The sequence below is a fragment of the Arthrobacter sp. UCD-GKA genome (assembly GCF_001863355.1).
In the GTDB taxonomy this organism is placed as follows: domain Bacteria; phylum Actinomycetota; class Actinomycetes; order Actinomycetales; family Micrococcaceae; genus Paeniglutamicibacter.
Genome location: NZ_MOLR01000013.1, coordinates 1 through 57,671 on the forward strand (window position 1 = coordinate 1; position 57,671 = coordinate 57,671).

48 protein-coding genes and 1 pseudogene (1 of these 49 running past the window's edge) are annotated in these 57,671 nt (G+C 65.9%); 16 read left to right on the top strand and 33 right to left on the bottom strand.

All coding sequences use genetic code 11. The annotated features are described in order from the left end of the window. The 9 genes and pseudogenes from BLJ79_RS23835 to BLJ79_RS18685 all read right to left on the bottom strand — a co-directional run. Positions 1 to 175: pseudogene (locus tag BLJ79_RS23835) on the bottom strand (IS1380 family transposase); the annotation flags it as partial. A gap of 225 nt (positions 176 to 400) precedes the next feature. Beyond that, positions 401 to 1,960 (bottom strand): nucleobase:cation symporter-2 family protein, encoded by a 1,560-nt coding sequence (locus BLJ79_RS18650; protein WP_083411467.1) that lies wholly within the window; start codon positions 1,958 to 1,960, stop codon positions 401 to 403. Between the two features lie 109 nt (positions 1,961 to 2,069). Continuing rightward, positions 2,070 to 2,876 (bottom strand): xanthine dehydrogenase accessory protein XdhC, encoded by an 807-nt coding sequence (xdhC, locus tag BLJ79_RS18655; RefSeq protein WP_071216290.1) that lies wholly within the window; start codon positions 2,874 to 2,876, stop codon positions 2,070 to 2,072. Next, positions 2,873 to 5,230, bottom strand: a complete 2,358-nt coding sequence (gene xdhB, locus BLJ79_RS18660; protein WP_071216291.1) for a xanthine dehydrogenase molybdopterin binding subunit — start codon at positions 5,228 to 5,230, stop codon at positions 2,873 to 2,875. The genes xdhC and xdhB overlap by 4 nt, the downstream gene beginning before the upstream one ends. Then, complete coding sequence (locus tag BLJ79_RS18665) at positions 5,227 to 6,735, bottom strand: xanthine dehydrogenase small subunit (protein WP_071216292.1); 1,509 nt, start codon at positions 6,733 to 6,735, stop codon at positions 5,227 to 5,229. Before BLJ79_RS18665 ends, xdhB begins: the two co-directional genes overlap by 4 nt. 1,015 nt (positions 6,736 to 7,750) lie before the next feature. Continuing rightward, positions 7,751 to 8,632 carry a 3-hydroxyacyl-CoA dehydrogenase family protein gene (locus tag BLJ79_RS18670; protein WP_071216293.1) on the bottom strand — a complete coding sequence of 294 codons (882 nt, stop codon included), beginning with the start codon at positions 8,630 to 8,632 and terminating at the stop codon, positions 7,751 to 7,753. 137 nt (positions 8,633 to 8,769) lie between these two features. Beyond that, positions 8,770 to 10,230, bottom strand: a complete 1,461-nt coding sequence (locus BLJ79_RS18675; protein ID WP_083411468.1) for an aldehyde dehydrogenase family protein — start codon at positions 10,228 to 10,230, stop codon at positions 8,770 to 8,772. Between the two features lie 28 nt (positions 10,231 to 10,258). Then, positions 10,259 to 11,452, bottom strand: coding sequence for an acyl-CoA dehydrogenase family protein (locus BLJ79_RS18680; RefSeq protein WP_071216294.1), 1,194 nt, complete (start codon positions 11,450 to 11,452; stop codon positions 10,259 to 10,261). 49 nt (positions 11,453 to 11,501) lie between these two features. Continuing rightward, a complete protein-coding gene (locus BLJ79_RS18685) occupies positions 11,502 to 12,863 on the bottom strand; it encodes an aminotransferase class III-fold pyridoxal phosphate-dependent enzyme (protein ID WP_071216295.1) in 1,362 nt (453 codons plus the stop codon). Between the two features lie 82 nt (positions 12,864 to 12,945). On the opposite strand from BLJ79_RS18685, the gene BLJ79_RS18690 reads away from it, so the two are divergent. Further along, positions 12,946 to 14,508 (top strand): PucR family transcriptional regulator, encoded by a 1,563-nt coding sequence (locus tag BLJ79_RS18690; protein ID WP_071216296.1) that lies wholly within the window; start codon positions 12,946 to 12,948, stop codon positions 14,506 to 14,508. On the opposite strand, the gene BLJ79_RS18695 is transcribed toward BLJ79_RS18690, so the two are convergent. The 4 genes from BLJ79_RS18695 to BLJ79_RS18710 all read right to left on the bottom strand — a co-directional run bounded on the left by BLJ79_RS18695 (position 14,479) and on the right by BLJ79_RS18710 (position 19,388). Further along, a complete protein-coding gene (locus BLJ79_RS18695) occupies positions 14,479 to 15,678 on the bottom strand; it encodes a CaiB/BaiF CoA transferase family protein (protein ID WP_071216297.1) in 1,200 nt (399 codons plus the stop codon). The two genes, BLJ79_RS18690 and BLJ79_RS18695, sit on opposite strands and share 30 nt — an antisense overlap. Further along, the gene (locus BLJ79_RS18700; protein ID WP_286135520.1) at positions 15,675 to 17,195 is read right to left on the bottom strand and encodes an APC family permease; all 1,521 of its coding nucleotides are present in this window, start codon (positions 17,193 to 17,195) and stop codon (positions 15,675 to 15,677) included. Before BLJ79_RS18700 ends, BLJ79_RS18695 begins: the two co-directional genes overlap by 4 nt. A gap of 137 nt (positions 17,196 to 17,332) precedes the next feature. Next, on the bottom strand, positions 17,333 to 18,895 hold the full coding sequence (locus BLJ79_RS18705) for an MFS transporter (RefSeq protein WP_071216298.1): 1,563 nt from the start codon (positions 18,893 to 18,895) through the stop codon (positions 17,333 to 17,335). Further along, complete coding sequence (locus BLJ79_RS18710) at positions 18,888 to 19,388, bottom strand: MarR family winged helix-turn-helix transcriptional regulator (protein WP_071216299.1); 501 nt, start codon at positions 19,386 to 19,388, stop codon at positions 18,888 to 18,890. Before BLJ79_RS18710 ends, BLJ79_RS18705 begins: the two co-directional genes overlap by 8 nt. A 126-nt stretch (positions 19,389 to 19,514) precedes the next feature. Between BLJ79_RS18710 and BLJ79_RS18715 the strand changes: the two genes are divergently transcribed. Further along, the gene (locus BLJ79_RS18715) at positions 19,515 to 20,375 is read left to right on the top strand and encodes an inositol monophosphatase family protein (protein WP_071216300.1); all 861 of its coding nucleotides are present in this window, start codon (positions 19,515 to 19,517) and stop codon (positions 20,373 to 20,375) included. Here the strand turns inward: BLJ79_RS18715 and BLJ79_RS18720 are convergent, their stop codons facing one another. Together BLJ79_RS18720 and BLJ79_RS18725 are read right to left on the bottom strand one after the other, a co-directional pair. After that, the gene (locus tag BLJ79_RS18720) at positions 20,376 to 21,131 is read right to left on the bottom strand and encodes a DUF4190 domain-containing protein (protein ID WP_071216301.1); all 756 of its coding nucleotides are present in this window, start codon (positions 21,129 to 21,131) and stop codon (positions 20,376 to 20,378) included. A 94-nt stretch (positions 21,132 to 21,225) separates the two neighbouring features. Further along, the gene (locus tag BLJ79_RS18725) at positions 21,226 to 21,729 is read right to left on the bottom strand and encodes a DUF2087 domain-containing protein (protein WP_071216302.1); all 504 of its coding nucleotides are present in this window, start codon (positions 21,727 to 21,729) and stop codon (positions 21,226 to 21,228) included. Here BLJ79_RS18725 and BLJ79_RS23070 point away from each other — a divergent pair. Beyond that, a complete protein-coding gene (locus BLJ79_RS23070) occupies positions 21,728 to 21,988 on the top strand; it encodes a hypothetical protein (RefSeq protein WP_139194967.1) in 261 nt (86 codons plus the stop codon). The two genes, BLJ79_RS18725 and BLJ79_RS23070, sit on opposite strands and share 2 nt — an antisense overlap. A gap of 39 nt (positions 21,989 to 22,027) precedes the next feature. On the opposite strand, the gene BLJ79_RS18730 is transcribed toward BLJ79_RS23070, so the two are convergent. Further along, positions 22,028 to 23,728 (bottom strand): FAD-binding dehydrogenase, encoded by a 1,701-nt coding sequence (locus tag BLJ79_RS18730; protein WP_071216303.1) that lies wholly within the window; start codon positions 23,726 to 23,728, stop codon positions 22,028 to 22,030. Positions 23,729 to 23,813: 85 nt separating this feature from the next. Between BLJ79_RS18730 and BLJ79_RS18735 the strand changes: the two genes are divergently transcribed. After that, positions 23,814 to 24,626: an alpha/beta fold hydrolase gene (locus BLJ79_RS18735; protein WP_071216304.1), complete on the top strand. Its 813-nt coding sequence runs from the start codon at positions 23,814 to 23,816 to the stop codon at positions 24,624 to 24,626. A 10-nt stretch (positions 24,627 to 24,636) separates the two neighbouring features. Here BLJ79_RS18735 and BLJ79_RS18740 read toward each other — a convergent pair whose 3' ends face one another. The 8 genes from BLJ79_RS18740 to BLJ79_RS18775 form a co-directional block, all read right to left on the bottom strand. Further along, positions 24,637 to 25,047 carry a cupin domain-containing protein gene (locus BLJ79_RS18740; protein ID WP_071216305.1) on the bottom strand — a complete coding sequence of 137 codons (411 nt, stop codon included), beginning with the start codon at positions 25,045 to 25,047 and terminating at the stop codon, positions 24,637 to 24,639. A 15-nt stretch (positions 25,048 to 25,062) separates the two neighbouring features. Further along, positions 25,063 to 25,857: an IclR family transcriptional regulator gene (locus tag BLJ79_RS18745; RefSeq protein WP_071216306.1), complete on the bottom strand. Its 795-nt coding sequence runs from the start codon at positions 25,855 to 25,857 to the stop codon at positions 25,063 to 25,065. A gap of 51 nt (positions 25,858 to 25,908) precedes the next feature. Continuing rightward, the gene (locus BLJ79_RS18750) at positions 25,909 to 26,385 is read right to left on the bottom strand and encodes a nucleoside deaminase (RefSeq protein WP_071216307.1); all 477 of its coding nucleotides are present in this window, start codon (positions 26,383 to 26,385) and stop codon (positions 25,909 to 25,911) included. Between the two features lie 89 nt (positions 26,386 to 26,474). Further along, complete coding sequence (locus BLJ79_RS18755) at positions 26,475 to 27,731, bottom strand: aminopeptidase P family protein (protein ID WP_071216308.1); 1,257 nt, start codon at positions 27,729 to 27,731, stop codon at positions 26,475 to 26,477. A gap of 314 nt (positions 27,732 to 28,045) precedes the next feature. Further along, the gene (locus BLJ79_RS18760; protein WP_071216404.1) at positions 28,046 to 29,791 is read right to left on the bottom strand and encodes a BCCT family transporter; all 1,746 of its coding nucleotides are present in this window, start codon (positions 29,789 to 29,791) and stop codon (positions 28,046 to 28,048) included. Positions 29,792 to 29,798: 7 nt separating this feature from the next. Then, a complete protein-coding gene (locus tag BLJ79_RS18765; RefSeq protein ID WP_071216309.1) occupies positions 29,799 to 30,599 on the bottom strand; it encodes a creatininase in 801 nt (266 codons plus the stop codon). Between the two features lie 218 nt (positions 30,600 to 30,817). Further along, the gene (locus BLJ79_RS18770; protein WP_175475540.1) at positions 30,818 to 32,218 is read right to left on the bottom strand and encodes an MFS transporter; all 1,401 of its coding nucleotides are present in this window, start codon (positions 32,216 to 32,218) and stop codon (positions 30,818 to 30,820) included. A gap of 583 nt (positions 32,219 to 32,801) precedes the next feature. Next, positions 32,802 to 34,400: a purine-cytosine permease family protein gene (locus BLJ79_RS18775; protein WP_083411469.1), complete on the bottom strand. Its 1,599-nt coding sequence runs from the start codon at positions 34,398 to 34,400 to the stop codon at positions 32,802 to 32,804. Positions 34,401 to 34,576: 176 nt separating this feature from the next. Here BLJ79_RS18775 and BLJ79_RS18780 point away from each other — a divergent pair, with 176 nt between their 5' ends. Continuing rightward, positions 34,577 to 36,079, top strand: a complete 1,503-nt coding sequence (locus tag BLJ79_RS18780; protein WP_071216311.1) for a PucR family transcriptional regulator ligand-binding domain-containing protein — start codon at positions 34,577 to 34,579, stop codon at positions 36,077 to 36,079. Positions 36,080 to 36,189: 110 nt separating this feature from the next. Continuing rightward, a complete protein-coding gene (locus BLJ79_RS18785; protein ID WP_071216312.1) occupies positions 36,190 to 37,656 on the top strand; it encodes a hypothetical protein in 1,467 nt (488 codons plus the stop codon). 54 nt (positions 37,657 to 37,710) lie between these two features. Here BLJ79_RS18785 and BLJ79_RS18790 read toward each other — a convergent pair whose 3' ends face one another. The 3 genes from BLJ79_RS18790 to BLJ79_RS18800 all read right to left on the bottom strand — a co-directional run bounded on the left by BLJ79_RS18790 (position 37,711) and on the right by BLJ79_RS18800 (position 39,980). Beyond that, on the bottom strand, positions 37,711 to 38,394 hold the full coding sequence (locus BLJ79_RS18790) for a DUF4166 domain-containing protein (RefSeq protein ID WP_071216313.1): 684 nt from the start codon (positions 38,392 to 38,394) through the stop codon (positions 37,711 to 37,713). After that, on the bottom strand, positions 38,378 to 39,199 hold the full coding sequence (locus BLJ79_RS18795) for an SRPBCC family protein (RefSeq protein WP_071216314.1): 822 nt from the start codon (positions 39,197 to 39,199) through the stop codon (positions 38,378 to 38,380). The genes BLJ79_RS18790 and BLJ79_RS18795 overlap by 17 nt, the downstream gene beginning before the upstream one ends. Positions 39,200 to 39,308: 109 nt before the next feature. Continuing rightward, a complete protein-coding gene (locus BLJ79_RS18800) occupies positions 39,309 to 39,980 on the bottom strand; it encodes a GntR family transcriptional regulator (RefSeq protein WP_071216315.1) in 672 nt (223 codons plus the stop codon). A gap of 166 nt (positions 39,981 to 40,146) precedes the next feature. Between BLJ79_RS18800 and glyA the strand changes: the two genes are divergently transcribed. The 8 genes from glyA (at position 40,147) to BLJ79_RS18840 (ending at position 50,713) form a co-directional block, all read left to right on the top strand. After that, a complete protein-coding gene (gene glyA / locus BLJ79_RS18805; RefSeq protein ID WP_071216316.1) occupies positions 40,147 to 41,469 on the top strand; it encodes a serine hydroxymethyltransferase in 1,323 nt (440 codons plus the stop codon). A gap of 4 nt (positions 41,470 to 41,473) precedes the next feature. Next, a complete protein-coding gene (locus BLJ79_RS18810; RefSeq protein ID WP_071216317.1) occupies positions 41,474 to 42,691 on the top strand; it encodes a sarcosine oxidase subunit beta family protein in 1,218 nt (405 codons plus the stop codon). 19 nt (positions 42,692 to 42,710) lie between these two features. Next, positions 42,711 to 43,019, top strand: coding sequence for a sarcosine oxidase subunit delta (locus tag BLJ79_RS18815; protein ID WP_071216318.1), 309 nt, complete (start codon positions 42,711 to 42,713; stop codon positions 43,017 to 43,019). After that, positions 43,016 to 45,928 (top strand): sarcosine oxidase subunit alpha family protein, encoded by a 2,913-nt coding sequence (locus tag BLJ79_RS18820; protein WP_071216319.1) that lies wholly within the window; start codon positions 43,016 to 43,018, stop codon positions 45,926 to 45,928. The genes BLJ79_RS18815 and BLJ79_RS18820 overlap by 4 nt, the downstream gene beginning before the upstream one ends. After that, positions 45,921 to 46,538 (top strand): sarcosine oxidase subunit gamma, encoded by a 618-nt coding sequence (locus BLJ79_RS18825; protein WP_071216320.1) that lies wholly within the window; start codon positions 45,921 to 45,923, stop codon positions 46,536 to 46,538. The genes BLJ79_RS18820 and BLJ79_RS18825 overlap by 8 nt, the downstream gene beginning before the upstream one ends. A gap of 202 nt (positions 46,539 to 46,740) precedes the next feature. Beyond that, positions 46,741 to 47,607, top strand: coding sequence for a formyltetrahydrofolate deformylase (purU, locus tag BLJ79_RS18830; RefSeq protein ID WP_071216321.1), 867 nt, complete (start codon positions 46,741 to 46,743; stop codon positions 47,605 to 47,607). A 158-nt stretch (positions 47,608 to 47,765) separates the two neighbouring features. Then, positions 47,766 to 49,877, top strand: a complete 2,112-nt coding sequence (locus BLJ79_RS18835) for a heavy metal translocating P-type ATPase (protein ID WP_083411472.1) — start codon at positions 47,766 to 47,768, stop codon at positions 49,875 to 49,877. Positions 49,878 to 49,951: 74 nt separating this feature from the next. Continuing rightward, positions 49,952 to 50,713: a MerR family transcriptional regulator gene (locus BLJ79_RS18840; protein ID WP_071216322.1), complete on the top strand. Its 762-nt coding sequence runs from the start codon at positions 49,952 to 49,954 to the stop codon at positions 50,711 to 50,713. Between the two features lie 76 nt (positions 50,714 to 50,789). Here the strand turns inward: BLJ79_RS18840 and BLJ79_RS18845 are convergent, their stop codons facing one another. From BLJ79_RS18845 to BLJ79_RS18865, 5 genes are all read right to left on the bottom strand, one after another. Next, entirely contained in the window at positions 50,790 to 52,448 is a 1,659-nt protein-coding gene (locus tag BLJ79_RS18845; protein ID WP_071216323.1) for a thiamine pyrophosphate-binding protein, read from the bottom strand. Beyond that, positions 52,445 to 53,434: an agmatinase gene (speB, locus tag BLJ79_RS18850; RefSeq protein WP_071216407.1), complete on the bottom strand. Its 990-nt coding sequence runs from the start codon at positions 53,432 to 53,434 to the stop codon at positions 52,445 to 52,447. Before speB ends, BLJ79_RS18845 begins: the two co-directional genes overlap by 4 nt. A 132-nt stretch (positions 53,435 to 53,566) precedes the next feature. After that, positions 53,567 to 53,872 carry a transcriptional regulator gene (locus BLJ79_RS18855; protein WP_071216324.1) on the bottom strand — a complete coding sequence of 102 codons (306 nt, stop codon included), beginning with the start codon at positions 53,870 to 53,872 and terminating at the stop codon, positions 53,567 to 53,569. Then, positions 53,856 to 54,323, bottom strand: coding sequence for a hypothetical protein (locus BLJ79_RS18860; protein ID WP_071216325.1), 468 nt, complete (start codon positions 54,321 to 54,323; stop codon positions 53,856 to 53,858). Before BLJ79_RS18860 ends, BLJ79_RS18855 begins: the two co-directional genes overlap by 17 nt. 54 nt (positions 54,324 to 54,377) lie before the next feature. Then, complete coding sequence (locus BLJ79_RS18865; protein WP_286135539.1) at positions 54,378 to 54,722, bottom strand: hypothetical protein; 345 nt, start codon at positions 54,720 to 54,722, stop codon at positions 54,378 to 54,380. A 427-nt stretch (positions 54,723 to 55,149) separates the two neighbouring features. Here BLJ79_RS18865 and BLJ79_RS18870 point away from each other — a divergent pair, with 427 nt between their 5' ends. Beyond that, positions 55,150 to 56,961 carry an amino acid permease gene (locus tag BLJ79_RS18870; protein ID WP_071216408.1) on the top strand — a complete coding sequence of 604 codons (1,812 nt, stop codon included), beginning with the start codon at positions 55,150 to 55,152 and terminating at the stop codon, positions 56,959 to 56,961. Between the two features lie 77 nt (positions 56,962 to 57,038). Next, positions 57,039 to 57,503, top strand: a complete 465-nt coding sequence (locus tag BLJ79_RS23980; RefSeq protein WP_353615492.1) for a VanZ family protein — start codon at positions 57,039 to 57,041, stop codon at positions 57,501 to 57,503. Here the strand turns inward: BLJ79_RS23980 and BLJ79_RS18875 are convergent. Further along, positions 57,442 to 57,671 carry the 3' end of a helix-turn-helix domain-containing protein gene (locus BLJ79_RS18875; protein ID WP_071216327.1) on the bottom strand. The gene runs 346 nt beyond the window's last position, so 230 of the gene's 576 nt are visible here — the last part of the coding sequence; the start codon falls outside the window, past its right edge; its stop codon occupies positions 57,442 to 57,444. The two genes, BLJ79_RS23980 and BLJ79_RS18875, sit on opposite strands and share 62 nt — an antisense overlap.

Sequence of the window (57,671 nt, forward strand, 5' to 3'; positions counted from 1 at the left end):
CCGGGCGGTGGGTGGCCGTCTCGGGAACGAACCCGGCCAGTTGCTCTTCGCACAGGGCGCCGAAGCCGGTCGCGTCCAGGAAGGAGGTGAGCACGTTCAGGCCGGCGTGGGAAACCAGCGACTGGCCGGTCGGGGCTGCCGGGAGGGACGGGAAAACACGGGTATCGTTAAGCATCGAAAAGGTGAGCCCTGTTCTGGTGGATAAAAAGGTGTGGTACCTCTATTTTCCCAGATCAGCTCACCTTTTCGACGTTAAAGGCACTTAATGACGCCCCGCTTCATGAAAAGGCCGGGCTAGTCCAGTGTCAGGCCCCGGTCATGCCGAGGCTGTCTTGCGTCACCGGCGGGTGGGGCAAGACAGCCTCGGCAGCGACCGACAAGGTCCTGTCAGGGCATGAATCTACTCTCCAGCACCGCCTTCGTGTTTTCTCGGGACCGGCCTGTCCATGTCACCGGTCTCGATCTGGGCATATTCCTCCTGGGTGACCACAGGAACTTCGCGCCCTTCCTTGTCGATCAGCTTGCCGTCGGCATATTGGTCGCCGTCAAGCAAGGCGCAGATGTCGTCCTGGCAAACGACCCGCGGCGGGGCCGCGGCAAAGACCGAGGCATCCTTGGCTGGTGTACCAAATTTCATTTCGTTGAACAGCAGGTTCAGCACCACGGCCATGAGCGTGCCTGAAGAGATCCCCGAGGCAAAAATGGTGGAGAACCAGTCAGGAAAGCTGTTGTAGAAGGTCGGGCTGACGATCGGCAGGCATCCGAAGGCAATGGACGCGGCCACAATCACCAGGTTCAACCCGTCATACTTGACTGTCGCCAGGGTGCGAATGCCCGAGGCTGCGACGGTTCCAAAGAGTACGATTCCCGCTCCACCCAGTACCGGAGCGGGCACCGCGGCGACCACGCGTCCCAACACCGGCAGCAACCCGAGAACCACCAGGATGCCGCCACCGGCAGCCACCACAAACCGACTGGTGATGCCCGTAATGGCCACCAGCCCCACGTTCTGCGCAAACGCTGTCTGTGTAAAGGTGTTGAAAATCGGGGCAACAATCGAGGAAGCCATATCGGCGCGCAACCCATCGGCAATCCGTTTGGAATTCACCTTGGATTTGGTGATTTCACCGACAGCCAGCATGTCCGCCGTGGTTTCGGTCAAGGTCACCAACACCACGATGGTCATGGAGATGATGCCGCCGATCTCGAAGACCGGCCAGCCGAAGGCAAACGGGGTCGGGACCGCAAAGAAGGGGCCTTCGAACACCGTGGAAAAATCCACCATCCCGCTCAGCGCGGCAATCACCGTGCCAATGACGATGGCCAACAGGATCGAAAGTCGGGAAATCGCGGCTGAGCCGACCTTGGACAGCAGCAGCACTACCAGCAAGGTCACTGCCGCCAAGCCGATATTGGCCAGACTTCCGTAGTCCTTCGCTTCGGAGTCCCCGCCCATGGCCCAATTGGCTGCCACCGGGGTCAGTGACAGGCCGATCATCGTGATCACCACACCGGTGACCACCGGCGGGAAGAACCGAATTATCCTGGCAAAGAATGGCGCGATAACGAATCCGATCACCGAGGCAACCAACACCGCACCAAACACCGCCGGCATGCCGCCGCCGCCGTTGACAATGGCCACCAAGGTGGCCACCGAGGCAAAGGAAACTCCTTGGACGAGGGGCAATTGCGCACCAAAGAACGGGAGCCCAATCGTCTGCAAGATCGTCGCAAGCCCACCAATAAACAGGCAGCTGGCCACCAGCACGCCTTGTTCGGCCGGGGTGAGTCCCGCGGCACCGCCAACGATCAGGGGCGGGGCAATGATTCCTCCATACATGGTCAGCACGTGTTGCAACCCGTAGGTGAAACTGCGACCAATCGGCAATTTTTCGTCTTCTGGCCTTGAACCACGCATGGCCTGCCCTTCTGCAGCACGCACAGAGGACCTCCTCGTCATTTTTGGGTGCACGAATTCCCCGGTGGCACCCCGGTTGGGCGCCACTCATGGAAATAATTGGATTTTGCCGTAAACAGCCCACACATCCACCAGGCCGAACGGCTGAGGGTCAGACTTTGACAGTGCTGACCTTGTTCATGCGTTTGAGCAGGTCTGCTGCCACGCTGACCGCGATGGTGGCCGGGTCCTTGCCGACCACCTCGGGGTCCCCGATGGGGCAGTCGATCCTCTCAATTGCATTTGCCTTATGGCCGCTGTCCGCAAGGTTCTTGCGAAATCGCTGCCATTTGGCGTTCGACCCGATCAGCCCGATCGAGCCAAGATTCGGATGCCGCAACGCGGCATCGCACAGATGGAAGTCCTCGGCGTGATCATGGGTCATGATCAGCACGTGCGTTCCGCTGGGCAACCGGCTGAGCACCTCCTCGCCAATGACGGCTGGTCTCGGATGAATTCGCGCCACCGACGGTTCAAGCGCTTCCAAGCCCTGCAGGTTTTCCGCACGCGAGTCGCTCAAGTACAGTTCAATGTCTTGTCGTGAAAGGATGCGGGCAAGTTCGAGGCCCACATGGCCAACGCCGAAGATCGCCATTGCTTCGGGCACTGCCATCGGTTCCAGCAAAATCGTCACTTCGCCTCCACAGCATTGCCGGCCATAGGTCGCCGGAGCCTTGTCATTCAGCCGCAAGGTCATGGTTTCGGGCACGTCCTGCGAATCGGTGAGCATTTGCCGTGCCCGTGCCACCGCGGTCATCTCCAGGTTGCCGCCACCGATGGTTTCAAAAAGCTCATCAATGGTGGCAACCATCTTGGTTCCGGCTTCACGAGGTGCATGCCCGCGCACTTCAACCAGGGTGATCAACACCGCCGGGGCACGACGGGATCGAAGCCGCATCACCGTATCAATCCAGGTCATGAGGATCGCGGGCTGACTAATTCGCTGGTCTCGCGGGCCGCCTGGACCGCCCAGAACACCGCTTCGGGCGTCGCCGGCGAAGCCAGGTCCACACCGGTTCCGGGTTGGGCAAAGCCGGCAATCGCTTGGCGCAAGGCTTCCCGCACGGACAGGGCCAGCATCAGCGGAGGTTCCCCCACCGCCTTGGAACCGTAGACCGCGCCCTCTTCATGGGCTTTGTCCAGAAGCGAGACGTTGAAGACTTCGGGCATTTCCGACAGGCTCGGGATCTTGTAGGTGCTGGCACTCTGGGTCGCCAGCCGCCCCCTGGTGGGCCGGTCGCTGGTATCCCAGCGCAGGTCCTCCAGGGTCAGCCAACCCGCACCCTGCACAAAACCGCCTTCGATCTGCCCCAGGTCAATCAGCGGGGAGAGCGAATCTCCCACGTCATGCACCACATCCACCCGGCGCAGGGTGTACGAACCGTCGAAACGGCTGACCTCCACTTCACTGGCCGCCGCCCCATAGGCGAAGTACTTGAATGGTTCCCCCCTCATGATGCCCAAGTCCCAGTGCAGCCCTTCGGTCCGGTAAAAGCCCGCGGCGGACAGCTGGACCCGCTGGAAGTAGGCGGCGTGGACGAGATCCTTCCAGTTGATGGATTCGCGTCCGTCGAGGCTGGAGACCGTACCTCGGCTGAACCGGATCTCGTGGGCGGGAACGCCCAGCTTGACCGCGGCTACCTGGGCGAGCCGATCACGGATTTGTTCGCAGGCATCCTTCACCGCCCCGCCGTTCAGGTCGCTGCCCGAACTGGCTGCCGTGGCCGAGGTGTTGGGGACCTTGTCGGTACGAGTCGGTGCCATCCGGATGGTGTCGAGGGTGACTCCGAGCGTGGTGGCGGCCACCTGCAGCATCTTGGTGTGCAGCCCCTGCCCCATTTCGGTGCCACCGTGGTTCACCAGCACCGAACCGTCCTTGTAGACCAGCACCAGGGCGCCAGCCTGGTTGAACGCGGTGAGGTTGAAGGAGATCCCGAATTTCACCGGGGTCAGAGCCAAGGCCCGCTTTGCATGCTCGTGATCCTTGTTGAACCGGGCAATCTCGGCCTCGCGACGTTCAATCTCCGCACCGTCCAGCAGCTGCTGCCAAGCGGCTTCCATCCGTTCGGGGTGGCGCACCGGCTGGTGGTAGGGGGTGTCCTGGCCTTGGACGTAGAAGTTTCGGCGACGCAGTTCCCGGGCGCTCATCCCGAGTTGCGGTGCCACCCGCCCCAGGATGTCCTCCATGACCAGCATGCCCTGTGGTCCCCCGAAGCCGCGGAACGCCGTCTGCGAGGTCTTGTGGCATTTGGCAACTCGGCCGTGGACCCGGATATTGGGTATCCAGTAGGCATTGTCGATGTGGCACATGGCCCGGGTCAGCACCGGCTCGGACAGATCCAGGCTCCACCCGCCATCAGCGGTCAGGGTCGCATCCAGGCCCAGGATCTTGCCTTCGTCGTCGAAACCGATTTTCCAGCTGGCATGGAAACCGTGGCGCTTGCCGGTCATGGTCATATCCACCGTCCGGTCCAGCCGCACCCGCACCGGCCGTCCGGTGAGCAGGGCCCCGAGGCCAGCCACCGCGGCATAGCCGTGCGACTGCATTTCCTTGCCGCCGAAGGCGCCACCCATGCGTATCACTTGGACGGTGATCTGGTGTGCGGGGATCCCCAGGATGTGGGCGACGATGTCCTGGGTTTCGGTGGGGTGCTGGGTGGAGGAATGGATCATCATCTGGCCGCTTTCGTCCACCAAGGCCAGCGAGTTCTGGGTCTCCAGGTAGAAGTGTTCCTGCCCGGAGAATTCGAATTCCCCTTCAAAAACGTGCGCGGCGTCCCTCAATGCGGCTTTGCTGTCGCCCTTGTCGATCACCGGCTGTATTCCGTGGAAGCTTTGCGCGGCGATTGCGTCCTGCAAGGTGATCAACGAGTCGAGCGGTTCGTAGTCCACCTCGACGGCAGCCGCCCCGGCCTTGGCGGCTTCCAGGTCCTCGCCGAGAACCCACGCCACGGCCTGGCCGTAGAACATGACCTCGTCCACCGGCAGCATTGGTTCATCGTGTTTTGCCCCCTGGTCATTGACCCCAGGGATGTCCGTTGCAGTGATCACCCGGACCACGCCGGGAACCCGGTAGGCCCCGTCACTGTCCAGGTTCAGGATTCTTGCGTGTGCCTGGGTGGATTGCACCGGGTAGGCGTGCAGCACACCGACCATCCGCCGGTCCAGGTCGTCGGTGTACAAGGCGCTTCCGGTGACATGTCCCACCGCCGATTCATGCGGATGGGCTTCCCCGACGATGGGCAGGTCTGGACGTTGGGATAACTGGCTCATTTGCCTTCTCCCTTCAACAGGTTGGTCTCGTGCAGTTGTTCGGCGAAGAACCGCTCCAGCGAGGATGCGAGCATCGCCCGCCGGTAGTCGGCGCTGGCCCGGTGGTCATCCATCGGGGTTCCCTCGTCCCCCATGACCCGGGCCGCGGCGCGGATGGTTTCCAGCTCCCAGGACCGGCCTTCCAACATCTTTTCGGTGGCGGTGGCCCGCAACGGGGTGGCCGCCACCCCGCCCAAGCCGATCCGTGCCTTGCCGATGATGCCGTCCTCGACGGTGAGCGCGTAGCCGATGGCCACGCTGGAAATGTCGTCGAAGCGGCGCTTGGAGATTTTCTGGAAGGACGTCAAACCGGAGAGCGGCAGGGGGATGCGGATGGCGGTGATCAGCTCGCCGGGCTGGCGGACCGTTTGCCGGTACCCGGTGAAGTAGTCGGCCAATGGCACCACCCGTTGGCGGCTGGCCGAGCTGAGCACCAGCTCGGCTTCCAGGGCCAACAAGGCCGGAGGGGTGTCGCCGATGGGCGAACCGGTTCCCAGGTTCCCGCCGATGGTCGCGCTGTTGCGGATGAGCCGGGAAGCGAATTGGCCAAAGAGCTTGCCCAGCAACGGGATCCGGCCCTGCAGGCCGCGTTCCAGTTCACTGAGCGTGCAGGCCGCCCCGATTTCAATGTGCGTGTCGGTGAAATCCAGTTGCCTCAGTTCATCCAGCCGGTCGATGGCCAGCAGGGAACGGGCCCGTGCCCCCTTGATGTTGACCTCCACACCCCAGTCGGTTCCACCGGCGAGGGGCAACACCTCGGGTTCCTCGGAGAGGATCCGCAGTGCTTCCTCCAAGGTTCCGGGCCGCCGGTAGCGCCCGAGCTGGCCCGTGGGGGCATCGGGGCGAGMCAGGTCGGTGGCCACCACTGTCGGTGCCGGCTGGTCCCGGCGGGCGGCCAGCGCGTCATCGACGGCCGGCGTGCCCAGTGCGAAAGCTGCATCGCGGATGGGCCGATACCCGGTGCACCGGCACAGGTTGCCCGAGAGCGCATGCAGGTCAAAGCCGTTCGGCCCGCAGTGCTGCTCCCTTGCATCCTCGTCCTCAGACAGGGTTCCGGTGGGGGTTGCTCGTTCCGGCCGGTAGTATTCGGCGGCCATGCTGCAGACGAATCCCGGGGTGCAGTAGCCGCATTGCGAGCCACCGCGCTCGGCCAGCTGCTGCTGGACCGGATGCAGGTCGGTGCGGTCCCCCAGCCCCTCGGCTGTAACCACTTCCTGCCCGTCGAGGGCTGCGGCCGGCAGGAGGCAGGCATTCATTGCGGTCCAGCGTGCGGCATCGCCGTCGGGCCGGGCCACCAGGATGGAGCAGGCCCCGCACTCGCCTTCGGCGCAGCCTTCCTTGCAAGAGGTAAGTCCTTCACCGCGCAGGAAGTCCAGGGCATTGGTATGCGTTGGTCCGGTGAATTCCCGCACCGTTCCGTTAACGGTAATCAAACACTGAGAATCTGGGGTTGTCTTGGCGGTCATGCCGCTTCCTCCTACTTCCCACCAGTGTGGGAAGCGCTGTGAACGAACGATTGATGATGGGCGCGCAACAAAGCGGCCTGCGTATCAGCGCCAGGAGCCAATATCTGGTTCAGCTGGCTCGCTGCATGCAGGCCAGCTTAGGCTCCGTGGGCAATCTGCCCTTTCGGCCATGCAATCGTTCCACCCATGAGGTCCTCCGATAATTTCAGATCATCAATGTGGTTGGTTCACAAGACACTTAAAGTGCTCTTGAAAGCTTGCTGCGTTCAGTCGGCGTTTCCGCATTCCAAACCGGCTCTCCCGTTGTTCATAGACGCGACTCCCCTTGTTCCTTGAATGAGTGAATCGGCAATCCCGTTGCGTCCGGTACCGCTGGCCACTCATTTAGAAACATGCCCGGTAAATAGCGACCATTTGCATGCTCTGACCATAGCAGTGACTGTGATCCATGTCATGCTTTTCGTGGTATTCGGTTCCCACGATACGGATAATCTGGCTCCGTAGTACCGTTCAACGGCCCCGTTGCACTTCCCGTTTGAGCCGTTCACTGCCGCAGTCCATGAGCGTCCACGCTCAAATGCATGGGTGTCAACGCAATGCCAAGGGTCGGACCAGCGACGAAGATGACCGAGTTGGCGATTGACGGCAGGGCCGCACGGCACCGTCCCATGGGGCAAGCTTGCAGAATCCGGCCTTGGCTGGCCACTCTTGAAGGTCGCCAAGCCCGGGACACCATGCATCACACGGCAAACCTAACGACCCGGATGAATTCTTGGTGCAGGAAAAGGCGACCCGTGAATTCCACGGACGCTCCAACACCCCAGGTAAGCAAATAGGCCCGCTGACTTCACCCCGAACGCGGCGGCCAGAACCTGCGTACGGCTCAATGGCATCCATAATCCGGTTCAGTGCCGATGGCTGATTGCCCTTCAATTAGATGGTTCGCTTGGCTACGGGACAGGAAGCCGGATCCGTCTTGATTCGGTCCCCATGCGCCGGAGCCGGCCGGCCTCGGCTAGCCCTTGTAGTCGTAGAACCCGGCGCCCGACTTGCGGCCAAGTTTGCCCTCGGCCACCAGGGCCGCGATGCGCTCATTGGGGGCGTCCTGCACCGCGCCGGTTTCCGCGTGTGTGGCCTGGGCGATGAAGTCGATGACGTCCAGCCCGACCAAGTCCATCAGCGCGAAGGGACCCATGGGGTGGCCGAGCGCCGTGCGCGCGGTGGTGTCGATGTCCTCGATGCTGGCGATGCCGGAGTCGGCCAGGAAAAGCGCCTCGCGCTGGATCGCGCCCATCAGGCGGTTGGCGATGAAGCCGGGGATCTCGCGGTTGATCAGCACCGGCTCCTTGCCCAGCCGTCGAGCCAGCTCCATGGTGGTTTCAACCGTGGCGTCGCTGGTCTCCCCGTGGCGCACCACCTCGACGCATTTCATGACCAGGGCCGGGTTGAAGAAGTGCATATTGCACACCTGGGCCGGGCGGCCGGTGGCCTCGGCAACCTTGGAGGAACCCAGGGTCGAGGAGTTGGTGGCCAGAATGGCGTGGGCCGGCGCCAGCACTCCGAGCTTCTCGAAAATCTGCGTTTTGATGTCCAGGCGCTCGGTGGCGGCCTCGATCACGAAGTCGGCGTGGGCGGCCGCCGCATCCAGGTCGGTGCTGTAGGCCAGTGCGTCCAAAGCCGCGGTGGCGGCACTTTGTTCCAGCTTGCCCTTGGCCACCCGCGAGGCTGCCCAGCCCTCGAGCTCGGTGCGGGCAGCGGCCAGCCCGTCCTCCGAAATGTCCTGGATGGTGGTCGCGTATCCTGCCAGCGCCGCACTCATGGCGATTTGCCGTCCCATGGTTCCGGCTCCAATGACCAGGATGCTGGAAATGTTCTCGATGCCTGTCACTGCGCTCATTGCTGGCTCCACACTTTCGTCAATTGTTCGCTGGCTCACGTTTTCGGCCATGCCCGATGCCTATCCTAGACAGGGCTCGGGGCGCCGGCCGCATCCGGTCTTGCCGGATGACGGCGGGCGCCCCGTCTCGGGTATTGCTAGGCCCCGCGCAGGTACACGGTGGTGGTGTGCGTGAAGAATTCCTTCGCCGCGCCACCCTGTTCCTTCGGGCCGTAGCCGCTCTTCTTGGCCCCGCCGAAGGGCACATGCGGATCGGCGCCGGCCGATTCGGAGTTCACGTGCAGGATTCCCACGTCAATGGATTCCATGGCGGCCAGGGCCTTGGACAGGTCCTGGGTGAACAGCGCACAGCTGAGGCCGTACTCGGAGTCGTTGGCCAGCGCAAAGGCCTCCTCGGTGGTGGCCACGCGGCGCACCGCGAGGACCGGTCCGAAGAATTCCTCGCGCCACGCGTCGTTGACCGCATCCGGGACCTCGAGCACCGTCGGAGCCACGAAGGCGTCTCCCAGGCCCGAGACATCGCCCTCAAAGGCGATGCCGGCCCCCTGGGCGATCGATGTGGCGATCCCCGCGCGGATTTCCTCGGCGGCAGAGGCAGAGACCACCGGGCCCATGTGCACCGACGGATCGGTCGGATCCCCGGTCTTCCACTGGCCCAAGCGCTCGCGCAGGCGTGCCAGGAATGCGTCGGCGATTCCCTCCTGCAGGATCAGCCGCGAGGTCGCGGTGCACTTCTGGCCGGTGGAGCGGAAGGCCCCGAAGAGCACCTGTTCCACCGCGAGTTCCAGGTCGGCATCCTCCAGCACGACCGAGGCGTTCTTGCCGCCCATCTCGGCCTGGATAGGCACCCCGGCACCGGCGGCAGCGGCGGCGAGCTTGCGCCCCACTCCCGTGGATCCGGTGAAGGTGAGCCCGTCAAGCTCCGGGTGGTTCACGATCTCGTTGCCCAGCGCACCGGATCCGATGACGAGGTTCAGCACGCCGTCGGGCAGGCCCGCCTCCACCAGCGCCTGGGCCAGGCGCATGGCCAGCAACGGCACCGCGGAGGCGGGTTTCCACACCACGGTGTTGCCGAAGACCAGTGCCGGGGCGATCTTCCAGGCCGGGATCGCGATGGGGAAGTTGAACGGGGTGATGACACCGACGACGCCCAGCGGCTTGCGGGTCACCAGGATCTTTTCGCCGCGGCGCGGGGAGGAGAAGACCTCCCCGGCCAGCCGGTCGGATTCGGCCGAGTAGTAGGAAAGGATCTGTGCGGCGCGCAGCACCTCGCCGCGGCCCTCGGCGACGGTCTTGCCTTCCTCGCGGGCCAGCTCGGTGCCCCACGCCTCGGCGTTGGCGGTGACGATTCCCGCGGCCCGGGCCAGGTACGCCCCGCGTTCGGCCATCGGGGTTGCGGCCCAGTCGGCCGCTGCTGCGCGCGCGGCTGCCATGGCGGTGCGCACGTCGTCCACGGTTGCGGTGCCGCCGGCGGCGACAACCTGCCCGGGATCGGTCGGCGAGGTGGATTCGAGGTCCTTGCCGGTGCCCTCGATCCAGGCCCCGTCAATGAGCAGGCGCAGCGGCACGGTGTCGGTATGCGTCATGGTTTCGGTCATCTCAATGCTCTCGATTCAGGGGCCGGCGTTAGCGGAAGGCCGGGACGCCGGTGAGCTTGTTGCCCAGGATCAGGGTGTGGACCTCGTCGGTGCCCTCGTAGGTGCGCACCGATTCCAGGTTGTTGGCATGGCGCAGCGGCGAGTAGTCAAGGGTGATGCCGTTGCCGCCCAGGATGGTGCGGGCCTCGCGGGCGATCTTGATGGCCTCGCGGCAATTGTTCAGCTTGCCCACCGAGATCTGGTGCAAATCCAGGGTGCCGGCATCCTTCATGCGGCCGATGTGCAGGGCCAGCAGGTAGCCCTTGTTGATTTCCAGGGCCATGTCCACCAGCTTCTGCTGGGTCATCTGGTACCCGGCCAGCGGCTTGTCGAACTGCAGGCGCTGCTGCGAGTAGGCCAGGGCGTCCTCGAAGGCGTCGCGGGCCGCCCCCATGGCGCCCCAGATGATGCCGTAGCGGGCCTCGTTCAGGCAGGAGAAGGGTCCCTTCAGGCCCACCACGTTCGGCAGCACCGCGTCGGAGGGCAGGCGCACGTCGGTCAATTCGATCTCGCACTGGATGGAGGCCCGCATCGAGAGCTTCTGCTCGATCGGGGTCGCCTTGAAGCCGGCGGTCTGCGTGGGGACCACAAATCCTCGGATGCCCGTCTCGGTCTGTGCCCAGATGACGGCGACCTGCGCGACGTTGGCCAACCCGATCCAGCGCTTGGTGCCGTTGATGACCCAGTCGTCGCCGTCGCGGCGGGCGAAGGTCTTCATCGCCGAGGGGTCCGAGCCGGCGGTTGGTTCGGTCAGCCCGAAGCAGCCGATGGCCTGCCCCGCGGCCATCTTCGGCAGCCATTCCTGCTTTTGCTCCTCGGAGCCGTGCTTGTAGATCGCGCTCATCGCCAGCGAACCCTGCACCGAGACGAAGGTGCGCAGGCCCGAATCCCCGGCCTCCAGCTCGGAGCCGGCCAGGCCGTACTCCACGGCGGTGGCGCCGGCACAGCCGTAGCCCTTCAGGTGCATGCCCAGCAGGCCGAGCTTCGCCATCTCCGGGACGATTTCCAGCGGGAAGACCGCGTCGGCGTACCAACCGGCGATGTTGGGCTTGATGGCCTCGTCGACAAAGGTGCGGACCTTGGCGCGCAGGGCGAGCTCCTCGGCGGAAAGCAGCGCGTCGAAGTTGATCAGGTCGGCCGGGTCCAGCTGGTGGGTTTCGTGGTCGTGCAGGGTGAGGCTCATGGTGTTCTCCAAAGAAAGTCGTGGGGGTGGTTCGGGGATGCCCGGCAGGCTACTTGGCGGCGTCGGCGATGGCCCGGGCCAGGATGTCCAGTCCGTCGCGCAGCAGCTCTTCGCCGATGACCAGCGGCGGCAGCAGGCGCACGACGTTGCCGTGGGTGCCGCAGGTCAGGGTGATCAGGCCCTGCGCGTGGCAGGCCGCGGAGATTTCCTTGGCCAAATCCGCGCGCGGTGCCAGGGTCCCGGCATCGGCCAGCTCGATGGCAAGCATGGCCCCGCGGCCGCGAACCTCGGCAACAATGTCGGTTGAAGCCAACAGGGGCTCGAGGACTTCGCGGGCGATCTGCTCGATGCGGCGGGCGTTGGCCAGCAAGGTGCCGTCCTCGAACTGCTCGAAGACCGCCAGTGCGGCCTCGCAGGCCAGCGGGTTGCCGGCGTAGGTGCCGCCCAGACCGCCGGCGTGCGGTGCGTTCATCAGTTCGGTGCGTCCGGTGACCGCGGAGAGCGGGACGCCGTTGGCCAGTGCCTTGGCGGTGAGGATCAAATCCCCGGCGACGCCCTCGTGCTCGGAGGCGAAGAGGGTTCCGGTGCGGCCCATGCCGGCCTGGATCTCGTCGATGACCAGCACGATGCCGTACTTGTCGGCGAGTTTGCGCAGGCCCGGGATGAACCCGGGCGCCGGGACGATGAAGCCGCCCTCGCCCTGGATCGGCTCGATGACCATGGCGGCGAAGGTGTCGGCACCGTGTTCGAGGATGGTGGCTTCGACCGAGGCCAGCGCGGCCTCGGCGCCGGCGGCCAGGCCCTGGGCGGGGCGCAGCGGGTTGGCGGAGGCCGCTCGGATGATCTCGGCCGGCAGCGGGCCGAAGTTCAACTTGTACGGATTGACCTTGGCGGTCATGGCCATGGTGAGCAGCGAACGGCCGTGGTAGGCCTCGTCGAAGACCAGCACGTTCGCTCGTCCGGTGGCGGCGCGGGCGATCTTGATGGCGTTTTCCACGGCCTCGGCGCCGGTGGAGAACAGGCCGGTGCGCTTCTCGAAGTCGCCCGGGGTATTCTCGTTGAGCCACTTGCAGACCTGGGTGAAGGATTCGTATTCGGTAACCATGAAGCAGGTGTGCGTGAAGGCCTCGAGCTGGGCCGCGACGCGCTGCGCCACGCGCTTGTTGCTGGCGCCCAGCGAGGTCACCGCGATGCCGGAGGCGAAGTCGATAAGCCGGTTGCCGTCGACGTCCTCGATGATGCCGCCGTCCGCGCGGGTGACGAAGACCGGCAGGGCGATCCCGAAGCCATTGGTTACCTGGGCTGCGCGTTCGGCGTGCAGCGCGGTGGAACGCGGGCCGGGGATGGCGGTGGCGAGGTGGCGGGACTGGGGAATGGTGGCGGCGTCGAGGGCCGGGAGCGTTTCGGTCATGCGTTCTACGTTATGCCAGGGCGTGACACGCGTCATTGGATGATTCACCCAAGGCACGCGTCCGTGTTGGATAATTCAACCCATGATCTCCTTGTTGCAGATGGGTGCCGAGCTCGGGCCCGAGCTGGTGCCCGTCCCGGGTGCACAATTCAGTGCCAAACCGGTCACCGGCGTACACGTCTCCGAGCTGGAAGACCCGACCCCGTACCTCGAAGGCGGGGAGCTGCTGCTGACCACCGGCATGCCCTTTGCCAGGTCCGCCGCGCTCTCCGCCGCCTACATGGTCCGGCTCGGCGAAAGGAAGGTGCGGGCCGTGGGCCTGGGGCTGGGGCCGTGGCTCACGGAGGTCCCCGCGCACGTGCTGGCAGCAAGCCAGGCCGCGGGCATCGAGCTGGCGATCGTTCCCGACGGCGTGCCGTTCCAGCACGTCTCACGCGCCTATTGGCGCCTGTCCGCCCGGGACGACACCGCGAACCTGATGGATTCGCTGGGCACGCAGACCGCGCTGGCCCGGGCAGCGATGCGCCCGGATGCCACCAATGCCGTGGTGCGCGGGCTGGCTCAGGCGCTGGGTGGCTGGGCCGCGTACCTTCCGGCGGATGCCGGAATCGAGACCGTGTGGCCGGCTTCGGCCGGTTCGCTGGTGGGGCTGCTGCGCGCCGAATCGATCCGCTTCCACAAGGCCGGGGTGCCCTCGGCCGCCACCTTCGAGGTGCAGGGCCAGCCGGTGGTGCTCTACCCGATTCTGCTGGGCACCCGGATCCACGGGTTTCTGTGCATCGGGTCGGGGCGCACGCTGACCCGCGCCGACCGGCAGGTCATCATGACGGTCTCCACGCTGCTGGCCCTGCGCGCGCGGCAGCGCGAGGTGGTCATCGGCACGACCAACGCACTGGGTGCGGCGACCACCAAGCTGTTGCTGCACGGCCAGACCGAGGCCGCGCACATGGTTGCCGAGGATGTGGGACTGGCCGAACTGCCCACACGGGTACGGCTGCTTGGCATCATGCTCTCCGACGGGGACGATCCCGGGCTGGCGGCGCGGGCCGCGGCAAAGCTGGTGGCCGATCCGGGGTTGCCCGATTTGGCCGCCGCGGTGGACGCCTGCACGTTGCGCCACGTCCAGGACGGAATCCTCTACCTGGTGCTTCCTGCCTCCGGGATCGGCAGCGGGCCGGTCGACGGGGGCGGGCAGTCCCTGGAGCAAGATGCGCTGCTGGGGATTGCCGGGGCCGCCGAGCCGGAGGCCTTTGGGTCGCTGGCCGCGGCATTGGGCGACCCGGTGTCCCTGGGCGAGATCCCGGGGAACCTTGCGGTGTTGCGCCGGGCCGTGCTGCAAGCTCCGGCCGGGCGCCTGGTTGCGGTGGACGCCAGCGAGGACGCGAAGGCCGTCGGCTGGGTGCGGGCGCTGGCGGAGTATCCGCGCGCCGACCTGCTGGCCACCGTCCACGCCTACCTCGGGGCCCGCGGCACCTGGGAAGATGCGGCACGGGCCCTGGGCATCCATCGGAATTCGCTGCGCCACCGGATCTCGGTGGCATCCGGCCTGTTGGGCGTGGACCTGGACGACCCGGATGTCGCCGCGCACCTGTGGCTGGCGATGCGCCGCGAGGAATCAGGGGTTCAGCTGCGCCATGTCCCGTGACCCGGGAACGGGGCCGGTAGCGCTTTCCAGCCAGGAGCGGATGCTCTCGGTGTGTTCGCCCAGCTGCGGCGGGGCGACGGTGGGCGCATCAAGCTCCGGGGTCCAGGTGATCGGGTGGCGCACCTGCTTGCCGACCGTCAGGCCTTCGGCATTGTGCACCTCGATGACAGGTTCGAGTCCCAGGGACTGTGCGTAGGCCAGCCCCTCGTCGATCCCGGCCACCTTCCCGGCCGGCACCCCGATGCCGGTGAAACGGGACTGCCAGTTGGCGCCGGTGTCGGCACCCAGCGCGTCCTCGAGCAGCGGAATGAGTTCCGCGCGGTGGGCCACGCGCGCCGAGTTGGTCGCGAAGCGCGCATCGGAGGAGAGCTCGGGGGTCCCGATCTCGGCGCAGAGCYTGGCGAATTGGCGATCGTTGCCGCAGGCCACGGCGACGGATCCGTCGGCGCACGCCAGCAACTGGTAGGGCACGATAGAGGGGTGCTCGTTGCCCATGCGGGTGGCGACCTTGCCCGCACCCAGGTACGCCTGGCCCTGGTTGGCCAAGGCTCCTTGCAGGCTGGAGAGCAGGTTGACCTCCACGTGCGCGCCGTGCCCGGAGGAGTTGCGGGCACTCAGCGCCGCGAGCACCCCGATGCTTGCGTCCTTGGCGGTGAGCACGTCCACCAGCGCAACCCCGGCTTTCATCGGGTCGGCACCGGCTTCCCCGGTGATCGACATGAGCCCGCCCAGGGCCTGGACGATGAAGTCGTAGCCGGGCAGGTGGGCTCCCCCGGCGGAGCCGAAGCCGGAGATCGAGGCGTAGACCAGCCCGGGGTTCCGTGCGGAGAGTTCCGCATAGCCAAGGCCCAGTTTGTCCATGCCGCCGGGTTTGAAGTTTTCCACCAGCACGTCGGCGCGCAGCGCCAGTTCCTTGGCCACCTCCCTGTCGGCGGGGTCGGCGAGGTCCAGGGCGACCGACTGCTTGTTGCGGTTCACCGATTCGAAGTAGGTCGAGCCGGTGGCGGAGAAGGGCGGCCCCCAGCTGCGGGTGTCGTCCCCGGTGCCGGGGCGTTCGACCTTGATGACCGTGGCCCCGAGGTCGGCCAGCGTCATGGTGCACAGCGGGCCGGCCAGGACCCGGGAGAAGTCGGCGACGATGATTCCCTCAAGGGGGCGGATGGTGCTCATGCGCGTTCGGATTCCTTCACGTTGTTGTCCACGGCGGCCTGCGGGACCTGCCCGAAGCTTGCCCCCACTTTGGCGGCCTTGCGCATCGCCAGGCGTGCCAGTAGTTCCTCCTCGGCGTTGATGCCCGGTTCGATGCCGCGCGGCACCCGCAGCAGGAAGACGAAGCCCATGGCCCACCACGCCCCGAAGAGCAGCCACGGCTGGATCCCGATCGCTGCGGGCATGCCCGGCAGGTAGAGGCTGATCAGCCCGGCGCAGAAAATCACCGAGGTGACGCCGATGGCCTGGCCGAAGTTTCCCTTCCCGCCGATGCGCAGCGGGCGCTCCATCATCGGTTCGCGCTTGCGCAGGATCACGAACGCCACCCCGACCAGCAGGTAGGCGATCACGATGGACGGGGAGCCGGAGTCGACCAGCCAGCCGAGCATGGCCGAACCGAAGAACGGGGCCAGTACCGAGAGCCCGCCGATGAACAGCAGCGCATTGACCGGGGTGTGGAACTTGGGGTGCAGCTTGGCGAACCAGGCCGGCAGCATGCCGGAGGCGGCCATCGCGTAGAGCAGGCGGGAGGCGCCCATCAGCAGCGAGTTCCAGGAGGTCAGGATGCCCGCGATGCCGCCGGCGATCAGCACCTTGGCCATCATGGCCGAGCCGAAGAGCGCGCCCATGGCATCGGCGGTGGCGAGCTCGGAGGTGGCCAGCGCCCCCTGCCCCATGCCGGAGGAGGTCGCCAGGATGACCATGACGTACCAGGCGGTGGCGATGAGCACGGCGATCACGACGTACTTTCCGATGCGCCTTGGTTCGATGTCGCATTCCTCGGCGGACTGCGGAATCACGTCGAAGCCGACGAACATGAACGGCACGATGATCATCACGCCGAAGAACCCCGCGACGCCGTTGTTGAAGAACGGTTCCATGGTCGCGGTGGAGCCGCCGGTGAAGGACCCGAAGAGCAGGACGGCGCCGATGGCGAAGAGGAAGAGGACCACGAAGGTCTGCACGACCCCGGCGGTCTTGATGCCGCGGATGTTGATGGCCGTGATGACCACCCCGCCTAGGACGCCGACCAGTGCCCAGGTCAGGTAGACCTCGGATCCGGCGATGTCCCAGAGGTGGACCTTGTTCAGGTCGGGGAAGAGATAGAGCGCGGTCTTGGGCAGGGCCACGGCTTCGAAGGCGACGATGGTGATGTAGCCGCCCACGATGGCCCAGGATCCGGCGAACGACCAGCGCGCGCCCATGGCGCGCAGCAGGTAGTTGTGCTCGCCGCCGGCCCGCGGCATCGCGGCCACCAGTTCGGCGTAGGTCAGCCCGACAACGGCCATGATTCCGCCGCCGACGACCATGGCCAGGGATGCGCCCAGCGGGCCCGCGGTGGTGATCCAGTCTCCGGTGAGCACCACCCAGCCGAAGCCGATCATGGCGCCGACGCCGATGGCGAGGGTGTCCCATCGGCCCAGGACCTTCTTGAGCGCGGGTGCTGCGGTGCTGCCTTGCGTGGGGGTGCTGGTCATCGCGGTTCCTTCCGTCGGTACGACGCAGCTCACACTACGCAAGGTACGTGACGGGAGTCTCGGATGCATTATCCAAAGCCCGGGTCACTTCATCCGAAATGACCGATCTTTGCCCACGTCAACCACCGATAACATCCTTACACGGTCCGGCGCAGCGGCACTTCCTTGATGAACAGGATGCACACCAGCCCGATGACGGCGACGATGGCCGAGGTCATGAACACCACGCCGGTGGCATCGCCGAGCGCGTTTTCATACATGAGGCGCACCGCCGGCGGCATCTCCGTGAGGTTCAGCGAGGTGCCCCCTGCCGCGACTCCCGTGGAACCGTCCGGCGAGACCAGGTGCGCGGATTTCAACGCATCGAGCACCAGCACCGAGACCTTGTCCGAGAGCATCGCCCCGAGCACCGCCACGCCGGCGGCACCTCCGACGGCCCGGAAGAAAGCCACCGAGGAGCTGGCGGTGCCGATGTCGGTGACCTTGACGGTGTTCTGCACCGCAAGGACCAGGTTCTGCAGCATGAACCCCATGCCCAGGCCGTTGAAGAACATGCCGGTGGCCAGGATCCAGTAGTTGGTGTCGTGGGCCATCATGCCCAGCAGTCCCAGGGCACCGACATTGACGAAGCCGCCGATGACCAGGAAGATCTTCCAGCGCCCGAAGCGGGAGATCAACTGGCCGGAAAAGACCGAACCAAAGAGGTTGCCCGCGATCATCGGCAGGGTCATGACCCCGGCCAGGGTGGGGGTCGCCTCGCGGGCCACCTGGAAGTACTGGCCCAGGAAGGCTCCGGAGCCGAACATCGCCACGCCGATGGAGATCGAGGCGAGGATCGCCAGGGCGGTGGTGCGGGTGGCGATGATGCGCAGCGGGATCACCGGTTCCGGGACCCGGCCCTCGACCCAGAGCAGCAGGGCGATGAGCACCAGCGAGCCGCCGACCATCGCGTAGGTCTGCCAGGAGTTGAACTCGTAGAAGCCCTCCTTGCCCACGTAAGACACCCAGATGAGCAGCACGGAAACCGAAATGGTCACCAGCACCGCGCCGGCCCAGTCGATGTAGACCTTGCGCGGGATGTGCGCGATGTGCAGGGTCTTGTGGATCAGCCACATGGAGATGATGGCGATGGGGATCCCGATGAAGAAGGTCCAGCGCCAGCCCAGCGGGGAATCGACGATCAGGCCGCCCAGCAGCGGTCCGCCGGCCGTCGCGGCCGCCATGACCCCGCCGAAGTAGCCGGAGTACTTGCCGCGCTCGCGCGGCGGGATGACCGTGCCGATCACCGCCATGCCCATGGCGGTCAGCCCTCCCATGCCGATGCCCTGGATGACGCGGGCGCTCATGAGCATGGGGATGTTGATGGCAAATCCCGCCAGCATGGATCCGGTCACGAAGATGACGATGCTGATTTGCAGCAGCTTCTTCTTGTCAAAGAGGTCGGCGAGCTTGCCCCAGATCGGGGTGGTGGCGGCGTTGGCCAGCAGTGCTGCGGTGATGACCCAGTTGAAGTCGGTCTGCGTGCCGTCCAGGGCATCCATGATGGTGGGCAGCGCGATGGCAACGATGGTGGTTGCCAGCATGGCGGCGAAGAATGAGGCCAGGACGCCGGTGATGGAGCGCAGCACTTCCTTCTGGCTCATCTGAGGTTGGTCGCCGTGGCGCTCCCGCGTCAGATCGACCGACTGCGGCTCAGACATTGGGGCTCTCCTCTGGGCCTCGCGGGGCCATGGTGGTCTTTCCTCCACGGGCATCCAGGCCGACGCGAAGCACGCCCTGGATTTCGTTCACGGTGGCTGCGGCAGCGGAGATTTTCGCCCCATCCCAGTCCTTGAGCATTTCCGCGAGCAGGCCGGCACGCCTGGTGTAGGCCTGGCCGAGCTCTTCCGCACCCCTGGGGGTGAGCGAGATCAGCTGGGCCCGGGCGTCGGTGGGGCTCGGCGAGCGCACGAGCAATCCCGCACCCTCGAGCTCGGCGACCTGGCGGCTCAGCGCGGCGGGGCCGATGCCGATCCATTGGGCCACGTCGGTGGCGCGGGTTGGCTGGTGGCGTTGGATATAGGCCAGCACGCCCAGGGCGGCAAACCCCAAGGATCCGCTGGTCTCCCCCGCGTGCTCGACGCATCGCAGCGTGCGCCGCAGCGCCATGAGGCTTTCGACCAGTTCAAGGGTTGGTGTTTCGCCGCGCGACAAGGGATCGGGCTCCTTCAAGAATATGGTTGATCAAGGCAAATGTTGCCTGAGGCAACCATATTGGCAATTTAGTTGCCTAGTCAAACTAATTTGATGCTTCTCACAGCGGCGCTAGGCTGGTGGATCGTGAGCACCGCAAACTTCAGCACCTCCGAGATCGACCTGGCCGCACGATTGCGCACCATCGCGCTGGACGCCGCGCGGCTGGCCGCACCGATTCTGCGCGACGCGTTCCGGTCCGGGGTGGAACGGGAGAACAAAACCAACGCCCATGACCTGGTCACGGCCTTCGACAGGCACAGCGAGGCGGTCATCCGCGAACACCTCCTGGCGGCCGAACCGGACTCCTGGGTGCTGGGCGAAGAGGGTGGTCGCACGGGCGCCGGTTCCATCCAGTGGATCGTGGACCCCATCGACGGCACCAGCAACTTCACCCACGGAGTTGCCTTCTTCTGCATCTCCATTGCCGCAGCCCGCAACGGGGAACTGCTCGCCGCCGTCGTACTGGATCCGGTCGCCGACCTGGAGTTCACCGCCGATGCCGCGCATGCCTACCTCAACGGGAGCATCCTGGCCCCCTCGGCCCGGCCCGAGCAGCGGCACGCGAACATCATGACCGACTACCCCTCGGCCGAGGCAATCGCCCGCGACGGGGACTCGGCGCTGCGCGAGTTCGGCTCCTGGGTCACGTCCTTTGCCACGGTGCGCCGAAAGGTCTCTGCAGCCCTGGCCTTGGCCCACGTGGCCGCCGGATGGTGCGATGCAACCATCGGCTTTGACACCAAGCCCTGGGACGTCTCCGCCGGCGCACTGCTGGTGCGCCGTGCCGGCGGACGCTACCTGGGCTTCCGCTATGACGGGCCCATGCTCCCGGACCACGAGGCCCCGTGCTTCTTGGCACTGGGTCCCGGCGCCGACTACCCCGTGCTGGATCTCTCGATCCGCCGGATCATCGAGGCCCGCAGGGATCGGGACGCCGGGAAATAGTCAGTCCAGCTCGCGCGCGTTGACCTGGTCGGGGAATTCAATGTCCTCGACCTTGCGCACCAGCACATCGCTGAGCTCGCATACGGCCACCGCATAGGGGCCGGAGTGCGAGTCCTCCACCAGCAGGTTGCCCGCCGTGTCGTGGATCCGGCAGCTGACGAACTCGTCGCTGCCGTCCGGATTGGTGGCCGTGATGCCGCCGAAGAGCGTGGAGGCCTCCACCGTCTGCGCATAGGGCCCGCGCTGGCGGGTGGTTTTCGGCGGGTCCGCGGTCTTGGCCACCGTGACCTGGTATTCCCCGCTCCCGTTGGCGGTGAATTCAAAGCTTTGGGTGTTGTCGAAGTACGAGAGCATCGTGGAGAACAGCACCGCGTAAAGGATCGACACAAGCAACGCAAAGGTTCCTGTCACCAGTGCCGTGATGCTGAAGCCGCGGCTGTTGATCCGCTTGGCGATGCCCACGATGCCCAGCACCATCGCCAGGGGGCCCAATACAAAGGAAACGAAGCCCACGAAGGGGACCAGCGAGACGACCGCGGCCACGATGCCGGCGACCATCGCGAAGACCGTCACCCCGTGCGTGCGTGGGGGCGGGTAGCCGCCGCCGGTGCCGTAGTAGCCCTGGGGAGGATATTGCCCCGGGTACGTCCCCGGATAAGGCCGTTGGTTCTGGGCGTATTGCCCCGGGTACCCGCCGGGGGTCGGCCACGATCCATGGTTCGGATCGCCACCGGGGCGGGCATAGGGGTCAGACATGGGGCTCCTGGAACGCGGGGACGGAGGGTGGCAAATGCCGGAAACCGTTCACAATGAAGTTACCCCGTGGGGAAGGTTGGCACAATTTCCGTTCCTAGTCGGAGCCGTCGGCCAAGCGATACACCGAGCCGTCCGGCTGGCGCAGCAGCATGCCGTGGTCGACGAGGTAGCGGCGCAGCAGCACCGGGTCGTCGGTGAACTCCCCCAGCCTGGCGGTCAGTTCCACCTCGGTGAGCTGCTGCCCGTGGCCCATGACCTTGCCTGCCACCACTCGCAGCAAGCCCAGGCGCTCCCCTTGGCTCTTGGGGTAGCGATCGATGCGTCCGGCGGCGTCGAGGAAGCGGTCGACCCCTTCTTTCGGGGCCTTCCGTGCACCTGAGGCCAGGACGCGCGCGAACAGCTGGTCATCCACCGCTCCCTCCCGGTCCAAAAGCCCCGCGTTGGCGAGGTTGGCCCTGGCCTTGGCCGCGCGTTCGGGCCGCAGGTCGCTGTCCAGGCCCAGGACCTGCTGGGCGTAGTAGCGGCGGGTCTCATCGTTGGCCAAGGCACCAAAAACCTGGCGCCAGTCACCGGCCGTTTCCTGCAGTGGATCCTTCATGATTCTTTCCCTCGTATTTCCCGGTTCTTCGGCTTACCCTGAGGTTATGGCTACTCTATTTCATCGAAATGTACAGACTGCCGTGCACCACCACGGCGGTGGATCGATCATCCTCGGCGGAATCCTGGCGACCTTGCTGTTTGCGACGTTCGCCGTCTTCTTGATTGCTGCCCAGGGAACCTGGGCTCCGATGATGATCGGTGTGGCGTTCAGCCTCTCGGCGATTCTCTTCGGAACGGTGTACCACTTCACGCACTGACCTTTCCGCCCACCTTCGAGCCACGGGCTCCCCGCATCTTCACGGGGAAGCCGGTGGCTCGACCCATGCCCGCGCCCGGGCCGTCGCGGCATGCCGGCCGGCCGCCCTTCCGCTGAAGAGGCAGCCGCCCAGGAATGTTCCCTCCAGCGCACGGTAGCCGTGGAGTCCGCCGCCGCCGAATCCCGCGGCTTCGCCCGCCGCGTATAGCCCGGCGACCCGGTTTCCGGAGGCGTCGAGCACCCGCGAGTCCAGGTCGGTTTGGATCCCGCCGAGCGACTTGCGCGTCAGGATCCTCAGCCGCACCGCAACCAGCGGACCGGCCTGGGGGTCGGTGATCCGGTGCGGCTTGACGCTGCGGACCAGCTTGTCCCCCAGGTACTTCCGGGCCGAGGAGATGGCCGCGACCTGTCCGTCCTTGCCAAAGGGGTTTGCCACCGCCGAGTCCCGGGCTTTGAGGACCTCGGCCACCTGGACGGGGTCCAGCAGATCGGAGCCGGTGAGCCGGTTCATCTTGCCCACCAGTTCGTCGATCGTGGGCGCCTGGAGGAAGTCTTCCCCGTGGTCCAGGAAGGCCTGGACCGGGCCGGGAACATCCACGCGGGCCCGCGCCAGCACCGCACGGATGTCCTTGCCGGTGAGGTCGGGGTTCTGTTCCGATCCGGAAAGCGCGAATTCCTTGCCGATGATGCGCCGGTTCAGGATGAACCAGCTGTAATCGTGTCCGGTGGCGCGCAGGTGCTCCAGGGTGCCCAGGGTGTCGAAGCCCGGCCAGAGCGGATCGGGCAGGCGCTTGCCGGTGGCGTCCAGCCACAGCGAGCTGGGTCCGGGAAGGATGCGGATCCCGTGGTTCTTCCAGACGGGGTTCCAGTTGGCGATGCCCTCGGTGTAATGCCACATCCGGTCCTCGTTGACCAGCCGCGCACCGGCCCTTTGCGCGATGTCCAGGCCGCGCCCGTCCACGTGGGCCGGCACCCCGGACACCATGGTTTCGGGCGGTGTCCCCAGCCGCTGCGGCCACGCGGCGCGCACCTTGTCCAGGTTTCCCCCGATGCCGCCGGTGGCGATGACAACCGCCGGGGCGAAGTATTCGAAGTCCCCGGCCTTGGTGCGGTTGCTAGCCATGCCCCGGGGTGCCGGGTCGGGTTCCAGCACCGTGCCGCGCACCCCGGTGACGGCACCGTTCTCGGTGGCCAGCTCGTCGAGCCGGTGCCGCCAGAGCATGGTCAGCTGGCCCTTGGCTTCGGCCGTGCGGGCTGCTTGGATGAAGGGTTCGAGCAGGCCGGGACCGGTGCCCCAGGTGATGTGGAAGCGCGGCACGGAGTTGCCCGGTCCCTGGGCCCCGGCTCCGCCGCGTTCGGCCCAGCCGACCACGGGGAAGAAGCGGATGCCGCGTTGGTGCAGCCATTCGCGCTTGCCGCCGGCTGCCCACTGCACGTAGGCGCGCGCCCATTTGCGTGCCCAGTCGTCCTCGTCGCGGTCGAAGCCCGCGGTGTTTTCCCAGTCCTGCAGGGCAAGGTCCTCGGAGTCCTTGACGCCCAGCCGGCGCTGTTCCGGGGAGTCGACCAGGAAGATCCCGCCGAAGCTCCAGTGGGCCTGGGCCCCGAGGTTGGCCTCGGGTTCCTGGTCCAGCAGCAGCACGCGCGCTCCGGCCGCCGTGGCTTCGGTGGCGGCGACGAGCCCGGCCAGGCCGGCGCCGACGACGATGACATCGAAGTGTTGCGAATGCGGGGTGTTCGACATGGATCCACACTATCGCCGAAGTGGTCCGGACCACACGCCTTTGCAGGCGGGGCGTGCCGCCTCGGCCTGCTGCTAGCGTGCAGGGGTGCACTTCGTTGAATTCGGCTCCGGTACCCCGATCCTGATGATCCACGGGCTCTGCGTGGACCACCGGCTGTTACTCGGGCTTGACCAGGTCCTTGCCGCGCGGGGCACGTGGCGGCGGATCTACCTCGATTTGCCGGGCATGGGCGCTTCCGTGGCCGGGCGGGGCATCCGCGGCTCCGACGCGGTCGCCGAAGCCGTGGTGGACTTCGTCCACGAAAAGCTGGGAAGCCAGCGCTTCGCCGTCCTGGGCAATTCCTTTGGCGGCATGCTGGCACGCCACCTCGTGGCCGAATTCGGCGACCAGGTCGTGGGCCTTGGACTGCTGTGCCCGGTGGCCGTGACGGAGAAGTCCCGCCGCACACTGCCGCCCCGATCGATCCTGCGCACCGACCCGCAGCTGCTGGCCTCGTTGGACCCGAACGACGCGGCGGACTACGCCGAGCTGGCGGTCATCCAGTCCCCCGCGAATTGGGAGCGCTTCCGCGATTTCGCGCTGCCGGGCCTGCGCTCATTCGACCGCAGGGCCGTCGGCAGGATTGCCGGGAACTACCCGTTGGCCGCCGAACCCGAGGACCGCGCGTCGTCATTCGGCGGCCCCGTGCTTCTCATCGCGGGCCGCCAGGACCATGTGGTGGGGTTCGAGGACCAACTGGCGTTGGCGGGTCGCTACGGAAACTGCACCGTTGCGGTGCTCGAGGAGGCCGGCCACAACGCCCACCTGGACCAGCCGGGGCAAACCGGCGCGCTGCTTGATGCGTGGCTCGCGGACATGGAAGGCATCCTGCCCCCGGGCACCGCCGGTGCGCGCTGACACCGCTCGTTCAGGGCTTGGTGCCCCGGGTCGCCAGCCCCGCGGCCAGGGACCCGAATGATGAGAAGTCCTTGTGTCCGGGTTCGCCCCAGACCACCAGCACGCGCAGCACCCCGTCCCCGGTGTTGCGCAGGTCGTGCTCCACCCCGGCCGGGGCCAGGACGCTGTCCCCGGCGCGCAGCCGGTGGTGTTCCGCGCCGACCTGCATCTGCGCGGTGCCCTCGAGGACCAGGTAGAACTCCTCCAGCGCTACGGTGTCCGGGTCGTGGGAGTGCATGCCCTCGTGTCCCCCGGGGTCCAGTTCCCAGGTCTGGATGGCCACGGGCATGGCCATGGAATCGGCAAAGTGGAATTGCATGCGCGTCGGCGTGCCTTCGTGCAGCGAGTAGTCGAAGGTGTGCGCACCACGTGGTTCAAACATCACAGGATCCCGTCCCTAGGTCGCCGGAGAGCCCAGGCGAAGGCTGATTTGCCGTGCGGCCCGCATGCAGGCGTCACCGAGCTGGTGGAGTTGTTCCTCGGAGACCCGGTAGTACGGGGCGGCGATCATGGCGCTGGCGACCACGGTGCCGCGGTGGTCGAAGACCGGTGCGGCCACCCCGACCTCGTCGGGAGAGGTTTCCCCGTGGTTGGCCGCGTAACCGCGGCGGCGCACGGCCTGAAGGCGCGCGAGGTACTCGGCGCGGGCGCCGGCGGTGCTTTCCGGCAGCACCACGGTCCCGGATTCCAGCAGTGCCGCGGCGCGTTCCGCGTTCTCGTGGGCCAGGAATACCTGCACCGAGGCGCTGAGCGCGGTGTTGTAGCGGCTGCCCATGGCCGAGGTGTGCTTGACCTGGTGGATGCTGGGGATCTGTTCGACCGAGACGGATTCAAGGCCGTCCCAGATGGTCAGCACCGCGGTCTCCCCGGTGTCCCGGGCCAGTTCGTTCAGGAACGGGAAGGACACCCGGCGCACGTCCAGGTTGGCCAGCAGCGGTCCGGCCACGGCGATGAGCCCCAGGCCCAGCGAGTACTTGCGGGTGGCCTCGTCGCGGGCCACGATGCGTTCCTGCTCCAGGGTGGCCAGGATGCGCGAGACGCTGGATTTGTGCAGTCCCACCTGCGCGGCGATCTCGGTGACGCCGAGCACCGGGTGCTCCACGGTGAAGCAGCGCAGCACGTCGATGACGTTGACGATGACCGAGGCGCCGCGCGGTTCCGCGGCGGGGGTTTCTGCCGTTTGGGCAACCATGGGGATTCCTCCGGTGGATGGGGTGCTGGTGGGTGCGTTCACGGATGCACGCTACTGCTCCGGGTCGGGCTGCGCCTCGTCGACGCCGATGTCTTCGTTCCACAGCCCCGGGTTCCGGGTGGTGAAGTCTTCCATCAGTGCGGTGGCCTTCGGGTCGTCGATGACCACGACCTCCACGCCGCGGGAGCGCAGCAGCTCGAGTTCCCCGGGGAAGTTCTTCTCCTCCCCGACCACCACGCGGCGGATGCCGAAGAGGATGATCGATCCGGAGCACATGGCGCAGGGTGCCAGCGTGGAGTACAGGGTGGTCCCGGCATAGGAGGCACGGCGTCCGGCATTGCGCAGTGCGTCGATTTCCCCGTGCGCCGTCGGATCACCGCTTTGCACGCGGCGGTTGCGGCCGGCCCCCAGCATCACGCCGTTCTCGTAGATGCTCGAGCCGATGGGCACCCCTCCCTCGCCTGCACCCAGGCGGGCTTGCTCCAGGGCGGTGGCATATCCGGCGCGGTCGTGTTCGTCCAGGTTCATGGCGTGCGGCTCGATTCTTCGTCGGATGCGGAAAGGGGGTGGCGGGGCGCACGCGTGCACTCCACCACCCCCATCATGCCAGTTCGAGGCTAGGCGTCGATGATGTTGTTTTCCGGGCCGAAACCGAACTTGGTGATGTTTTCCACGCCGCCGTCCTCGCCGATGACCAGGATGTCGTGCTCGCGGTAGCCACCGGCACCCGGCTCGCCGTCCAGGATGGTGACCATCGGTTCCATGGAGACAACCATGCCCGGCTCCAGGACCGTATCGATGTCCTCGCGCAGTTCCAGGCCGGCTTCGCGGCCGTAGTAGTGCGACAGGACGCCGAAGGAGTGGCCGTAGCCGAAGGTGCGGTTGGGCAGCAGTCCGTGGCCGATGAAGATCTCGTTGAGCTCCGCGGCGATGTCCTTGCAGACCGCGCCGGGCTTGATCAGTTCCAGGCCGCGCTTGTGCACCTCGACGTTGGCGTTCCATACCTGCAGCGAGCGGGCGTCCGGCTCGCCGAGGAACAAGGTGCGCTCCAGGGCGGTGTAGTAGCCCGAAGTCATCGGGAAGCAGTTCAGCGAGAGGATGTCCCCGCGCTCCAGCTTGCGGGTGGTGGCCCAGTTGTGGGCGCCGTCGGTGTTGATGCCGGACTGGAACCAGACCCAGGTGTCGCGCACTTCGCGGTGCGGGAAGGTCTTGGCGATTTCGTGCACCATGGCCTCGGTGCCGATCAGTGCGACCTCGTACTCGGTGATGCCCTCGCGGATCGCTGCCTTGATGGCTTCGCCGCCGATGTCGCCGATGCGTGCACCGTGCTTGATGACCTCGATCTCCTCGGCGGACTTGATCATGCGCTGGCGCATGGCTTCCTGCGAGACATCCACCAGGGTGGCACCGTCGAAGGTCGCGGCGATGGCCTGTCGGGTGAACAACGGCAGGGCGTCGTCCTCGACGCCGATGCGGGTTGCCTTGACGCCGTTGCGCTTCAGGGCCTCCTGCAGTCCGTAGTAGAAGTTGTCGCGCTTCCAGTCGGTGTAGACGATGTTGTCGCCGTAGCTGGTGCGCCACGGCATGCCGGCGTCGATGTTCGCGGTGATGGTTGTCGAGCTGTCGGCGGTGACAACCAGCGCGTAGTTGCGCCCGAAGGTGGTGTAGAGGAAATCGGAGTAGTACTTGATGCCGTGGTAGCTGGTCAGGATGACCGCATCAAGTTCCTTGGCGGCCATGATTTTGCGCAGGCCGCCCAAGCGACGCTCGAACTCGGTGTCCGAGAAGGTGAGCTGCTGCTTGGTGCCGTTGTGCAGGGTCTTGAGGCGCTCGAGCTCGGAAACGTTGGTTGCGGTGTTCGCGGTGGTGGTCAAGGTATTGACTCCTCAGAAGTAATCAGGTGGCAATGGAGACCGGCCCAATCCAAAGGATTGCGTGGATTCTTGGGAACCGCCGGAGAAAGTTTCGGACTGTTGCATTCACTGCAACGCCGTTGCACTCAGAATATGTGTGTCTCATCTCACTGTCAAGTGCGATTCGTCGGACCCCAAAAAGTTTTCTCCGCGAACCGTCCATTGCGCCGCGGGGAAGTTGTTTTCCCCGGCCTTTTTGTGCACTGTGGCGACGCAGAAAGGCCGTGCCATCCGCAACAAGATTGCGGATGGCACGGCCTTGGCTGCCCGGGGCCCTACTCCCGGAGTGTCAGGTTCTCCGGTTCCTCATCGACCGAGACCATGCGGATGGCCCCTTCCCCGCGCGGGTCGGGCACGATGACCAGGGACGGATCCGGGTTATTGATGTCCTTCTCCATCCGCCTGATGGCCTTGTCGCGCTTGAGCAGGCGCCGGATCAGGTTCACGATCATCAGGATGATCACGAAGGAGAACGGGAAGGCCCCGATAATGGTGCCGGTTTGCACGGTGTCCACCACCGCGGTCCCGCCAAGCGTCAGCAGCACGGTGGTGACCGTACCCACCGAAAGCACCAGTACCACGCGAAAGACTGGCCCGGATTTGTGTGGAGCAGAGACGAACTCACTGAGCGCATAGATACCCGAGTCCAGCGAGGTCACGTAGTAGGTGGCGACCAGGATGGTGGCCACCACCAGCAGGATGGTGCCGACCACCGGAACGGCGTCCAGCATCGCAAACAGGCCGGCAGAGGTGTCCGCCGCCACCGCTGCACTGATGCCGCGGTCGGACTTGTCGTCGTAGTAGATGGCGGCGGATCCAATCACTGCAACCCAGACCATGACGATCAGGGTGGGGATGACGGTCACGCCCAGGACGAACTCGCGGATGGTGCGTCCGCGGGAAATACGTGCAATGAAGCCGGCGACAAACGGTGAGAAGGCAATGACCCAGCACCAGATGAACACTGTCCACCAGCCGTTCCAACTGTCCTGCCAGCTCTCCAGCGTCGTGGCGGCAAGTCCCGAGTCCGTCCACATGCTCATGTCCACGAAGTTCGCCATGAAGCTGCCGAAGGTCTGGGACATGTTCGAGATGATGAACAGCGTCGGGCCGAAGATCAGCACGGCACCAACCAGCACGATGCTCAGGATCGAGTTCACGCTGCTGATCCGGGCCATGCCCTTGTTGATGCCGACGATGGCCGAGATCGAGGTGATGCCTGCGAAGACCAGGATGACCATGAACCACATCACAGGGCTGGCCACGATGCCGGTAAAGGAGGTGAGGCCCGAAGAGAACTGCATGGCTGCAAACCCGAAGGAGGTGGCCAGGCCAAGCACCGTGGCGATGATGGCGAGCAGTTCAACAACCACGCCGGCACCGCGGCGCGACCAGCGCGGGAGGATGTCGACGGTGGCCTCGCGGAATGTCAGGGTCTTGCCCAGATTGTGGTGGGAATATGCCAGGCACACGGCCACCACGCAGTACATTGCCCAGGCTGTCAGGCCCCAATGGAAATAGGTCCACACGATGGCACCCTCTGCACCCCCGCTGGGTCCGGCCGGAATGACCGGGTTTTCATCCCGCAACATGATCGGCTCGGCGACCGACCAGAAGATCAAACCGATGCCCTGCCCACAGGCAAAGAGCATCGAATACCATGCGAACTTGCTGTGTTGCGGCTTCGCGCTGGGTCCGCCCAGTCGGATCTTGCCAACCTTGCTGGAGGCAAGCCAGATGCACACCACCACGGTGAAGACCGAGTACAGGATGAACAGCCAGGTGAACCGGCCGGTGACGAAGGTGCGCATCTCGGAGATCGCGGCCGCCGCCCCGACCGGGTTGGTCAGCACCCAGATCATGACCGCAACGATGAGCACCGGCGGAATGACTCGGATCAGCAAACGGTCAATGGGCGGGATATGCAGCCCCACGAAGCGTGGCACTTCCACCGGGGCCTTGGCCTTGCCGGCGGCTCCGGGCTTGGCAGGTCGTGGGGTTTCCTGCTCTGTCTTGTCCATGGTCATGCTAAGACACCTCCAGGGTGGTTTTTCCAAGCGACAGTTCGCCCTCCAGGGCGGCGGCGACCTGGCTGGTCACCGCATCGAGCAGCAGCTGCCCACGTTCCGCACTCGCGCCCATTGCGCTGGAGAGGCACCCGCTGTCCGGTGTGCGCGCCGGGTCCTCGGGAAAAATGTCATAGGGGGTCAGCTTGGCCGGTGGGTGGTCCACGACGCGGGACATGTCCACCTTCTCCGGGTGGAGCAGCAGCATCAGTGAGGTTTCCAGCACCCCTCCGTGCTCAATGTCCCAGCCCAGGAACCCTTCGGGGAAGACCTGCTCCAAGGTGGCCTCGTCAACGAAGTCCCAGTAAGAAAGCAGCACCGCGCGTGAATTGGCGCCGGCGGCACGGTCGCGGGCACGGGAGACCGCGTTGTCCAATCCCTCGTAGATGAACTGGTAGTTCTCGAAGTGGCCGTTGAGGACCACCACATGCGAAAAGCCCTGGCCCAGGAACGAGGAAACCACATCGTCAACCATCCCGGTCAGTGACGCGGCACCCAGAGAGGTGGTGCCGATCCGGTGGTTGCCGCCACCCGAACGCGGCTGGGATTTGTACCCGTAGGCAAAGACCGGGGCAACGACCGCGCCGGCCCGCTCGGCGACCACCCCGGCGATGGCCTTCGAAAGCATCGCGTCCACGCCCAAGGGCATGTGCGGACCGTGCTGCTCGGTGGCGCCGGTCGGGATAATGACGGTCGACCCTTCCTTCGCCACAATGGCAGCGTAGGTCTCTGCGTCAAGGTCTTCAAGAAAAACTGAGGTCATGGTCGTCTCCTGTGTTGGACAGCTGACATGGCACATTGGGACTTCGGCGGATTGGCCAGGATTCCAGCGAATGGAAAAGTGTTGCGTTCATCGCAACCTAGTTGCAACGGAATACTTTCAGTGATTCATTTCACAGTCAACCGTGGCCGGCCAAGATGAAGCAGGCCGCAGGGGGCCCGCCGGGCCATGGCCGGCATCACGGTAACAACTGCCCGGCCTCAAGCCAGTGGCTTTTTGCTGGTCTCCACCGAGCAGGCTACGGCAATCAGGGCAATGACTGCGGCACCCATGAGGTACCAGCCGGGCGCCAGCACGCTGCCCGAGGTGGCAATCAGGACGGTCGCCACGAAGGGCGCGGTGCCACCGAACAGGGCGTTGGACAGATTGAAGCTCACGGCAAAGCCGGAGTAGCGAACCCGGGTTGGGAACATTTCAGCCAGGTAGCTGGGCAGTGTGCCGTCGTTGAGGCTGAGCATGGCGCCGAGCAGGATCTGCACCAGCACGATGATCAGGAAATTCCCGGTTTCCAGCAGCAGGAAGGCCGGCACGGTGAGTACCACGAAGAGGATCGAGGCGGTCATCAGCACCTTCTTGCGGCCCAACCGGTCCGAAAGCAGCCCCATGAGGAAGATGAAGCCGATGTAGGTGGTCAAGGCCACCGTGGTCGCGACGTAGGCGGCGGACTGTGAGATTCCGATGTTTTCGTGCAGGTGGGTGGGCATGTAGCTGAGGATCAGATAGAAGCCCACGGCGTTGAGCAGCACCGCGCCGACGGCCTGGATGAGCTGGCGCCAGTGGTTCTTGAACAATGAGCTCACCGGGGCCTTGACCGCCTCGTCTTCCTTGGCAAGTTCGGCGAAGACGGGAGAGTCTTCGAGCTTGGTGCGGATATAGCGGCCGATCAGGCCCATGGGTGCAGCCAGCAGGAACGGAAGGCGCCACCCCCAGGATTCCATGGCCGCTGGTTCCAGCAGCCCGGTAAGCAGCCCTGCCATCAGGGAACCGAGCAGCAGGCCGGTGGCCGTGCTGGCCGGAACAACGGCGGCGTAGAGTCCGCGGCGGTTGGCCGGTGCGTACTCCACAAGGAAGGCGGATGCTCCCGCATATTCGCCCGAGGCCGAGAAGCCCTGGACGACGCGGATGATCAGCAGCAGGATCGGCGCCCAGATGCCGATGGTGTTATACGAAGGGATCAAGGCTATGCAGAAGGTTGCCGCGGACATGATCAGGATCGACCACGAGAGTGCCTCGCGACGCCCAACCTTGTCTCCGATATGGCCCCAAACGAAACCGCCCAAGGGGCGAACGAAGAACGAAACGGCAAAGAGCGCGAAGGTGAGCATCAAGCCGGTCGTCGGATCGGACTCGGGGAAGAAAACTGCGGTGATGGTGACTGCAAGGTAACCGTAGACTGCGTAGTCAAACCACTCCACGAAGTTGCCGATAAAACTTGCGGCAACCACCTTGCGTCGGGTCTTTTTGCCGATCCCATCCGGGTCGGGACGCTCCTGGCCACTGAGCGTCGGGCCAAGGCCGGAAGGCGGGAGGTCGGTGAGCGTGCTCGTTGCAGAACGTGCGTTGGCGCCATTGCCGTTCGCGGAGTTGTTGCGCTGAATCATTTGGGAACCACCAAGATTTTTTGACGTTGCATTGATTGCAACACTGTTGCACCGACCCTATTTGTGTCCCCGATCACTGTCAAGGGTTTTTCCTGCCAGAACGCTTTCTGTCCACAATTCGGACACGCGGGCATGCTGCGCAAACTGCCCGCAATCTGGCCAAGTCCTTCCACGCCTTCACGACTCGGGGCGCCCACGCGACGATCGCAAGTTCACGAATCGCGTCTCGCGCTGAGCTTCGAATGCGGCGGCGGCGCGCGTTGGGCACTGACAGCGAGGCCGAAGGCAGCCATCCACTGGGCAGACAGGGCGGGCCTCGAAGACTTGGAAAAAGACTCCAACCAGACAGGCGGATAGCTGGTGGCGCTGGACATGCGGGCCAGGTGCTCTGGTGGCACCTGCAGAAATGATGAAGCATGGCGTGGGATCGAGCACGCCCGGATTAGTGGCTCGCTTGGCGCGGTAATGGGTCCGTGCGTCACAGCCCGGGAAAGTGTTGGATCGTCAACCGAACCCTGCAGGCGACACAGCGGAGGGCCCCGCAGTGAACATCTCCACCGCGGGGCCCGCTGACTCCCAGACGCTACTGCGAACCGACCTTGTGCTTTCCTGATTCAGGATCGGACGTCGTATCCAGGGGCGAAATTCCATCGTCGATCCGCTGTTCAGCGAGCAGGAACTCGGCGCTGCCGTGCTGGCGGATGAACTCTGCATCGGAACAATCAAGCTTCAGCCCCAACGGAACACCCTGTTCGATGCGGGACCTGAAGCGGCGGTAGCCCAGTGCGTAGTACAGTCCGGCACTGGTGGAGGTTCCGGCCAGCCAGGAGAAATCGATGCCGCCTACGGCGGTGGCGATCGGCCCCTGAAGTGCCGGGATCGATCCATACATGCACATCCACGTCATGAAGATGCCGCCTGCGAAGGCAATGAATGCAGCAGGGTTGATCGACTTGAGCTTGGTCGACTTCGGGTCCAGGAACAGGTAGGAGAAGTCCTTGTGTCGGCGCTCGAAGACGAAGTAGTGCACAGCCATGATGCCACCCCAGGTCGCCACCCAGGCCGCAATCGCAATGATCCAGTTATGCAGGACCTCGGCGAAGTCGTGGGCGAAGAGGAAAGCGATGACCGCCGCCATGGCCAACACGCCGACCATAAGGGAGAGCTTCTTGCGGGAGATATTGATATCCAGCGCCTGCGTTGCAACACCGAAGGTGTACATGTTGATGATGTTGGTCGCGATCGGCCCGTGGATGACCAAAAGGATCACCGGGATCGACAACGTGCCAAAGGACTCGACGATCAGCTGCCCGGGGTCTGCGGTGCCGTTCTTGGTAGCAAGGCTGGCTCCGAGGATGCCCAGCCAAACCACCGGCAGGAACTGGCCGAGGACACTGACCAGGTATAGCTTGTGGGTCTTGATGCGCTTGGAAACGAAGCGGGAGTAGTCGGGAGCGTAGGTGAACCATCCGATGCCCCAGCCGATGCCGATGGCCGTCATGATCGAGGACATGGCGGCGATGCGCGGCATCCCGGTGAGGATTTCGCCGGCCGGACCCTGGTAGGACCAGTCGATATCCAGCTGCGTCCAGGCGAGAATCGACATGGCGATCAACACGATGATGGTCGGCGGCATGGTGATGCGCTCGAAGCGCGCAATGGCCTTGTAACCCCGGTAGCAAATGGCCACCTGGATTGCCATGATGACCGCAGCCGTGGAGATCTTCCACAACAGGTTCTCCGCCGTTGGGTCGACCCAGCCAATCATGCCGAACAACGCCATGATCAAATCCAGGATGACCCATGTGTTCACGGCGGACCATCCAATGGCGATGACCGCCTGGATGGCGGCCGGCAGGTAGGCACCGCGGCGCCCGAATGCCCCGCGGGCCAGCAGCATGCCGGTGGCACCGGTCTTCTGCCCCAGAACCACGAAGAACCCGAAGCCCAGCATGCCGATGACATTGCCGGCAATCAGGACGGTGAGGGTATCAGCAAGGCCGAGACCCAGATGGATGCCCAGGGCACCGAGGATCCAGTTGATGGGGGCAACGTTGGCCCCGGCCCAGATCCAGAACTGCCCCGAAAGCTTGGTGGTTCTGGCCGATTCGGGAATCGGCTGTAGGGAATCTTCAACCTCGTGGGTCACGCTTTCTGACGAACTGGCTGCGTCTTTACTCATGGTTTACTCTTTCGGCTGCGAATGGCTCGGTAAGAACTTATCCACCAGAGTAGAAGTGATACACATCACCCGATACACTCAAAATGCATATTTTCTGCACGGCCATGTGGACAAAGTGTCACTTTCAACCAGTCGGTTTCTTCCACCCCGCCCACTCCAGAGCGAAGGATCCCCGCATGCTTCTACACCTCACGGACGTCCTGGCCACCCGACTCTTCAAAAAGGCACGTCCACGCATCGTGGCCGGCGCCGGAAATGTCGGGACCAGCCAAGTGCGCTGGGTTCATTCGAGCGAGGTCCTTGAGATCGCGCCCATGTTACGCGGCGAGGAGCTCCTGCTCAGCGCTGGCCAGACACTGCTGTCGTTGAGGGCCGAGGCCCAAGTCCAATACATCCAGAGCCTTGCCGAACGGAGGGTCGCTGCACTGGCCATCGACACCGTCGGCCTGAATCGAACGCTGTCGCCGGAAATCATCCAGGCTGCCGAGGCAGCAGGACTGCCGCTGATAGAGCTCCGCGCGACCGTGCCTTTCGTCGAGCTGGCTGAGACCATCAACCGCGGAATCGTCTCTGCCCAAGCCTTGGCCCTGCAGCGTGCCGACGAGATATCCCAACTGCTCGCCCAGCGGATCGCCACCTCCGGACCCAACCTGCCACCGTTGATTGAGTTGATTGCCAAGTCCATGGGCGTCAACGCCTCGCTGGTCGACATGGGTGGAATAACCCTGGCGAGCAGCCACAATATCCGCGAGGACGAGACCCGGATCGAGGTCGTCTCCGACATCTATCTCAGCGACGTGGTCGCCGCCCGACTCCAGCTGGGCGGCCGGAAATCGTCCGAACAGGAGCTGTTGACCACCGTTGCCGAGCGGCTCGGCAGCATCCTGGCACTCGCCTTGTCCCAGCACCATCGACCCACACGTTCCCAGATCGCCGATTCGGCGCTGATGCAGGCCATCATCGGCGATTCCAGCGCCAGCGAGATCAGGGATCTTTGCGCACAGGCCGGGCTGGCGGTCGGACTTCCGGTTGCCGTCGTGGTTTTTCGCGGTGCCGAATTGGGTCGGGTCCGGAGTGCCTTGGAGAGGATCCTGCGGCTCACCAGCCCGGAGACCAAAACCTACCTGGACTCCGAGTACCTCTATGGCGTCATTCCACTCAAGGGCCCCTCCCCCGGACTGGAACGCCGACGGATCCTGCGTGGTTTGCGCGAGGACATCAAGGTCATCGCGGTCCAGGGCGTCATGGGTCCGTGGGTACCCGATGCCACCCATGGCTCGTGGTCGTTGCAGGAAGCCCTGCTGACGGAGCGACTTGCCCTGCGCATGCCGCACTCGGGCTTGCTGCGCGGCTGCGAAGACGTAGTCCTTGAGCGCCTGAGCATTCGGGAACTTGGGCCCCAGGGCGTGGACCGCTATATCCAGGAGACTCTCTCGGACTTGCTCCACCATGACAGCATGCGCGGCGGGGATCTGGTCGCGACCCTCGATACGTGGTTGTCGACCGGCTGCAACTCCACCGCCGCGGCTACATCGTTGTTCATGGAACGCCAGACGCTGCACAAACGACTGAATAAGATCTTCGAGCTGCTCGGCGGCGATCCCCGCGGGACTTCGCGCCTTGCGGCGCTGCACCTGGCGACCCGGCTGGCCATCTCCAACGTGGCCGCGGGAAAATAGCTGCCGGCCCCGACTCGGCACCAGGCGCGTGCAGCATCCCGCTCCGGGGAACCGGCCGTGAAAGTATGACTAGGAATTTCATCGTCCCTAGCCAAAAGGAACATTCTCTCGTGAAGAAACCCCTCGTCATCGTCGGCGTAGTCCTTCTTGCCATCCTGGCGAGTCCGTTGTTCGACCCGCTGACGCGGGCAAGGGTGTTCACGGGGGTCTTCCTTGGTGGCGGTCTGGCCCTCACGCTGCTGGTCGCGGGAATTCTCGTCGCCTTGTTTGGTTTGTTCTTTTCCAAGAAGCGGGGAGTCACACGCCTCGGTTTGCTGGCCGCTGTCGTGGCGGTGCCGTTGGCTTTGGCTGCCAGCTGGAATGCCAATGTGCACCTGCGCGACACCGTTGCGGTGGTTTCCGCCGAGGACGAACTTCTTCCGGAAACCGGACTGCGCGCGCCCTATCTGGTTGCCGAGCGGCAGGCCTCATCCAACAGCTCGGGCACCGTGGGAGATATCACCGGAACTACTTATCTGGCCGGAAAGAATGTGTACTCGACCCTGGTGGAGCGTCGCGGTTGGCTGGGCCCGGGCTACGAGACCATGATCGTGCAGAAACTCGCGTTGACCGGCCAGGCAACCGGCGAGCGTTGCGATTTCGCCCCGCACGCCAATAGGCGGATGAACGGAATCTTCGGCAATAGCCTGACGAGGGCCATTGCCCGCATCGACAGCGGCTTGATCGCCAAGGACGTGGATACCTGGGGCTACTGTGACAACGGCATCCCGAGAATCGTTGTCCCGGTGACGAAGCTCGAAAACTGGTTGGCCCCGCGCGACGTTCCTGCCGGCGTCGTCATCTATGACGGAAGCACCGACGAACTGGAGTACCGACCCGAGGTCGCTTCCGGCCAGCTTCCCGGCCCGGCCGTTTCCATTTCCCAGTCGCGCCGCATCAATGCGTCGCTGGCCACGCTGAACGGTGGCTGGTGGAGCACCAATATCCTGAAGTCAACCGGCATCACCGATGAGCCCAAGGACGAAGACGACACGAACCTTGGAAGCCATTCGAATTTCAGCTTGAACCATGGTGACGAGAAGTTCGGGTTCTTCTCGCCGTTCACCTCGCGTGCGTCCTCACGCACCATCGACCACGTGGCTGTGCTCGACAGCTCGCAGGTGACAGCGGGGACAAGCGCCTCCGCGAAGTTGTATGCCCTGCGCAGCCCGCGCCAGTCGAATGCAGCCACTGCCGACAAGATCAAGGCCGACTATTCCTCGCTGAGCGACTGGGCCACCGGCATGGCCGTCATGGAGATCGTGCCGGGTGGCGAAGGGGTCTGGCACGCCAGCATCGGGCAGAAGCAGAACGTGAACTACCGTGTTCAACTGAACGCCGACGACTCCTCGTGCTTGCTCACCGCGACCGGCAACAAACTACGCTGCTCCACCGATGCGGTACCCTCCCCCGGAGAATTGCCCGAGGGAGAGCTCGAGAATGGGATTGTCGACCCATCCGGCTTAAGCAACAACCAGCTCAAGACCCTGCATGAGGCCATCGTCAAGGAACTCCACGAACGCATTTCGGAGAAGTAGCGACCAGCCGCCGATGACTCCATTTCAGATACCCCACCCTTCCACGGTTCGCCGCTACTCGCGGATCTCTTCCCTGAGCGGCTTGAGGTCTGCCGGGACACCCACGTCAGTCATAGACGGAAAGGTGCAGGAGAACTCGCCCCGGTACCCGAAGAGGAATCCAAATACAGGGTTCCGAACCTGCATCCGCACCGTGAACACGCCGCGCTCGTCGTCGTAGCCTTCATACAGATCCGCGGTTCCGGTGAAGATTGCGGGAACCGTGAACGCCAGCGGACCTTCATAGAAGCGGAGGGTACCGGTTTGAAGGTGGAGCGTCCCATCGTCCAGGACCTCCAGCTGGAGATCGGTGGCCAGGTGCTGGTGCGTTCCCAGGTAATCGACGATGCCGCCGCGTTGCGCACTGTGCACCATGGTGGCATCGAAACGGTGCTTCCTGGCGCGCGGGAGTTCCAGGGTGCGCACGAAGGTGACGGTCGTGCGGCCGAGTCCGTCCGTGTACGGGTAGTTCTCTATGGTGAAGGGGATGTCCCGTCCTTGCCCGGGAAACAAGATGTTTCGATACGCGCCCAGGCGCAGGAACGGCCTGGTCCACCAGGCGCCGCGCCGAACTTCGAAAAAGACGCCCTGCCCGATGCAGGCATACCCTGCCGACGTGTCCACGGCAAATCGCTTCCGGAGCATGGGGTGCAACCGCCCAAAATCCCGTCCAAGTGCCAGCTCAAAGATCGAGGCCATTTTTGCCGCCTTCCATGGATCGGGTACCGGATCCGCGTTCGTCGCTCGTCTTCAACCCGGCAAGGATTGAGGGCGCACGCGCCGCTCGGGCGTCGGGTGCCCGACGCAGGCACCGACGTGCCCTTGGCACCGTCCAATGGGACGGAATCGTGAATGCCGACAAAACCGCGGCTACGCCGACCACGGCAGCGGCCGTGCTTGAGGTTGATCGGGCGCGGCGCAGCAGAATCCCGGCAGCCAGCAGACTTCCCGTTCTCACACCCGCATCCAAGAACCACCGGTTGCGGGCCGTGCGGGGATCCACGTCCGATTCGGCCCAGAGCCGCAGACGGTCAAAGCCCACGGCGGTCGCCCACCCCAGCGCGGGACGGATCACGCTGGAGTCCAGGATCCTTCCCAACAGCCCCATTCCCGGCTCGTAGTTGTAGCCGGTAATGAACCGCACGCCGTCCTCGGTGGGGATGTACCTCCAATATCCTGCTCCCTGGCCGATGGGCGAGAGCGGATCGGAGGTGTCGAATCTGAGCACGGAGGTTGCCTGCCCATCGGCCCGGCGCCGATGTCCCAGGGACGTCCCCGTCCCGCGGATGATGTGAAGGGGAAGATGGAACTCGTAGCGGAAGTCGAGCACCCCGTCCGCATCTTGGCGCAGGGGGACGATGCGCGAGAACCGCAAATCCCACCGCGGGTGCATCTCGGTGTCCTGGCTCAGGTGCCACACCCGTTCCAGGGGAGCCCGAATGGGAATCTCCACGTAAATCGGGGTGCGCTTCGAAGCGTTGTCCCCGCCTGGTTCTTCCCGCATCCAACCATCATATGGTCGCTTGGCCCCGCTCCCTGAAACAGCCCGAAGGCATGCCGATCGGGGGCTTCGGCATGCCCTGGATCTCGCCGGCCTCCCCCGTCCGCAATTCCTAGAGGACGGCGCGGATCGTCTGTTCGAAGCTGGTGATGTGTGCCAGGGCCATGGCCTCGGCCGCGTCCGCTTCCCCCGCCACGATGGCATCGAGCAGGTCCACATGTTCCTCGATGTGACCGGCGACGGACGGCACCTTGTCCAGTACCAGGCACCAGATGCGGGTGGCCAGATTGTCCAGGCGGATCAACGTTTCCTCAAGGTGGGGGTTGCCCGCAGCCCGATAGATCAGCCGGTGCACGCTGAGGTCATATTGCATCAACCCGCGTTTTTCGACTTTCTTCTCCCCCAGCCGTTCAATATCCCGGGCCAGGGCACGCAGTGCGTTGCGATCAGCATCCGAGGCGCTCAATGCGGCCTTGCGTGCGGCCAGCGGCTCGAGCGAGCGACGGAGCTCCGACACGTCCGCTAGTTCGGTAATGTCCACGATCGTGGCAAAGGTGCCGCGGCGCGGATAGGAAATGACCAGGTGGTCGATCTCCAGGCGCTTGAGCGCCTCGCGCACCGGCGTGCGCCCGACCCCGAGTTCGAGGGCCAACTGGCCGTCGTTGATCGGTTCCCCGGGGCGGATGTCCAGCATGATCAAGCGGTCGCGGATATCGCGATAGGACTGCTCGGCCAAGGAAATTGGCTCGCCCAGCACCTCCGGATCTGCGGAGATTGTGCTCATTTTCTTGCCTCCCTGTGCTGCCGAAGCTACGGATTCACTGTAGTTGGATGGGGCCGGTGACTTATTTCCCACTGCACATTGACACCGTGTGATCCTCATCATAGCATTGTGTTTAGTTCTGATATATCAATCATCAACAACTTGTACTTCAAGGAGTGAATACTGGATGACGGCCACGAACACCACGCTTGTCGAGTCAACGTTGACCGAAAGCATTGCCACCCTGGATCCGGAGATCGCCGAGCGCATTGACGCGGAGCTGGCCCGCCAGCAGCGCGGCCTGGAGATGATCGCCTCGGAGAACCACACGGCCCTGGCCGTGATGCAGGCCCAGGGCTCGGTGCTGACCAACAAGTACGCCGAGGGCTACCCGGGCAAGCGCTACTACGGCGGCTGCGAGGAGGTCGACGTGGTCGAAACCCTGGCCCTGGAGCGGGTCAAGGCGCTGTTCGGTGCCGGGTTCGCGAACGTGCAGCCGCACTCCGGCGCGCAGGCCAACGCCTCGGTGATGCACGCGCTGATCCGCCCGGGCGACACCATCATGGGGTTGAATCTGGCCCACGGCGGGCACCTGACCCACGGGATGAAGATCAACTTCTCCGGGCGCCTCTACAACATCGTCCCCTACGGGGTCGAGGAGGACACCCTGGTGGTGGACATGGACAAGGTCGAGGCCCTGGCCCTGGAGCATAAGCCGAAGATGATCGTGGCCGGCTGGTCCGCCTACCCGCGGCAGCTGGACTTCGAGCGCTTCCGGGCGATCGCCGACAAGGTCGGGGCGTACCTGTTCGTGGACATGGCGCACTTCGCCGGCCTGGTGGCCGCGGGGCTGCACCCGAACCCGGTGCCGCACGCCCACGTGGTCTCCTCCACCACGCACAAGACCCTGGCCGGGCCGCGCGGCGGGATCATCCTGACCAACGACGCGGACATCGCCAAGAAGGTCAACTCGGCGGTGTTCCCCGGGCAGCAGGGCGGCCCGCTGGAGCACGTGATCGCCGGCAAGGCGGTCGCGTTCAAGATCGCCGCGACGCAGGAGTTCGCCGAGCGCCAGGCCCGCACCCTGGCCGGGGCGCGGATCCTGGCCGAGCGCCTGGGTGCTGCGGATGTGGCCGAGGTCGGCATCAGCGTGTTGACCGGCGGCACCGATGTGCACCTGGTACTCGTTGACCTGCGCAACTCGCAGCTCGATGGACAGCAGGGCGAGGATCTGTTGGCGAAGGTGGAGATCACGGTGAACCGCAATGCGGTTCCCTTTGACCCGCGTCCGCCGATGGTCACCTCGGGTCTGCGTATCGGCACTCCGGCGCTGGCCACCCGTGGCTTCTCCGAGGCCGCTTTCGTGGAGGTCGCGGACATTATTGCCGAGACCCTCATCGCCGGCACCCAGGAGAACAACGAGGCCACGCTCGCGGCCCTGAAGGACCGTGTGACGGCCTTGGCCAACGCCCACCCCCTCTACCCAAACCTCGCCCCGATTGGAGCATAAGACCATGGCTGACATTCTCCCCGAGCACCCGGATTTCCTCTGGCGCAACCCGGAGCCCAAGTCCTCCTATGACGCCATCATCGTCGGCGGCGGCGGGCACGGCCTGGCCACCGCCTACTACCTGGCCAAGAACCACGGCATGACGAACATCGCCGTACTCGAACGCGGCTGGCTTGCCGGCGGCAACATGGCCCGAAACACCACCATCATTCGCTCCAACTACCTCTGGGACGAATCCGCAGGCATCTACGAGAAGTCGCTGAAGCTTTGGGAGCAGCTGCCCGAGGAACTGGAATACGACTTCCTCTTCTCCCAGCGCGGGGTCATGAACCTGGCCCACACCCTGGGCGATGTGCGTGAATCCATGCGTCGGGTCGGAGCCAACCAGCTCAACGGCGTCGACGCCGAGTGGATCACCCCGGAGCAGGTCAAGGAGCTGTGCCCGATCATCAACATCGGGGGCGACATCCGCTACCCGGTCATGGGCGCCACCTACCAGCCGCGCGCCGGCATCGCCAAGCACGACCACGTCGCCTGGGCCTTCGCCCGCAAGTGCGACGAGATGGGCGTGGACATCATCCAGAACTGCGAAGTCACCGGATTCATCAAGGACGGCAACCGGGTCACCGGTGTCAAGACCAACCGCGGCACCATCAACGCCGGCAAGGTCGCCCTCTGCGGTGCCGGGCACTCCTCGGTGCTGGCCGAGCAGGCAGGATTCGATCTGCCGATCCAGTCCCACCCGCTGCAGGCACTGGTCTCCGAACTGCACGAACCGGTCCACCCGACCGTCGTGATGTCCAACCACGTGCACGTCTACGTCTCGCAGGCCCACAAGGGCGAACTGGTCATGGGCGCGGGCATCGACACCTACAACGGCTACGGCCAGCGCGGTGCCTTCCACGTCATCGAGGAGCAGATGGCCGCCGCCGTCGAGCTCTTCCCGATCTTCGGCCGGGCACATGTGCTGCGCACCTGGGGCGGCATCGTGGACACCACCATGGACGCCTCGCCGATCGTCTCCAAGACCCCGATCGACCAGCTGTACGTGAACTGCGGCTGGGGCACCGGCGGGTTCAAGGGCACCCCGGGCGCGGGCTTCACCTTCGCCCACACCATTGCCACCGACGAGCCGCACCCGCTCAACGCAGGTTTCTCCATTGAGCGCTTCGAGACCGGCCACCTCATCGACGAACACGGCGCCGCAGCCGTGGCCCACTAGAAAGGGACCCCACACAACCATGATGCTCATCGAATGCCCCTGGTGCGGGCCCCGAAACGAGACCGAATACGGCTACGGCGGCGAAGCCCACGTGGCCTACCCCGAGGACCCCTCGGCACTGAACGACAACGAATGGGCCAAGTTCCTGTTCTACCGCAAGAACCCCAAGGGGCTCTTCGCCGAACGCTGGGTCCACTCGGCCGGCTGCCGCCGCTGGTTCAACGCCGTGCGCGACACCGTCACCTATGAATTCAAGGCAGTCTACAAGCCAGGCGAACCGCAACCCATCGCCACCACCAACGCGCCTTCACAGGGAGGAACCAAATGAGCACCACCTCTTCGCACCGACTTGGCGCACAGGCTTCGGCATCCGCCCGCATCGACCGCACCAAGCAGATCTCCTTCACCGTTGACGGCCAGCAGCTCACCGGTTTCGCCGGGGACACCGTGGCCTCGGCCATGCTCGGCGCCGGCCTGCGGACCTGCGGCAACTCGCTCTACCTTGACCGCCCGCGCGGCATCGTCTCCTCCGGAGTCGAGGAATCCAACGCCCTGGTCAAGATCGGCGCCCGCTGGGCCGGACATGTGAACGAATCGATGCTTCCGGCCACCGCCGTGGAGCTCACCGACGGCATGGACGTCACCCTGCTGCAGGGCCTGGGCCAGCTGGACCCGCGCCCCGACGAGGCCATCTACGACCGCAAGCACGTGCACACCGACGTGCTCATCGTCGGCGCCGGTCCCGCCGGACTGGCCGCGGCCCGCGAGGCGGCAGCCTCCGGCGCCCGGGTGATCGTGATCGACGAGCAGCCCGAAGCCGGCGGCTCGCTGCTCTCGGCCTCCACCGAAACCATCGACGGCAAGAGTGCCGCCGAATGGATCGCCGTGACCCGCGCCGTCCTGGAGGCGAACGCGGAAGTCACCTACCTGGCCCGCAGCACCGCCTTCGGCAGCTACGACGCCAACTACGTCCTGGCCGTCCAGCGCCGCACCGACCACCTCGCCGGCGAGCTGGGTGCCGGGGTGTCCCGCGAGCGCATCTGGCACATCCGGGCCAAGCAGGTCGTGCTGGCCACCGGCGCCCACGAGCGCCCGCTGGTCTTCGAGAACAACGACCGCCCGGGCATCATGCTGGCGGCCGCCGCCCGATCCTACCTGAACCGCTACGGCGTTTTGGTGGGCAACAACATCGTCGTGGCCACGACCAACGACTCGGCCTACGCGCTGGTCGAGGACCTGCTGGCCGCCGGCACCGCGGTCGCCGCGGTCATCGACGCCCGCGAGGAGCCCTCGATCCGCGCCACCGAGCTCTCGGCCCGCGGCGTGCGCGTCGTCCTGGGCTCCGTCGTGGCCGACACCGCGGCCGGCCCCGACGGCTCCCTGGCCTCGGTCACGCTCAGCGGCATCGACGCCAACGGGGCGCTGGCCGGGGACACCGAGACCATCGACGCAGAGGTCCTGGCCGTCTCCGGCGGCTGGAACCCGGTGGTGCACCTGCACTCGCAGCGCGAACGCCGCCTGGGCTGGAACGAATCGCTTTCCGCGTTCGTCCCCGCGCACCCGGTGGCCAACCAGCAGACCGCCGGCGCCATGAACGGGCGCCTCGAGCTGGCCTCCGCACTGGCCGAGGGCGCCCGCGCCGGGGCCGACGCGGCAACCGCCGCGGGCTTCAGCGCCACCGCCTCGGTGCCCAGCGCACCGGTGGAATCCCCCGGTGAGACCCGCGCCCTGTGGCTGGTTCCCTCGCTGAAAGGTGAGGCCGCCGACTACAAGCACCACTTCGTGGACTTCCAGCGCGACCAGACCGTGGCCGACGTGCTGCGTTCGGTCGGCGCCGGAATGCGCTCGGTGGAGCACGTGAAGCGCTACACCTCGATCTCCACCGCGAACGACCAGGGCAAGACCTCCGGGGTCAACGCCATCGGCGTGATCGCCGCCGCCCTGGACATCAACGACGTGGCGGGCATCGGCACCACCGCGTTCCGCGCCCCCTACACCCCGGTGGCCTTTGCGGCGCTGGCCGGGCGCGAGCGCGGGGAGCTCTTCGACCCGGCGCGCCTGACCTCCATCCACCCGTGGCACGTGGCCCGCGGCGCGCTATTCGAGGACGTCGGGCAATGGAAGCGCCCCTGGTACTACCCGCTGGCCGGCGAGGACATGGACACCGCGGTCTACCGCGAGTCCAAGGCCGTACGCGACTCGGTCGGCTTCATGGACGCCAGCACGCTGGGCAAGATCGAGATCCGCGGCAAGGACGCCGGCGAATTCCTCAACCGCATGTACACCAACGCGTTCAAGAAGCTCAAGCCGGGGCTGGCCCGCTACGGGCTGATGTGCAAGGCCGACGGCATGATCTTCGACGACGGGGTGACCCTGCGCCTGGACGAGGACCGCTTCTTCATGACCACCACCACCGGCGGCGCCGCCGGCGTGCTGGACTGGCTGGAGGAATGGCTGCAGACCGAATGGCCGGAACTCGACGTCAAGTGCACCTCGGTCACCGAGCAGGTTTCCACCGTCGCGGTGGTCGGGCCGAAGTCCCGCGCCGTGCTCGCGAAGCTCGCCCCCGAACTGGACCTGGACAACGAGGCCTTCCCGTTCATGGCATTCAAGGAGACCGTGCTGGCCTCCGGCATCGCCGCCCGGGTCTGCCGCATCTCCTTCTCCGGCGAACTCGCCTACGAGATCAATGTGCCGTCCTGGTACGGGCTGAAGGTCTGGGAGGACGTGGCCGCGGCCGGGGAGGAATTCAACATCACCCCCTACGGCACCGAGACCATGCACGTGTTGCGCGCCGAGAAGGGCTTCATCATCGTCGGGCAGGACACCGACGGCACCGTGACCCCGCAGGACGCCTCGATGGAATGGGTCGTCTCCAAGGTCAAGGACTTTGTGGGCAAGCGTTCCTTCGACCGCAAGGACAACAAGCGCGAGGACCGCAAGCAGCTGGTCACCGTGCTGCCGGCGGACAAGAGCCTCCGGTTGCCCGAAGGCACCCAGCTGGTGAACAAGGGCACCGAACTGACCCAGTCGGTATCGCCGGTGCCGATGCAGGGGTTCGTCACCTCCAGCTACCTGTCCCCGGCACTGGGCCGCAGCTTCGGCATGGCAATGATTTCCAACGGCCGGGCGCGCATCGGCGAGGAGCTGTCGGCCTTCGTCGACGGCAAGCTCGTGGATGTCGTCGTGGGCGAAACCGTACTTTTTGATTCCGAAGGGAGCCGTCGAGATGGCTGAGCAGGTATTGACCGACATTTCCGCATTGCGCACGAGCCCGCTCGCGCACCTGGCCTCGGCACTTGTTCAAGGTGCCGTGTCGGGCGAGCGCGGGGTGGGGCTGCGCGAGATCGCCTTCACCACCCAGATCGGGCTGCGTGCCGAGCCCGGATCCGCGGCCCACGCGGCGCTGTCCGCCGCGGCCGGGGTGCAGTTGCCCTCCGCGGTGGGCCAGGTCTCCGGATCCGCCGACGGCACCGCGGTGCTGTGGCTGGGTCCCGACGACTTCCTGGTGGTGGCACCGGAGGGGTCCGAGCTGCTCGGTCCCCTGGTGGACGCGCTCGGGGACGATCCGGGCCAGGTCGTTGACCTCTCGGCCAACCGCACCGTCATCGAGGTGTCCGGGCCCAGCGCCCGGGCGGTGTTGGAAAAGGGCTGCCCGGCGGACCTGCATCCGCGGGCCTTTGCGGCCGGAACCGCGATCACCACGGTGCTTGGCCCGGTGCCGGTGCTGCTGTGGAAGACCGAGGCGGAGACCTTCCGCGTGCTGCCGCGTGCCTCATTTGCCGACTACACGGCGCGCTGGCTGCTTGATGGCATGAGCGAGTTCGCTTCCGACCCCGTCGACTAGTCGCACCACGGCCGGGCCGCGGGCGGGCGATCCACCTTTCAACCGGGGGTCGCCCGCCCGCGGTCGCGGTCGCAACATCGCGGCGGTGAATCGGGATGGTGGCCACACGCACCTAAAATAGTCTGCGGAACACCAGCAGCATAGAAAACCAGACCACCCTTCGCGCGGCCCCGTCGGCCGCGCATGTATCGGAGTGCCGAACATGGATACCACCACAGAAGTCGAACACATCCTCACCGTCGCCTGTCCCGAGCGCCCCGGCATCGTCCATGCGGTGACCGAGTTCCTGCTCGATGCGGGCCGGGACATCGTCGAGCTCAAGCATTTCGGGGACCGCCGCGCCGGGCAGTTCTTCATGCGCGTCGAGTTCGCCGGCCCCGACGCCGAGGGATTGACCGAGTCCATGCGCGACGGTTTCGCGGCGCTGGCAGACGAGTACGGGATCACCTGGACGCTGGCCCCCAAGGGGACCAGGAAGCGGGTGCTGATCATGGTCTCCAAGTTCGACCACTGCCTCAACGACCTGCTGCACCGCGCCCGGCTGGGCGAGCTGCCCATCGACGTGGTCGCGGTGGTCTCCAACCACACCGACCACCAGTCGCTGGCCGAGTGGCACAACATCCCCTTCTTCCACGTCCCCGTCACCCCGGAGACCAAGCCCGCCGCCGAAACGAAGCTGCTCGAGCTCATTGACGAATTCGACGTGGAGCTGGTGGTCCTGGCCCGCTACATGCAGGTGCTCAGCGACGAGCTCAGCCGCAAGCTCACCGGCATGACCATCAACATCCACCACTCCTTCCTGCCCAGCTTCAAGGGCGCCAAGCCCTACCACCAAGCCTGGGACCGCGGGGTCAAGACCGTGGGCGCGACCGCGCACTACGTGAACGCAGAGCTCGACGAGGGCCCGATCATCTCCCAGCAGGTCCAGGACGTCGACCACACCTACTCCCCCGCGGAACTTGTCGCCGCGGGCCGCGACACCGAGTGCAAGGCGCTGTCCAACGCCGTGAAGTGGCACGCCGAGGGACGGGTGTTCCTCTACGGCAACCGCACCGTGGTGCTGCGCTAGCAACGACGCTTCCGGCTTCGGGCCGGCGGGCTCCCTTCCCGGGGGCCCGCCGGCCCGAAATCGTTTAACCAGCGGCAGGCCCGCGTGCTCCCGTCGGCTCAAAGCTGAAACGACGCACCGCCCTTGAAATATACCCCCATGGGGTATATGTTGTGGGCATGAACGAGCACCAGCACCACACGACCACCCCGATGGAAACGGAGCCCCACCCTCCAAACGTGGGGTCGCACGCCGGGCACGCGGAGCACCAGCATGCAGGAATGGACCACGCCGGGCACGGCCATGAAGGACACGGGGGCCACGTCGCGGTCTTCCGGAAGCTGTTCTGGATCATGCTTGCCGTCTCCATTCCGGTTTTGGCCTTCAACCCCATGTTCACCATGCTCATCGGCGTATCCCTGCCCGAAAACGCCTGGATCCCCTGGGTGTCCCCGGTTCTGGGCACCGTGATGTACCTCTGGGGCGGGCGCCCCTTCCTGGCCGGGGCACGCGACGAGCTGGCGGCCCGCAAGCCGGGCATGATGCTGCTGATCGCCCTGGGCCTCACCGTCGCGTTCTTCTCCTCCTGGGGTGCAAGCCTGGGAATCCTGGACCACGGGCTGGACTTCTGGTGGGAACTGGCCCTGTTGGTGGTCATCATGCTGCTGGGCCACTGGATCGAAATGCGCTCGCTGGCCCAGACCACTTCCGCCCTCGACTCCCTGGCCGCGCTGCTGCCCGACACCGCCGAACGGCTCGTGGGCGATGCCTTCGAGCAGGTGGCCCCGGCCGACCTGGAATTGGGCGACGTGGTGATCGTGCGCCCAGGCGGGCGGGTCCCTGCCGACGGGATGATCACCGAGGGCACCGCCGAAATGGACGAATCCATGATCACCGGCGAGTCCCGGACCGTGTCCCGCGGCCCCGGCACCCACGTGGTGGCCGGCACCGTCTCCACCGACACGGCCATCCGCGTGAAGGTCACGGCCATTGGCTCCGACACCGCCCTGGCCGGCATCCAGCGGCTGGTCTCCGACGCGCAGGCCTCCAGCTCGAAGGCCCAGCGCATCGCCGACACCGCCGCCGGCTGGCTGTTCTGGTTCGCGCTGGGCGCCGCCGCCATCACCGCCACCATCTGGTCGCTGCTGGGCGACCCGGACGCGGCCGTCGTGCGCACCATCACGGTGCTGGTCATCGCCTGCCCGCACGCCCTGGGGCTGGCCATCCCGCTGGTGGTGTCCATCGCCACCGAACGCGCCGCCGCCGGCGGGGTGCTGATCAAGGACCGGCTGGCCCTGGAAGGCATGCGCCAGGTGACATCGGTGCTCTTCGACAAGACCGGCACCCTGACCGTGGGCGAACCCGTCCTGACGAACATCGCGACCGTGGCCGGCCACAGCGAGGAGGCGGTCCTCGCGCTCGCGGCCGCCGCGGAATCCGACAGTGAACACCCGCTGGCCAGGGCCATCGTGCGGGCCGCGGCAGAGCGCTCGCTGCAGCTCTCCCCGTCCACCGGCTTCCGCTCGGCCGCGGCCGAAGGCGTGCAGGCCACCGTCGATGGGACCGTGGTCGGGGTCGGCGGCCCGCACATGCTGGCCAACCACGTGCTCGACCCGCTTCAGGCCAGCGAACCGTGGAAGGACGACGGCGCGACCATCCTGCACGTGATCGCCGATGGCCGGGTCATCGGGGCGCTCGCGCTGAGCGACGAGATCCGTCCCGAATCCCGGGCCGCCGTTGCCGCCCTGCACGCCCGGGGCGTCGAGGTCGTGATGATCACCGGGGACGCGGCCGCGGTGGCCGAATCGGTGGCCCGCGAATTGGGGATCGACAGGGTCTTTGCCGGGGTGCGGCCAGAGAACAAGGCCGCCAAGGTCGCTGCCCTGCAGGCCGAGGGCCAAAAGGTCGCCATGGTCGGGGACGGGGTCAACGACGCCCCGGCGCTCGCCCAGGCCGACGTGGGGATCGCGATCGGGGCCGGCACCGACGTGGCCATTGCCTCGGCCGGGGTCATCCTGGCCAGCGACGACCCGCGCTCGGTCATCTCGGTGATGGACCTGTCGAGCGCCAGCTACCGGAAGATGAAGCAAAACCTCTGGTGGGCGGCCGGGTACAACCTGCTCTCGGTCCCGCTGGCCGCCGGGGTGCTGGCCGGGGTCGGCTTCATCCTGCCGATGTCGGTCGGCGCGGTGCTGATGTCGATCTCCACCGTCGTGGTGGCCCTGAACGCGCAGCTGCTGCGCCGGCTTGACCTGCGCCCGGGCGCAGCAAACGACACCAGGAACACCTAGGGCCCACACCGTCCGCGGGCCGGCGTCCACCGGCCCTTGACATTGACGCAACGTCAAGCTTTACCGTTGGTTCCATGGAACGCTCGATTCAACAGGTCGCCAAGCTCGCCGGCACCACCAGCCGCACGCTGCGCCACTACGACGACATCGGGCTGCTGCCGCCCAGCCGGATCGGGCACAACGGCTACAGGTACTACGACGAATCCGCGCTCATCCGCCTGCAGCGCGTCCTGCTGCTGCGCGAGCTGGGACTCGGCCTGCCGCAGATCGCCGATCTCATCGCGGCCGAGGCCAACCAGGCCCAGGCGCTGGGAACGCACCTTTCGCTGTTGCGCGCCGAGCAGGACCGCCTGGCCCGGCAGATCGCCGCGGTGCAGCACACCATCAATTCACTGAAAGGAAGCGAAAAGCTCATGGCAAAAAACATGTTCGACGGTTTTGACCACACGGTGCACCAGGACGAGGTGGAGCAGCGCTGGGGCAATGAGCCCTACGCCCGCTCCGATGCCTGGTGGCGTTCGCTGGGCAAGGACGGCCAGGAGGACTGGAAGCGCCGGCTCCGGGATCTGGGCAACGACTGGATCGCCGCCGCCCGGGATCCCGGAACCACCCCGGAATCCCCTGCGGCCCGGGACCTGGCCCGGCGCCATGTCCAGTGGCTCACCGGCATCCCGGGAACCCCGGCCGCCGACTCCCCCGAGCACACCAGGGCCTACGTCCTGGGCCTGGCCGAAATGTATGTGGCCGACGAGCGCTTCGCGGCGAACTACGGCGGAGCCGAGGGCGCGTCCTTCGTGCGCGATGCCCTGCAGGCCTACGTCAAGACCATGCCGTAGCCGAAAAAATGCAGGCCCCGGACCGATTTATGCATCAATCCGGGGCCCGCACCACCGCAGGGAGGCGTGCCGCCTGCTACAGGTGCGTGGGCGCGAACATCTTCAGCAGCGTCTGCACCACCACGACGTTGGGGCCCTGCGCGGCGAAGGACTCCTCGAGCGCCTCGCGCACGTTTTCCGGTTCCACCAACCGGGCCGGGATCCCGAAGGATTGCGCCAGCGCCACGAAGTCCGGGCGGGCCAGCTCGGTGGCCGTGGCCTTGCCGAAGGCGCCCTCCATGTACTCGCGCAGGATCCCGTAGCCCCCGTCGTCGACGATCAGCCAGGTGACCGGCGCGTTGTGCTGCTTCGCCGTGGCCAGCTCGGCGATCGAGTACATGGCCGAGCCGTCGCCGGAGACCGCCAGCACGCGCTTGCCCAGCCCCAGCGCCCCGCCGATGGCCGAGGGGAAGCCGAAGCCCAGCCCTCCGGCACCCTGCGCGGAGTGGAATTCCCCGTCCCGCGCGTCCCAGCAGCTCCAGCCCCAGTAGGCGGAGATGGTCATGTCCCAGAAGGTCTGCATGTCATCGGGAACCGCGGCCCGGATGTCGGCCATGAAGGTGCGCTCCTTGGCCAGGTCCTGCGCATCGAGCCGTGCGAAGACCTTGGCCAGGGTGTCGGCCACGACCGCCTCGGGGCCCTTCCCGTGCCAGTCGGCCGCGGTCCCGCCCTCGAGCTTGCCGAGGGCCTCGCCGAGGTATTCCAGGGCGGCCTTGGCGTCGGCCCGGATGCCCAGGGCCGGGCGGTTGGATTCGAGCACGCGCGGCTCGGCATCGATCTGGATCAGGTGCCCGCGCGGTTCCAGGGTGAAGTAGTTGCTGGTGACCTCGCCCAGCGCGGAGCCCACCACGATCAGCACGTCCGCGTCCTCCAGGACCTCGGTGACGTGCCGGTCCTCGACCCAGGACTGCAGCGACAACGGGTGGTTCCAGGGGAAGGCCCCGTTGCCGCCAGGCGAGCACACCACCGGCGCGCCCAGGGACTCGGCCACGGCAAGCAGCGCGCCCTGTGCCCCGGCACGGCGCACCCCTCCCCCTGCCACGATGACCGGACGGCTGGCCTTGGCGAGCCAACGGACCGCCTCGTCGATGAGCTCCACCCGCGGCGGGTGCTCGTAGGCCTCGGCCAGCGCGTCGATGACCGGCGGCACCAGCACAGGGGCCAGCAGGACGTCCTGCGGGACCTCGACCCAGACCGGGCCCTGCGGCACGGTGATCGCATCGGCCCAGGCATCCTGGATGGCCGAGGGGATGCCCGAGGCGTGGTGGACGGTGCGCTGCGACTTGGTGACGTTCGCCGCGGAGGCCTTCTGGTCATCGAGCTGGTGCAGCATGCCCTTGCGGCGGGCGCCGAGCCCGTCCAGCGGGATCTGGCTGGCCACCACGACCATCGGCACGCTGGTGGCGTATGCCTCCTGCAGCCCGGCCAGCGAGGTCAGCGCGCCGGGACCGGTGGACAGGAAGAGCACCCCGACCTCGCCGGTGGCCCGGGCATAGCCGTCGGCGGCGAAGGCGGAGTTGTTTTCCACGCGGGAGGAGACGAAGTGCAGCTTCGAGCGCGAGAGCGCGTCGAACAGGCCCAGCGCATGCTGGCCGGGGATGCCGAAGACCGTGTGGGCGCCGAGCGCCTCGAGGGTCTCGATGACCAGGTCCCCGCCGTTGCGCGTGCCCACCTCCGCGATGCCCTCCGGGCTCATGCCTGGCCCGCCTTGTCGTTGGCGCGCTTGTCAGCGATCAGCGAGATCAGGTCGTAGGCGACGTGCGAAGCGGCGACGCCGGTCATTTCGGCGTGGTCGTAGGCCGGGGCGACCTCGACGATGTCGGCTCCGACGATGTTCATGCCGCGCAGCCCGCGGAGGATCTCCAGCAGTTCCCGGCTGGTGATGCCGCCGGCCTCGGGGGTTCCGGTGCCCGGCGCGTGGGCCGGGTCCAGCACGTCGATGTCCACCGAGATGTACAGCGGGCGGTTGCCGATCCGGTCGCGGAGCTTGTCCACGATCTCGCGCACGCCCTGGTAGTAGACATCCGAGCTGGTGACGATGCCGAAGCCGAAGCGCTTGTCGTCCTCGAGGTCCTTCTTGCCGTAGAGCGGGCCGCGGGTGCCCACGTGGGAGATGGCCTCGGTGTCGAGGATGCCCTCCTCCACGGCGCGGCGGAAGGGGGTGCCGTGGGTGTATTCGGCGCCGAAGTAGGTGTCCCAGGTGTCCAGGTGCGCATCGAAGTGCAGCATGGCCACGGGGTTTCCCGCGCGTTCGGCGGCGGCGCGCAGCAGCGGCAGGGCGATGGTGTGGTCCCCGCCCAGGGTCACCAGGGTGGAGCCGTCGGCGGTGAGGTCCAGCGCGTTCTGCTGGATGGTCTCGATGGCTTCGTTGATGTTGAACGGGTTCACCGCCATGTCCCCGGCGTCGACGACCTGGGTCAGCGCGAACGGCGAGACGTTCAGGGCCGGGTTGTACGGGCGGATCAGGCGCGAGGACTCGCGGATGTGGGTGGATCCGAACCGCGCACCGGGCCGGTAGGAAACTCCCGAGTCAAACGGCACCCCGACGACCTTGATGTCCGCGGAGGGCACCTGGTCGATGCGCGGGAGCCTGGCATAGGTCCCCAGTCCGGCGAAGCGCGGAATCTTGGAGGCATCGATGGGACCGATGTTTCCGTTGTCTTCAATGCGGATTTCTTCCACGATCTTCTCCCTCAGGGGTTTCCGGCGGTACCCACCGCCGACCACGTCTTGTTGCTCAATATGAAACAACCGTTGCCCTGTATGCTATTTGTGGTGCGGCTTACAGTCAAGACTCACGCGCGGACCCCTCGGTTACATGTCCTGCTCGAGCATGGCCCGCAGCGCCGCCACGTGCCCCACATAGGCCCTGCGGCCCTCCACCGTCAGCGCGACCCTGGCATGGCGCCGGCCGCCCTTGCTGAAGCGCTCGACATGGACATAGCGCGCATCGACCAGCTGCTTGAGATGCTTGCTCAGCACCGAGTCGGCAACACCGAGCGCATCGCGCAGCTGCGCAAACTCCGCCCACTGCACCGGGGCCAGGGAAGCGCAGATGCGCAAGCGCGCCGGCGCATGGATCAGTTCGTCAAAGGCGGGAGGATCAGATGGGTCGCTCATTGGCGTCCTTGAGTCGGTTCTTGATGGCGGCAGCCCGCATGCGGGACATGGCGTACCAGCAGATCGCAAACACGACCACCCACTTGGCGGCCACCTCCCACCACGACCCCGGCTCCCAAAACCGGCCGGCCTGCATGACGAACATGAGCAGGAACGCGTACAGCACGTAGGGCCCGGAATGGCTCAGGATGGGCCGCGGCTTGGGCTGCTTGCGCATCACGAGCAGGTACCACGCAAGCATGGGCACAAGGAGGGCCCCGATCCCCAGGAGGGCCGGCCACGGAGCGACGCCGAGCAGCGCCATGACGGTCGAAATGACCAGCACCAGGGTCGGCATGAATCCGCGAGGCGCCTCGGTGGAGTGCACCATGGTCCCGGAGGCGCCGTCGACCTCGGCGAGTGCCTCACGCGGGTCGATGCCGGCGGGCCAGGTTTTTCGTCGGACATGCAAGCCCTCACTTTCCGTTATGGAAAGTCTTGTCTTTCCAGAACGGAAAGTCAAGGATCAAGCGGGCCGGCCCGGCCTCTCGCGCCTGGCGAAGGACGAGAACAGGGCGCGGTCGGCCCCGTAGATGCAGATGGAAATTCCCGCGGACAACGCCAGGGCCTTGATGACGATCTCTTGCGGGTTGGCCGGCAGGAGCATCACCTGTACGGGCCCCACCAGGAAAACCAGCAAGATCATCCACAACACATACGACAGGGACATCGGCGGCTCGAGAGCCTCGGGATGAAATTGCCTGCGCATGATCGTGGCCACGGTGATGAAGACGATGACCATGGCCAGGGCGATGGCCCCGGGAATCACGAACTCCCTGGAGGCGCGCAGCAACGTCAGGGTAACGCCCATTGCCCCGCCCAACAACATGGCCAGCCACCAGGGTGCCCAGAGCCGCTTGGGTCGCCAAGGAACCGCAGCGGGATCTTCGGGCCGGGAACTCACAAGCAATGTCCTTAAACGAGCGGGCGCAAACCAGGAAACGACTTCCCTGCGTATCCCGCTACAAAATGGTTGCTTTTCGCCAGCTAAATGTCAAAGTAGAGCCTGTCAGGCATGTCACTAAAAGCACTTGTCCCCAGCTATATCCCGTGATGCGCAACCAGGAGTAGGGTTCACACTCGTGAAGAAAACAACGGGCGCCAAATACCCCGCCCAGCCCCTGCGCCGAGCCGGCCGGACGAAGCCCATCGCGGCGTGGCTCAAGGACACCGACATCGGTCGGGAAAATCCCGAAGAGGTCGCCGCCAAGCCGGCCGGACACCGCTGGTGGCAGGTCATGTGCCTCTCGGGCCTGGACTACTTCTCGACCCTGGGCTACCAGCCGGCCATCGCGGCACTGGCCGCCGGCGCCCTGGCCCCGTTGGCCACCCTCATGCTCGTGGCAGTCACCCTGGGCGCGGCGCTGCCGGTGTACCGCCGCGTGGCCAACGAGTCCCCGCACGGGCAGGGATCCATCTCGATGCTCGAACGCCTGCTTCCGCATTGGAAGGGCAAGGTGTTCGTGCTGGTGCTGCTGGGCTTCGCCGCGACCGACTTCATGATCACCATCACCCTGTCCTCGGCCGACGCCTCGGCACACATCATCGAGAATCCCTTCACCCCCGACTGGTTCAACGGGCAGCAAATCATCATCACGCTGGTGCTGATCCTGCTGCTCGGGGCCTTGTTCCTGCGCGGCTTCCACGAGGTCATCTGGCTGGCCGTGGGGCTGGTGGCCACCTACCTGCTGTTGAACGTCGTGGTGATCGCGGTGGCCGTGGTCTCCCTTGTCGCCGACCCGGCGCCCGTGGACCACTGGTGGCTGAACCTCACGGCCACCCATTCGAGCCCGTGGATGATGATCGCCATCTCACTGATCGTGTTCCCCAAGCTGGCCCTGGGCCTGTCGGGCTTCGAGACCGGAGTGGCCGTGATGCCGCAGATCCGGCACACCCCCGGGGACACCGAGGAGAACCCGCGCGGACGCATTGCCGGGGCCCGGAAGCTGCTGCTCACCGCCGCACTGACCATGAGCGTGTTCCTTGTCTTCTCCTCGGTGGTCACCACCTTGCTGATTCCCGCCCCGGAATTCCAGCCGGGCGGCGACGCCAACGGCCGGGCCCTGTCGTTCTTGGCCCACGCGATGCTCGGCGACGGGTTCGGCAGCATCTACGACCTGTCCACCATCCTGATCCTGTGGTTCGCCGGGGCCTCGGCCCTGGCCGGCATGCTCAACCTGATCCCCCGGTACCTGCCGCGCTTTGGCATGGCGCCCGAGTGGGCCCGCGCCATCCGCCCGCTGGTGCTGGTGCTCATCGGCATTGCCGTGGTCATCACGATCGCCTTCGAGGCCAGTGTCGATGCCCAGGGCGCAGCCTACGCGACCGGCGTGCTGGTGCTCATGGCCTCCGCCGCGGTGGCCGTGACCATTTCCGCCAAGCGCCAGGGCCAGCGGTGGCGGACCATCGGGTTCGGCATCGTGTCGGTCATCTTCGTCTACACCACCGCGGCCAACGTCGTCGAGCGCCCCGACGGCATCCGGATCGCGGCGTTCTTCATCGCCGGGATCATCGCCGTCTCGCTGGTTTCCCGGTTCCGCCGCTCCACGGAGCTGCGTGCGACCTCGGTGACCCTGGATGCCGCGGCACTGGAGATCATCAAGACCTCCACCGAGGATTCCATGGTGCGGATCATCGCCCACGAACCGGTGCGCCTCTCAGCCGCCCGCTACCGGCACAAGCTGGCCCACGCCAAGATGGCCAGCCACTTGCCCGAGGAGGCCCGGGTGCTTTTCATCGAGATCAAGGTCTCCGACTTCTCGGACTTCGCCCAGGACATCAAGGTTTGCGGGATCACCCGGCACGGCTACAAGATCCTGGTCGCCGAGGCTCCCTCGGTTCCCACGGCCATTGCCGCGATCTGCCTGGAAATCCGCGACGCCACAGGCGTGATGCCGCACATCTACTTCCGCTGGACCGAGGGCAACCCGGTGCGCAACCTGCTGCGCTTCCTGTTCCTGGGCCAGGGCGAGATCGCTCCGCTGACCCGCGAGGTGCTGCGCGAGGCGGAGCCGTCGATCGCCAGGCGGCCCTGGGTGCACGTGGGCTAGGGTGCGCCCGAAAACCACGGGCCCGGTCCCCGGGTCGGCGGGCGCTCCTGTCGAGGTTGTCGCGAACTTCCTACTTTTTGCCCCTCGGGCTCCTTGCATTGTCCCTGCGCTGGAGGAATGCCGCGGGCGTGGCCGCCGGGGCGGGCCTGGTCCTGGAGATCGCCCAGTACCCCCATGGCATGGGGAGCTCGGACGCCACCGACCTTGTCGCCAACACCGCCGGCGGCCTGGCCGGGACCGGCATTTTCGCCCTGGTGCGCCGCCGGCTGCGGGCCCGGACCTCCCACGTCACGACCAGGGTCTGCTCGATCGGGACCGAGTTCGCCCTGCTTCTGACCGGGATTTTCGTTGCCCCTCCCCTTCACCATGCGCCACCGCGGGATGTCGAGGGAGGACCCTTCACACCGGCCGGGGATCACACCCGGGGAATTGATCGGCGCCTCCCGAGTGCCACGGCCACGGGGGGCGTGGCAACATGTCCTAGCGCGAAGCGGCCGGCACCAGCGTCCAGGTCACCACGGCTTCCTCGCCCGTGGGGTTGAGCCAGCTGTGCGGTTCCCGGCCCGGGAAGGTCACGGTGTCCCCCGCATTGAGGTCAAAGCGCTCGTTGGCGAAGATCAGCACGAAGCGCCCGGACAGCACGTGGAGCACCTCGACCTCGCAATCCACCGCGTATAGCTCCTTCTCGCCCTCGCCGCGCGGGGCGATGA

Coding starts and splice junctions, on each gene's coding strand:
- BLJ79_RS18840 (WP_071216322.1), top strand. CDS start 49,952: ATGGAACGCTCGATTCAACAGGTCGCCAAGCTCGCCGGCACCACCAGC.
- BLJ79_RS18680 (WP_071216294.1), bottom strand. CDS start 11,452: ATGAGCCTCACCCTGCACGACCACGAAACCCACCAGCTGGACCCGGCC.
- BLJ79_RS18780 (WP_071216311.1), top strand. CDS start 34,577: ATGCTTCTACACCTCACGGACGTCCTGGCCACCCGACTCTTCAAAAAG.
- BLJ79_RS18825 (WP_071216320.1), top strand. CDS start 45,921: ATGGCTGAGCAGGTATTGACCGACATTTCCGCATTGCGCACGAGCCCG.
- BLJ79_RS18675 (WP_083411468.1), bottom strand. CDS start 10,230: ATGACCGAAACCATGACGCATACCGACACCGTGCCGCTGCGCCTGCTC.
- BLJ79_RS18820 (WP_071216319.1), top strand. CDS start 43,016: ATGAGCACCACCTCTTCGCACCGACTTGGCGCACAGGCTTCGGCATCC.
- BLJ79_RS18705 (WP_071216298.1), bottom strand. CDS start 18,895: ATGTCTGAGCCGCAGTCGGTCGATCTGACGCGGGAGCGCCACGGCGAC.
- BLJ79_RS18670 (WP_071216293.1), bottom strand. CDS start 8,632: ATGAGCGCAGTGACAGGCATCGAGAACATTTCCAGCATCCTGGTCATT.
- BLJ79_RS18790 (WP_071216313.1), bottom strand. CDS start 38,394: ATGGCCTCGATCTTTGAGCTGGCACTTGGACGGGATTTTGGGCGGTTG.
- BLJ79_RS18720 (WP_071216301.1), bottom strand. CDS start 21,131: ATGTCTGACCCCTATGCCCGCCCCGGTGGCGATCCGAACCATGGATCG.
- BLJ79_RS18765 (WP_071216309.1), bottom strand. CDS start 30,599: ATGACCTCAGTTTTTCTTGAAGACCTTGACGCAGAGACCTACGCTGCC.
- BLJ79_RS18795 (WP_071216314.1), bottom strand. CDS start 39,199: ATGCGGGAAGAACCAGGCGGGGACAACGCTTCGAAGCGCACCCCGATT.
- xdhB (WP_071216291.1), bottom strand. CDS start 5,230: ATGAGCCAGTTATCCCAACGTCCAGACCTGCCCATCGTCGGGGAAGCC.
- BLJ79_RS18760 (WP_071216404.1), bottom strand. CDS start 29,791: ATGGACAAGACAGAGCAGGAAACCCCACGACCTGCCAAGCCCGGAGCC.
- BLJ79_RS18725 (WP_071216302.1), bottom strand. CDS start 21,729: ATGAAGGATCCACTGCAGGAAACGGCCGGTGACTGGCGCCAGGTTTTT.
- BLJ79_RS18775 (WP_083411469.1), bottom strand. CDS start 34,400: ATGAGTAAAGACGCAGCCAGTTCGTCAGAAAGCGTGACCCACGAGGTT.
- BLJ79_RS18835 (WP_083411472.1), top strand. CDS start 47,766: ATGAACGAGCACCAGCACCACACGACCACCCCGATGGAAACGGAGCCC.
- BLJ79_RS23070 (WP_139194967.1), top strand. CDS start 21,728: ATGATTCTTTCCCTCGTATTTCCCGGTTCTTCGGCTTACCCTGAGGTT.
- BLJ79_RS18690 (WP_071216296.1), top strand. CDS start 12,946: ATGATCTCCTTGTTGCAGATGGGTGCCGAGCTCGGGCCCGAGCTGGTG.
- BLJ79_RS18685 (WP_071216295.1), bottom strand. CDS start 12,863: ATGACCGAAACGCTCCCGGCCCTCGACGCCGCCACCATTCCCCAGTCC.
- BLJ79_RS18800 (WP_071216315.1), bottom strand. CDS start 39,980: ATGAGCACAATCTCCGCAGATCCGGAGGTGCTGGGCGAGCCAATTTCC.
- BLJ79_RS18810 (WP_071216317.1), top strand. CDS start 41,474: ATGGCTGACATTCTCCCCGAGCACCCGGATTTCCTCTGGCGCAACCCG.
- xdhC (WP_071216290.1), bottom strand. CDS start 2,876: ATGACCTGGATTGATACGGTGATGCGGCTTCGATCCCGTCGTGCCCCG.
- BLJ79_RS18855 (WP_071216324.1), bottom strand. CDS start 53,872: ATGAGCGACCCATCTGATCCTCCCGCCTTTGACGAACTGATCCATGCG.
- BLJ79_RS18865 (WP_286135539.1), bottom strand. CDS start 54,722: ATGGGCGTTACCCTGACGTTGCTGCGCGCCTCCAGGGAGTTCGTGATT.
- BLJ79_RS18700 (WP_286135520.1), bottom strand. CDS start 17,195: ATGACCAGCACCCCCACGCAAGGCAGCACCGCAGCACCCGCGCTCAAG.
- glyA (WP_071216316.1), top strand. CDS start 40,147: ATGACGGCCACGAACACCACGCTTGTCGAGTCAACGTTGACCGAAAGC.
- BLJ79_RS18730 (WP_071216303.1), bottom strand. CDS start 23,728: ATGTCGAACACCCCGCATTCGCAACACTTCGATGTCATCGTCGTCGGC.
- purU (WP_071216321.1), top strand. CDS start 46,741: ATGGATACCACCACAGAAGTCGAACACATCCTCACCGTCGCCTGTCCC.
- BLJ79_RS18745 (WP_071216306.1), bottom strand. CDS start 25,857: ATGGTTGCCCAAACGGCAGAAACCCCCGCCGCGGAACCGCGCGGCGCC.
- BLJ79_RS18770 (WP_175475540.1), bottom strand. CDS start 32,218: ATGATTCAGCGCAACAACTCCGCGAACGGCAATGGCGCCAACGCACGT.
- BLJ79_RS18815 (WP_071216318.1), top strand. CDS start 42,711: ATGATGCTCATCGAATGCCCCTGGTGCGGGCCCCGAAACGAGACCGAA.
- BLJ79_RS18870 (WP_071216408.1), top strand. CDS start 55,150: ATGTGCCTCTCGGGCCTGGACTACTTCTCGACCCTGGGCTACCAGCCG.
- BLJ79_RS18650 (WP_083411467.1), bottom strand. CDS start 1,960: ATGACGAGGAGGTCCTCTGTGCGTGCTGCAGAAGGGCAGGCCATGCGT.
- BLJ79_RS18845 (WP_071216323.1), bottom strand. CDS start 52,448: ATGAGCCCGGAGGGCATCGCGGAGGTGGGCACGCGCAACGGCGGGGAC.
- BLJ79_RS18750 (WP_071216307.1), bottom strand. CDS start 26,385: ATGAACCTGGACGAACACGACCGCGCCGGATATGCCACCGCCCTGGAG.
- BLJ79_RS18740 (WP_071216305.1), bottom strand. CDS start 25,047: ATGTTTGAACCACGTGGTGCGCACACCTTCGACTACTCGCTGCACGAA.